The organism is Streptococcus mitis bv. 2 str. SK95 (assembly GCF_000222705.1).
GTDB lineage: Bacteria > Bacillota > Bacilli > Lactobacillales > Streptococcaceae > Streptococcus > Streptococcus mitis_AY.
Map to the genome: position 1 here is coordinate 1 of NZ_AFUB01000040.1, position 57671 is coordinate 57671.

At 38.9% G+C, this 57671-nt stretch carries 62 protein-coding genes, 1 tRNA gene and 1 riboswitch (1 of these 64 running past the window's edge); of the genes, 14 read left to right on the forward strand and 49 right to left on the reverse strand.

Annotated features, from left to right (window positions below):
* The first annotated feature begins 120 nt into the window (after window positions 1-120).
* From HMPREF9965_RS08020 to HMPREF9965_RS08030, 3 genes are all read left to right on the forward strand, one after another.
* The gene (locus HMPREF9965_RS08020) at window positions 121-930 is read left to right on the forward strand and encodes a Cof-type HAD-IIB family hydrolase (RefSeq protein ID WP_000593588.1); all 810 of its coding nucleotides are present in this window, start codon (window positions 121-123) and stop codon (window positions 928-930) included.
* A gap of 144 nt (window positions 931-1074) precedes the next feature.
* Window positions 1075-1983, forward strand: coding sequence for an ATP-binding cassette domain-containing protein (locus HMPREF9965_RS08025; RefSeq protein WP_000859683.1), 909 nt, complete (start codon window positions 1075-1077; stop codon window positions 1981-1983).
* Window positions 1984-1993: 10 nt separating this feature from the next.
* Window positions 1994-2749: an ABC transporter permease gene (locus HMPREF9965_RS08030; RefSeq protein ID WP_000581976.1), complete on the forward strand. Its 756-nt coding sequence runs from the start codon at window positions 1994-1996 to the stop codon at window positions 2747-2749.
* Between the two features lie 40 nt (window positions 2750-2789).
* Here the strand turns inward: HMPREF9965_RS08030 and HMPREF9965_RS08035 are convergent, their stop codons facing one another.
* The 5 genes from HMPREF9965_RS08035 to HMPREF9965_RS08055 form a co-directional block, all read right to left on the reverse strand.
* A complete protein-coding gene (locus HMPREF9965_RS08035; RefSeq protein WP_000639368.1) occupies window positions 2790-3668 on the reverse strand; it encodes a sensor histidine kinase in 879 nt (292 codons plus the stop codon).
* Window positions 3668-4366 carry a response regulator transcription factor gene (locus HMPREF9965_RS08040; protein WP_004243652.1) on the reverse strand — a complete coding sequence of 233 codons (699 nt, stop codon included), beginning with the start codon at window positions 4364-4366 and terminating at the stop codon, window positions 3668-3670. Before HMPREF9965_RS08040 ends, HMPREF9965_RS08035 begins: the two co-directional genes overlap by 1 nt.
* Window positions 4367-4472: 106 nt before the next feature.
* The gene (locus tag HMPREF9965_RS08045) at window positions 4473-5210 is read right to left on the reverse strand and encodes a TraX family protein (RefSeq protein ID WP_000759200.1); all 738 of its coding nucleotides are present in this window, start codon (window positions 5208-5210) and stop codon (window positions 4473-4475) included.
* Between the two features lie 139 nt (window positions 5211-5349).
* Window positions 5350-5661: a hypothetical protein gene (locus tag HMPREF9965_RS08050; protein ID WP_000420575.1), complete on the reverse strand. Its 312-nt coding sequence runs from the start codon at window positions 5659-5661 to the stop codon at window positions 5350-5352.
* Window positions 5662-5767: 106 nt separating this feature from the next.
* Window positions 5768-6787 carry a hypothetical protein gene (locus tag HMPREF9965_RS08055; RefSeq protein WP_000532711.1) on the reverse strand — a complete coding sequence of 340 codons (1020 nt, stop codon included), beginning with the start codon at window positions 6785-6787 and terminating at the stop codon, window positions 5768-5770.
* A 235-nt stretch (window positions 6788-7022) separates the two neighbouring features.
* Here HMPREF9965_RS08055 and HMPREF9965_RS13195 point away from each other — a divergent pair, with 235 nt between their 5' ends.
* Window positions 7023-7208 (forward strand): hypothetical protein, encoded by a 186-nt coding sequence (locus HMPREF9965_RS13195; RefSeq protein WP_004243676.1) that lies wholly within the window; start codon window positions 7023-7025, stop codon window positions 7206-7208.
* A 158-nt stretch (window positions 7209-7366) separates the two neighbouring features.
* On the opposite strand, the gene HMPREF9965_RS08060 is transcribed toward HMPREF9965_RS13195, so the two are convergent.
* From HMPREF9965_RS08060 to HMPREF9965_RS08085, 8 genes are all read right to left on the reverse strand, one after another.
* Window positions 7367-7822: a hypothetical protein gene (locus tag HMPREF9965_RS08060; protein ID WP_255264847.1), complete on the reverse strand. Its 456-nt coding sequence runs from the start codon at window positions 7820-7822 to the stop codon at window positions 7367-7369.
* A gap of 48 nt (window positions 7823-7870) precedes the next feature.
* On the reverse strand, window positions 7871-8431 hold the full coding sequence (locus HMPREF9965_RS08065; RefSeq protein WP_000681267.1) for a hypothetical protein: 561 nt from the start codon (window positions 8429-8431) through the stop codon (window positions 7871-7873).
* Between the two features lie 28 nt (window positions 8432-8459).
* The gene (locus HMPREF9965_RS08070) at window positions 8460-8912 is read right to left on the reverse strand and encodes a hypothetical protein (RefSeq protein ID WP_000429177.1); all 453 of its coding nucleotides are present in this window, start codon (window positions 8910-8912) and stop codon (window positions 8460-8462) included.
* A 55-nt stretch (window positions 8913-8967) separates the two neighbouring features.
* Entirely contained in the window at window positions 8968-9819 is an 852-nt protein-coding gene (locus HMPREF9965_RS08075) for a CbrC family protein (RefSeq protein WP_000666420.1), read from the reverse strand.
* A gap of 37 nt (window positions 9820-9856) precedes the next feature.
* Entirely contained in the window at window positions 9857-10243 is a 387-nt protein-coding gene (locus HMPREF9965_RS0102475) for a hypothetical protein (RefSeq protein ID WP_001240148.1), read from the reverse strand.
* Window positions 10244-10517: 274 nt separating this feature from the next.
* Window positions 10518-11027, reverse strand: a complete 510-nt coding sequence (locus tag HMPREF9965_RS08080; RefSeq protein ID WP_255264848.1) for a HEAT repeat domain-containing protein — start codon at window positions 11025-11027, stop codon at window positions 10518-10520.
* Entirely contained in the window at window positions 10991-11245 is a 255-nt protein-coding gene (locus HMPREF9965_RS13360) for a hypothetical protein (protein WP_004243670.1), read from the reverse strand. Before HMPREF9965_RS13360 ends, HMPREF9965_RS08080 begins: the two co-directional genes overlap by 37 nt.
* A gap of 48 nt (window positions 11246-11293) precedes the next feature.
* The gene (locus tag HMPREF9965_RS08085; protein WP_000525334.1) at window positions 11294-11788 is read right to left on the reverse strand and encodes a YfbM family protein; all 495 of its coding nucleotides are present in this window, start codon (window positions 11786-11788) and stop codon (window positions 11294-11296) included.
* Window positions 11789-11956: 168 nt separating this feature from the next.
* Here HMPREF9965_RS08085 and HMPREF9965_RS08090 point away from each other — a divergent pair, with 168 nt between their 5' ends.
* Window positions 11957-12979 (forward strand): hypothetical protein, encoded by a 1023-nt coding sequence (locus HMPREF9965_RS08090; protein WP_000505400.1) that lies wholly within the window; start codon window positions 11957-11959, stop codon window positions 12977-12979.
* A gap of 8 nt (window positions 12980-12987) precedes the next feature.
* Here the strand turns inward: HMPREF9965_RS08090 and HMPREF9965_RS08095 are convergent, their stop codons facing one another.
* The 24 genes from HMPREF9965_RS08095 to HMPREF9965_RS08210 form a co-directional block, all read right to left on the reverse strand.
* Window positions 12988-14142 (reverse strand): hypothetical protein, encoded by a 1155-nt coding sequence (locus HMPREF9965_RS08095; protein WP_000765207.1) that lies wholly within the window; start codon window positions 14140-14142, stop codon window positions 12988-12990.
* 277 nt (window positions 14143-14419) lie between these two features.
* Entirely contained in the window at window positions 14420-14746 is a 327-nt protein-coding gene (locus tag HMPREF9965_RS08100; protein WP_000339853.1) for a hypothetical protein, read from the reverse strand.
* 69 nt (window positions 14747-14815) lie between these two features.
* Window positions 14816-15370: a DUF6892 domain-containing protein gene (locus HMPREF9965_RS08105; RefSeq protein ID WP_000490738.1), complete on the reverse strand. Its 555-nt coding sequence runs from the start codon at window positions 15368-15370 to the stop codon at window positions 14816-14818.
* 12 nt (window positions 15371-15382) lie between these two features.
* Window positions 15383-15769, reverse strand: coding sequence for a hypothetical protein (locus HMPREF9965_RS08110; protein ID WP_001016253.1), 387 nt, complete (start codon window positions 15767-15769; stop codon window positions 15383-15385).
* 90 nt (window positions 15770-15859) lie between these two features.
* Window positions 15860-16246: a hypothetical protein gene (locus HMPREF9965_RS08115; RefSeq protein WP_000870676.1), complete on the reverse strand. Its 387-nt coding sequence runs from the start codon at window positions 16244-16246 to the stop codon at window positions 15860-15862.
* Entirely contained in the window at window positions 16233-16682 is a 450-nt protein-coding gene (locus HMPREF9965_RS08120) for a hypothetical protein (protein WP_001146431.1), read from the reverse strand. The genes HMPREF9965_RS08115 and HMPREF9965_RS08120 overlap by 14 nt, the downstream gene beginning before the upstream one ends.
* 94 nt (window positions 16683-16776) lie before the next feature.
* Complete coding sequence (locus tag HMPREF9965_RS08125; RefSeq protein ID WP_000423954.1) at window positions 16777-18519, reverse strand: glycoside hydrolase family 13 protein; 1743 nt, start codon at window positions 18517-18519, stop codon at window positions 16777-16779.
* Between the two features lie 177 nt (window positions 18520-18696).
* A complete protein-coding gene (locus HMPREF9965_RS08130) occupies window positions 18697-19188 on the reverse strand; it encodes a hypothetical protein (RefSeq protein WP_001086588.1) in 492 nt (163 codons plus the stop codon).
* 63 nt (window positions 19189-19251) lie between these two features.
* Window positions 19252-20133: a diacylglycerol/lipid kinase family protein gene (locus HMPREF9965_RS08135; protein WP_000710088.1), complete on the reverse strand. Its 882-nt coding sequence runs from the start codon at window positions 20131-20133 to the stop codon at window positions 19252-19254.
* A gap of 122 nt (window positions 20134-20255) precedes the next feature.
* Window positions 20256-20882: an SAP domain-containing protein gene (locus HMPREF9965_RS08140; RefSeq protein WP_000573120.1), complete on the reverse strand. Its 627-nt coding sequence runs from the start codon at window positions 20880-20882 to the stop codon at window positions 20256-20258.
* A 318-nt stretch (window positions 20883-21200) separates the two neighbouring features.
* Window positions 21201-22637 carry a 5-methylcytosine restriction system specificity protein McrC gene (locus HMPREF9965_RS08145; RefSeq protein ID WP_001140991.1) on the reverse strand — a complete coding sequence of 479 codons (1437 nt, stop codon included), beginning with the start codon at window positions 22635-22637 and terminating at the stop codon, window positions 21201-21203.
* Between the two features lie 2 nt (window positions 22638-22639).
* Window positions 22640-23308, reverse strand: a complete 669-nt coding sequence (locus HMPREF9965_RS12815; RefSeq protein WP_080566882.1) for an AAA family ATPase — start codon at window positions 23306-23308, stop codon at window positions 22640-22642.
* Complete coding sequence (locus tag HMPREF9965_RS08155; RefSeq protein ID WP_004243668.1) at window positions 23305-24348, reverse strand: hypothetical protein; 1044 nt, start codon at window positions 24346-24348, stop codon at window positions 23305-23307. Before HMPREF9965_RS08155 ends, HMPREF9965_RS12815 begins: the two co-directional genes overlap by 4 nt.
* 50 nt (window positions 24349-24398) lie before the next feature.
* Window positions 24399-24635 carry a hypothetical protein gene (locus HMPREF9965_RS08160; protein ID WP_004243681.1) on the reverse strand — a complete coding sequence of 79 codons (237 nt, stop codon included), beginning with the start codon at window positions 24633-24635 and terminating at the stop codon, window positions 24399-24401.
* A gap of 128 nt (window positions 24636-24763) precedes the next feature.
* Window positions 24764-26131 (reverse strand): 23S rRNA (uracil(1939)-C(5))-methyltransferase RlmD, encoded by a 1368-nt coding sequence (gene rlmD, locus HMPREF9965_RS08165; protein ID WP_000914608.1) that lies wholly within the window; start codon window positions 26129-26131, stop codon window positions 24764-24766.
* Window positions 26132-26205: 74 nt separating this feature from the next.
* The gene (locus tag HMPREF9965_RS08170) at window positions 26206-27180 is read right to left on the reverse strand and encodes a DUF1002 domain-containing protein (RefSeq protein ID WP_001227385.1); all 975 of its coding nucleotides are present in this window, start codon (window positions 27178-27180) and stop codon (window positions 26206-26208) included.
* Between the two features lie 86 nt (window positions 27181-27266).
* Window positions 27267-27869, reverse strand: coding sequence for a lysozyme family protein (locus HMPREF9965_RS08175; protein WP_025170847.1), 603 nt, complete (start codon window positions 27867-27869; stop codon window positions 27267-27269).
* Window positions 27869-28843 carry a nucleoid-associated protein gene (locus tag HMPREF9965_RS08180; protein ID WP_000356114.1) on the reverse strand — a complete coding sequence of 325 codons (975 nt, stop codon included), beginning with the start codon at window positions 28841-28843 and terminating at the stop codon, window positions 27869-27871. Before HMPREF9965_RS08180 ends, HMPREF9965_RS08175 begins: the two co-directional genes overlap by 1 nt.
* Before the next feature lie 7 nt (window positions 28844-28850).
* Window positions 28851-30107: a serine hydroxymethyltransferase gene (gene glyA / locus HMPREF9965_RS08185; protein ID WP_000575511.1), complete on the reverse strand. Its 1257-nt coding sequence runs from the start codon at window positions 30105-30107 to the stop codon at window positions 28851-28853.
* Between the two features lie 61 nt (window positions 30108-30168).
* On the reverse strand, window positions 30169-30600 hold the full coding sequence (locus HMPREF9965_RS08190; protein ID WP_000942942.1) for a GNAT family N-acetyltransferase: 432 nt from the start codon (window positions 30598-30600) through the stop codon (window positions 30169-30171).
* Between the two features lies 1 nt (window position 30601).
* On the reverse strand, window positions 30602-31201 hold the full coding sequence (locus HMPREF9965_RS08195) for an L-threonylcarbamoyladenylate synthase (protein WP_025170848.1): 600 nt from the start codon (window positions 31199-31201) through the stop codon (window positions 30602-30604).
* Complete coding sequence (gene prmC / locus HMPREF9965_RS08200; RefSeq protein WP_000761883.1) at window positions 31188-32024, reverse strand: peptide chain release factor N(5)-glutamine methyltransferase; 837 nt, start codon at window positions 32022-32024, stop codon at window positions 31188-31190. The genes HMPREF9965_RS08195 and prmC overlap by 14 nt, the downstream gene beginning before the upstream one ends.
* Window positions 32024-33103: a peptide chain release factor 1 gene (gene prfA / locus HMPREF9965_RS08205; protein WP_001028811.1), complete on the reverse strand. Its 1080-nt coding sequence runs from the start codon at window positions 33101-33103 to the stop codon at window positions 32024-32026. The genes prmC and prfA overlap by 1 nt, the downstream gene beginning before the upstream one ends.
* Entirely contained in the window at window positions 33100-33690 is a 591-nt protein-coding gene (locus HMPREF9965_RS08210) for a thymidine kinase (RefSeq protein WP_000068135.1), read from the reverse strand. The genes prfA and HMPREF9965_RS08210 overlap by 4 nt, the downstream gene beginning before the upstream one ends.
* A gap of 122 nt (window positions 33691-33812) precedes the next feature.
* Here HMPREF9965_RS08210 and HMPREF9965_RS08215 point away from each other — a divergent pair, with 122 nt between their 5' ends.
* Window positions 33813-33995, forward strand: a complete 183-nt coding sequence (locus tag HMPREF9965_RS08215) for a 4-oxalocrotonate tautomerase (protein WP_001117401.1) — start codon at window positions 33813-33815, stop codon at window positions 33993-33995.
* Between the two features lie 134 nt (window positions 33996-34129).
* The gene (gene mnmE, locus HMPREF9965_RS08220; protein WP_000632739.1) at window positions 34130-35503 is read left to right on the forward strand and encodes a tRNA uridine-5-carboxymethylaminomethyl(34) synthesis GTPase MnmE; all 1374 of its coding nucleotides are present in this window, start codon (window positions 34130-34132) and stop codon (window positions 35501-35503) included.
* Between the two features lie 42 nt (window positions 35504-35545).
* Here mnmE and dapA read toward each other — a convergent pair whose 3' ends face one another.
* The 4 genes from dapA to HMPREF9965_RS08240 form a co-directional block, all read right to left on the reverse strand.
* Window positions 35546-36481 carry a 4-hydroxy-tetrahydrodipicolinate synthase gene (gene dapA, locus HMPREF9965_RS08225; protein ID WP_000121613.1) on the reverse strand — a complete coding sequence of 312 codons (936 nt, stop codon included), beginning with the start codon at window positions 36479-36481 and terminating at the stop codon, window positions 35546-35548.
* A 51-nt stretch (window positions 36482-36532) separates the two neighbouring features.
* Entirely contained in the window at window positions 36533-37609 is a 1077-nt protein-coding gene (locus HMPREF9965_RS08230; protein WP_000542495.1) for an aspartate-semialdehyde dehydrogenase, read from the reverse strand.
* A 358-nt stretch (window positions 37610-37967) separates the two neighbouring features.
* Window positions 37968-38040: transfer RNA gene (locus HMPREF9965_RS08235), tRNA-Thr, on the reverse strand.
* A gap of 105 nt (window positions 38041-38145) precedes the next feature.
* A complete protein-coding gene (locus tag HMPREF9965_RS08240; RefSeq protein ID WP_000793850.1) occupies window positions 38146-38655 on the reverse strand; it encodes a QueT transporter family protein in 510 nt (169 codons plus the stop codon).
* Window positions 38653-38749: riboswitch (PreQ1 riboswitch) on the reverse strand. It overlaps the preceding gene by 3 nt.
* A gap of 28 nt (window positions 38750-38777) precedes the next feature.
* Here HMPREF9965_RS08240 and HMPREF9965_RS08245 point away from each other — a divergent pair.
* Window positions 38778-39212: a GtrA family protein gene (locus tag HMPREF9965_RS08245; protein WP_004243663.1), complete on the forward strand. Its 435-nt coding sequence runs from the start codon at window positions 38778-38780 to the stop codon at window positions 39210-39212.
* An 81-nt stretch (window positions 39213-39293) separates the two neighbouring features.
* Window positions 39294-39671 carry a large conductance mechanosensitive channel protein MscL gene (mscL, locus tag HMPREF9965_RS08250; protein ID WP_000910198.1) on the forward strand — a complete coding sequence of 126 codons (378 nt, stop codon included), beginning with the start codon at window positions 39294-39296 and terminating at the stop codon, window positions 39669-39671.
* 41 nt (window positions 39672-39712) lie between these two features.
* On the opposite strand, the gene hemH is transcribed toward mscL, so the two are convergent.
* Window positions 39713-40807, reverse strand: a complete 1095-nt coding sequence (gene hemH, locus HMPREF9965_RS08255) for a ferrochelatase (protein ID WP_000709228.1) — start codon at window positions 40805-40807, stop codon at window positions 39713-39715.
* A 145-nt stretch (window positions 40808-40952) separates the two neighbouring features.
* Here hemH and pepT point away from each other — a divergent pair, with 145 nt between their 5' ends.
* The gene (gene pepT, locus HMPREF9965_RS08260; RefSeq protein ID WP_000222025.1) at window positions 40953-42176 is read left to right on the forward strand and encodes a peptidase T; all 1224 of its coding nucleotides are present in this window, start codon (window positions 40953-40955) and stop codon (window positions 42174-42176) included.
* Between the two features lie 36 nt (window positions 42177-42212).
* Here pepT and HMPREF9965_RS08265 read toward each other — a convergent pair whose 3' ends face one another.
* From HMPREF9965_RS08265 to HMPREF9965_RS08285, 5 genes are all read right to left on the reverse strand, one after another.
* Window positions 42213-45266, reverse strand: coding sequence for a pneumococcal-type histidine triad protein (locus tag HMPREF9965_RS08265; RefSeq protein ID WP_000694273.1), 3054 nt, complete (start codon window positions 45264-45266; stop codon window positions 42213-42215).
* Window positions 45267-45273: 7 nt separating this feature from the next.
* Window positions 45274-46191: a metal ABC transporter solute-binding protein, Zn/Mn family gene (locus tag HMPREF9965_RS08270; RefSeq protein ID WP_000747433.1), complete on the reverse strand. Its 918-nt coding sequence runs from the start codon at window positions 46189-46191 to the stop codon at window positions 45274-45276.
* 195 nt (window positions 46192-46386) lie between these two features.
* Window positions 46387-48876: a pneumococcal-type histidine triad protein gene (locus HMPREF9965_RS08275; RefSeq protein ID WP_000867581.1), complete on the reverse strand. Its 2490-nt coding sequence runs from the start codon at window positions 48874-48876 to the stop codon at window positions 46387-46389.
* Between the two features lie 254 nt (window positions 48877-49130).
* The gene (ptsP, locus tag HMPREF9965_RS08280) at window positions 49131-50864 is read right to left on the reverse strand and encodes a phosphoenolpyruvate--protein phosphotransferase (RefSeq protein ID WP_025170849.1); all 1734 of its coding nucleotides are present in this window, start codon (window positions 50862-50864) and stop codon (window positions 49131-49133) included.
* 5 nt (window positions 50865-50869) lie between these two features.
* Complete coding sequence (locus HMPREF9965_RS08285; RefSeq protein ID WP_000146948.1) at window positions 50870-51133, reverse strand: phosphocarrier protein HPr; 264 nt, start codon at window positions 51131-51133, stop codon at window positions 50870-50872.
* Between the two features lie 360 nt (window positions 51134-51493).
* Here HMPREF9965_RS08285 and nrdH point away from each other — a divergent pair, with 360 nt between their 5' ends.
* The 4 genes from nrdH (at window position 51494) to HMPREF9965_RS08305 (ending at window position 56018) form a co-directional block, all read left to right on the forward strand.
* Entirely contained in the window at window positions 51494-51712 is a 219-nt protein-coding gene (nrdH, locus tag HMPREF9965_RS08290) for a glutaredoxin-like protein NrdH (RefSeq protein ID WP_000259240.1), read from the forward strand.
* 81 nt (window positions 51713-51793) lie between these two features.
* A complete protein-coding gene (nrdE, locus tag HMPREF9965_RS08295; RefSeq protein WP_000523268.1) occupies window positions 51794-53953 on the forward strand; it encodes a class 1b ribonucleoside-diphosphate reductase subunit alpha in 2160 nt (719 codons plus the stop codon).
* A gap of 195 nt (window positions 53954-54148) precedes the next feature.
* On the forward strand, window positions 54149-55111 hold the full coding sequence (nrdF, locus tag HMPREF9965_RS08300) for a class 1b ribonucleoside-diphosphate reductase subunit beta (protein ID WP_000451378.1): 963 nt from the start codon (window positions 54149-54151) through the stop codon (window positions 55109-55111).
* Window positions 55112-55250: 139 nt separating this feature from the next.
* A complete protein-coding gene (locus tag HMPREF9965_RS08305; protein WP_000917584.1) occupies window positions 55251-56018 on the forward strand; it encodes a DeoR/GlpR family DNA-binding transcription regulator in 768 nt (255 codons plus the stop codon).
* Between the two features lie 39 nt (window positions 56019-56057).
* Here the strand turns inward: HMPREF9965_RS08305 and lacG are convergent, their stop codons facing one another.
* Window positions 56058-57464, reverse strand: coding sequence for a 6-phospho-beta-galactosidase (gene lacG, locus HMPREF9965_RS08310; protein ID WP_000169305.1), 1407 nt, complete (start codon window positions 57462-57464; stop codon window positions 56058-56060).
* Window positions 57465-57548: 84 nt separating this feature from the next.
* On the reverse strand, window positions 57549-57671 hold the 3' end of the coding sequence (locus HMPREF9965_RS08315; RefSeq protein WP_001037316.1) for a lactose-specific PTS transporter subunit EIIC. 1572 nt of this gene lie beyond the right edge of the window; 123 of the gene's 1695 nt are visible here — the last part of the coding sequence; its start codon lies off the right edge, out of view; its stop codon occupies window positions 57549-57551.

Here is a 57671-nt window from a genome sequence, read left to right on the forward strand (position 1 = left end):
ATATTATAAGATAATTTATTTTATTTTTCAAGAAAAGGGAGCTTGAATGTTACAATTCTGTCAGACATTTTATAGTCTATATGCTATAATAAAAGCAAAACACCTAGAAAAGGAAGTCTTATGATTAAACTACTAGCCTTGGATATGGACGGAACCCTCCTTAATGAAGCCAAGGAAATCCCGCAAGCCCACATCACTGCCATTCACCAAGCCATTGAAAAAGGTGTCAAACTGGTTCTCTGTACAGGTCGACCGCTTTTTGGTGTCCTCCCCTACTATAAAAAACTAGGTCTTGACCTCCAGAACGAGTATGTCATTGTTAATAACGGTTGTTCAACACACCAGACCAGTGACTGGGGTCTAGTTGACTGGCAAGAACTTAGTCCAGCTGACATCGAATACCTCTATGACCTAGCAGAAAAAAGCGACGTCCAGTTGACTCTTTTTGATGAAGAACATTATTTTGTCCTCGGTGGTAAGCCTAATCAAATCGTTCAAAATGATGCCAAACTTGTTTTTTCAGACCTGACTGAAATTTCACTTGAAGAAGCCACCAGTGGTAAGTATCGTATGTTCCAAGGCATGTTTTTGGGAACAAAAGACCAAACAGACGATTTTGAGCAGCGGTTTGCTGAGGAGCTCTGCCAACGATTTAGCGGAGTTCGTTCGCAACCTGTCATTTATGAAGCTATGCCACTTGGAACGACAAAGGCTACTGCTCTTTCACGACTAGCTGAGATTTTGAAGATTGAGCCATCAGAAATCATGGCCATGGGTGATGCCAATAACGATATCGAAATGCTCCAGTTTGCAGGACTTGGCATTGCTATGGGAAATGCCAGCGATTATGTCAAATCCCTTGCTAACGACGTCACAGCCAGCAACGAAGAAGACGGCGTCGCGCGTGCGATTGAGAAGTATATTTTATAGAGAAAATTCCCAGTTAAATCCTTAACTGGGTTTTTGACATTTTAAAAATCAGAAAACTTTAGAAACTCTTTAGAATTACTTGAGCTTTCTTTGATTTCTATACCTTATACTAAAGTTAGAAAAATAAATCAAAAGGAGAAAATCATGAAAACAGTACTCGAAATTCATGGACTGACCAAACAATTCGGCCAACAAGCTATTCTTCAAGATCTTAGTCTAACCATAAAAGAGGGGGATATTTATGGTCTAATTGGAAAAAACGGAGCAGGAAAAACTACTCTTATCAAAATCATTACACAATTATTGTTTGCGGACAAAGGTACAGTTTCCCTCTTTTCTAGTCAAGAACAAAATGAGTGGACCAAGGCTTTATCTCGAGTGGGTTCTGTTATCGAATCACCTGTAGCCCATAATCACTTAACAGCATACCAGAATCTGAAATATTATTGTATGATACGTCATATTCCAAATGCTGATAAGGTGATTCATGAGACCTTGGACTATGTTGGGTTGTCAGATACGGGAAAAAAAGTCTTTCGTGATTTCTCACTAGGAATGAAACAAAGACTTGGTATCGCCATTGCCCTCCTATCCAAACCTGATTTCCTGATTCTTGATGAACCCATTAACGGTCTGGATCCTATTGGAATCAAAGAATTTCGCCTAATGATCCAGCGGCTCAATCAAGAGAAAGGAATAACTATCCTCATCTCTAGCCATATCTTGTCAGAACTCTATCTCCTAGCTAATCGTTTTGGTATCTTAGATCAAGGAAAGATTATCCGTGAAATCAGCAAAGCTGAATTTGAAACACTAAGTGAAGATTATATCGTACTTAGAACAAGCGACAAAGAAAGAGCTTGTCAGGTATTGAAAGAACAAATCCAGCTCCAGTTTAAGGTTGTAAACCCTGAAAATGAAATCCATATCTTTGGTAATGAACAAGATGTCAAACAGATTCTTAAACAACTAACTTTGGCCGATGTTGCTATTGATGAGATTTACTTTGCCCGTCAAAACCTAGAAGAATACTTCACCCAATTGGTAGAATAGGAGAAAAATCATGATACACACCATTCAAGCAGATTTTTACCGTCTTTTCCGCTCCAAAGGATTCTGGATTACAGAATTCATTCTCTTTGTACTTATGTTAATGGGTGCTACTATCGGAGCTACAGGACATCTAATGTCAGTAAATACTACACCTGAAACAGAATTTCCGACCAAAGGTTGGGACGGCGTCCAAGCTCTTATCAACGCATCTAGCAATAGTTCAAACCTCGTTTTTCTCTGCATCATCCTGGCATGCCTCGTTCTTGGAGTTGATCTAATCGGCAAACTATATAAAAATAGTTTGACAGTTGGCGTTTCTCGTACCGAGTTTTTCCTTGCCAAAGGCTTTGTACTTGCTAGTATCGCTTTCTTACAACTTATTGTTAGCCTTGTTATTGCCTTTATTCCAGCAACTCTACTAAACGGACTTGGTACGATGCCTGATGGCTTTATCGGCAATCTACTTGTAACCATTTTCCTTCAATTTCTCTGCCTTCTCGCTTGGCTTTCAATTGTTTCCTTCATACTCTATGTTAGTCATTCTTATCTTGCGGTATTTATTGGTTATTTGGTCAGCTCTATCTTACTTTCTATGCCAATGCTTGTTTTCCCAGACATTGAAATTCTACGATATTTAATCCTAGATTTTGCCTATGCTATGACTAGTAATAGTCAATCTATTCTCTATACCATCACGGTTTGCGTTTCTGTCATACTTTTCTTCTCTCTCAGCAGCCTTACCGTTTTCAAGAAGAAAAGTCTATAAAAAATGACCTCCTCTAGACTACTGAGGAGGTTTCTTTTCGTTAAAAATAAATAAATACTGAAAACCATTCGCCATCAGCAACTAGCTTCATTTCCGCTCCAAGAAGATGAACTAATTCCTCAGTAATATAGAGACCTAAACCAGAGGATTCTTCGGTATCTGACATATTTTCAGAATAAAAACGATTGCTGAGATTGTCTATATTCTTGATAGGCTTTTTGACTAGATTATCAATTTCCAAAACAAGCCTATTTTCTTCCTTTTTCAAGGAAAGTCGAGCCTTCTCCTTGCCGTGCTTGAGAACATTTCCAAGGAGGTTTTGTATAATTCGATCAAGCAAATCCTCATCAGTCGTCGTTTTCAATCCTGGTTCAACGTTAAAATCAAGAACAATCTGTGAAGATTGAAAAACGTCGTAATAAGTTAAAGTCTTCTTCGTTATAAAAGTTGATAAATCAAGTTCTTCCAGTTTCGGTTTGACTGCTCCTTCCATCAAATGACGATATTCGAGGAGAGCCTCCAAACGTTTGGAAACCAAATCAAGATGATGGGCTATTTTGTTTAAGGTTTCTGGACTATTATCGGGATGTTTTATTAGTTGCTGAGTATATCCTGAAGCGATTGTCAAAGGTGTCCGAATATCATGAGCGATGTTACTGATTGCCATATCTAGGGTGTGTTTTTCACGCTTCATGATTAGCTGATTTTGCTCCACTTCTTGAAATAGATTCTCAATTTGGTTATGTAGACGCAAAATGGTCTTTGAAAAGAAATTTACCCCGATCCTCTTCATGCTACCAGAGCGAATCTTTTCTTCGATTTGTCTGCTTAAATCTCTAATTGCTATATGATAGCGAATCAAAGAAATCGCTAGAATGATGTTGATAAGGAGCAACAGAGATATCAAAATATAAATCATTACTTGTCTCCTTTTAATCGAACACCAACTCCCCAAATGGTTTCGATGTACTCATGATTTGGATCCAGTTGATGCAGTTTTTTACGGAGATTGCTTAGATGGGTGTTGAGCGTATTATCTCCAGGTAGGTAACTTTCTTCCCAAATCAATTCATAGAGTTCTTCCTTGGTGAAGATCTTTTTAGGATGCTGGAGCAACATTTGGAGAATCTGACACTCTTTCTTTGCAAGACGAATCGTTTCAGTTGCGCTACTTATTTCAAAACTATCCGCATCAAACTGGATATTTTTTAAGTTTTGTAGGAGGTTTTCAGTTTTTCTCTGGTTTTCTGACTGATATTCACCGCTTTGGCGTAACTGCACGGTGACTCTGGCAAAGACTTCGTTCAAATCAAAAGGTTTTACTATATAATCATTGGCACCGTCTAAGAGATATTGGCTGATAAGCTTTTTATCACTTAAAGCAGTGAGCATGATAACTGGGGTCTGACTAGTTTCTCGAATGGCTTGCAAGACTTGGTCGCCATTTTTCCCTGGAAGCATGATATCTAGCAGAACGAGATCAATGCCACCTTTATCAAATTGCATGATACCTTCCGTACCAGAAAAGGCTTGAATCACCTCGTGCTCCTCAGTGAGAAGTGTTCGCAAAATTTCTTGGATTTCATTATTATCTTCAATAACCAATATCTTAGCCATAAACATCGTCCTTTCTAAAACTATTATAACATGTTTTATTAGGATTTCCAGACACAGAAAAGCTCCTCTCACATTTTAAGTAAGAAGGAGCTAATGGAAATTGAATCTACTTAACCAAATAAGCAATCAAAGTTATGATCCATAGATGAGCTGGGTAGAAAATATAAAAGAAATACTTATTCCATATAGTTTGTTCACCACGTTCCCCATTATACAAGGCCATAAAAGGAAAGACAGTGATAAAGAGCCAGTCAGAATTGTAAAGCATCATTTCCAGTGTTTGGTACCAAGAGTCATAGATTTGGATGGAAGTCACTAACAGAAAGGCCCAAAGGAGAGTATAGAGAAGATTTCGCACTCCCTTACGATTTCGACAAGAGTAACTAATCAAGAGAAATGGTAACATGGTGATGCCGCCCTCAGTAAAAAGACAACCGAAAATCAAGAGAACCGCAACTCCAATCCGACGCCACAACTTCTCCTTTTCATCCAACTCTTTTCTGGGAAAACCAAGCCAAAGCATGGTGACACCGATGGCCAAAGTCAAGAAAATATTGTTATTAACCATTACTCCCTTAGAGGCGAATAGGGCATTGAGCAGGCTATTTCCTGCGAACATGATAAGAGCCCAACTCCAGAGACGGATGAGATAGTCTTTCAGATTTCGAGTATGGATAAAACCTTCCATAGCCATATAGGCAAACCAAACTCCCACACAACGGGTCATAGCATGAAAGATACCTTCCCATAAGGGAGGTACTAGCCCAGTGATATGGGGGATATGGTCTAAAACCATTATAGCTGCCATCAGGTACTTCAACTGCGTTGCATTCCATTTTTTCATAATAAACCTCTTTCATTTTGATCTACATAGAGTATAGCATACATTTCCACGCATAATCGTACACCCATCTTACATTTAAAAAGCCTATCTTACATTTTTGTAAGACAGGCTTATAGCAACTAATTTTTATAAAAGAATATTATTTAATTTTATGCTTATTCATTTTTTCTTGGAAAATGTCTGTAATGATTTGGCGCAATTCTTCTCGTTCCTTCTCAGGAATTTCACCACTTCTCTTGGCAACTGCATAGAGCTCTGGATGTTCGATGGAAATTCGCTTTATTGTCCGAGTTGTTGCGTGTTTTCTCACAAAAAATGGGATGCGTTTGATCCATTCCTGAGGTACTAGGGCAAGGATTTTCGCAGCAGTTTCCTTATCGCTAATTTCAGATGTTGTCAGTCCCTGCTTTATCATTTCCTGTTCTTTTTCAGTAAAATCTTTTAATTCCATGATTCTTCTCCTAGTTAGTAAATGACTCTATGATAGATTATATACTAATCTTGACCAAAGTACAAATAGAACCACGTCCAAAGACTATAGTAGTTTACCATTTCCTTCAATCGTCACGCGCTACTTCTCCAACTAGCTCAAAATCTATCATATGGTAGTTTTCATCCAAGCGAATTAAGGAAAAATACTCATTCCAAAACAGGTGGTCACTGGGACTTTTCCACTGGATACCATACCATAGTTGGGTCGAGTCTACAGGATGTGCAGGCGGAACTGACCATAATTTATCACCAAAGGTTGTTCGCATGGTTCCTTCTTCAATTCTAGTCAGTAAATCCACACCATCCAGCTTATAGGAGATAGCTTTTGATTTTGCTGCTTTGATACGATCTTCATCTAGTTTAAACTGGATAATTTTACAGTCCTCTAAGGCGGTTTCTTTTATTTCATCTCCGTATAAGGCAATACTTCCAAGGATTAAACCATCTTTGCCAAGAAGATAGGGAGCATACGACACAGCATTGCTATCTTGATGAAAACCTTTTTCGATAAAAATACTCTTATTAGCCTGGTATTTCTTGATTTTCCCCGAAGAAAGAGCCTCATCATAATCGTTACTAAAGCTGTCATTCTCCCTGATGTAGATGTCAAAACCTTCTTTTAGAAGGTCACTCACACTTGTTTGCGTTAGTGTGATCGGTTTGTCATCTATCATCAATTCTGGAGCTTTGGGTGGCAACCCTATCTGACCATAAGCTATCATAAGAAATAAAGCCACCATAAAAGAAACCACAAGTGCGATCATCGCTTTTCCCGTGCGTTTTCTAGCATTAAAAAGTGCCATAATCGGTGGTAGGATGACAATTTTTGCCAGGATAGCATTACCAGTTCCTCCCCTACTCATTATTTGGACTACAAAAACACCAGCAAGCGCAATCATCGACAAATAAACTAGAAGCTCGCCAAGCCCCATCTTGTCTGTACGAGTTTGTTCATTTACTGGCTCATCTAAGACAGATTTCCCATTCACTACCAGCCTTTTGAGGAAGAAATACATTCCGAGTCCAATCCCCAAAAATGCCAATGCAAGAAAAGCCAGCGAACTGATTACAACTATTCTACCCATCTCAATTTTCTCCTTAGTTTATACATTCAACCTTTAATTTCTTTTTCAAGGTTCTATTCGCAATCAGTAGCACAAGCAAAAGAAAGGGCGCTCCATTAAGAACAAATATGGGGAAAGCCTTGATAGCAATCCATAATATCGTCCCTTTTTTCTCAATCCAACTACTCCCCCAATCACCATTGATCAATGGAAATAGTGATTCTATGTAACCTTGATACCATAGAAAAAATGGATTTTGGGAGCAATTCGCATTCAGCCAGATAATTATCAAGCAAAACAGAATCAAGTAGACCAGACCGACAAATACACTAATCCGTCTGGTGGTTTTTGTCGCCTGCTGACAGATTCTTTCTTTAGTCTCTTGATTAATGCCTTCAAGACCACTATTCTTGCAAGCTTCCTTTTCAAATCTGTAGAGTAGATACCGATAGAGGTAATCCTTTCGCATATTGCCTTTCATATAAAACCTCGTCTAAAGCTTGGAGAACGAATTAAAAATCATTGTTTAGACTTCTAATCTCAAAGAATTGCAGTCTAGATAATTTGTGATCATTGGTGAAGGAAACATAGGGCTCTTGTTCAGAGCATATCGACATACCATGTTTTTTCATCGCCAAAACCATAGAATTTCTCATCAATCAACCATTTGCCATCTATCAACCTAAGCACAAACTTATGTTTCATTTCCAAAGCTTCCTCATAGTATAGTATGACTGTTGCCAGATCCCCTTTTCGCATGGTAAACTGAACGAAAAAATCCTCGCCCTTTAAATACGAATACTCACTTGGATGACCATAGGAATTTCTAGATCCTTTTGAGAAGCATTTTTCACTTACACAGCCATCCAGGAGAGCCAGATAGCGTTGATGGTATTCGTCCATCAGTTCCTTCCACTCGGGATGGATCTGATGTGAAGGTATCTTGAGTAGCCTTTTTTCAGCATCGAGTTCCTTGTTGCGTTCATAGATTTCTTCTTCCAAAAAGGTTAATTTCTGTAATAATTCCAATAAGGGAGGTAAAAGTTCATCTACCATTTTTTTGTATTTTTCAGGGGTGCTTTTTAACGTCAGTTCCATTATTTTCTAACCTCGATATTCATGTGTCAGTTCTGCCAATTCACTATCAGACAAAGTCCCATCAGTATAGAGTTTTTTCAACAACTTATCATCAAATTCAAAAGAATAATATTCTGTCACAAATTCTTGAAATCGTTCGAACGTGTCAAAGATGTAGGCCAATAGCCAGGCTCCGTCATTATGATTCTCAATATTATTTTGATGAATGGCACCATCATACCAGATACAAAATGTCGTTTCTTCCCTTTCCTTCAAAGTTAAAAGATTTAGCCATTTTTCGTCAATACCTTCATAAATTCTGTCGCTAATGTCCTGATTCCATTGGTCAGCTGCCAACTGATTGAGACTGCTTTCATGATCAAATCCCTTTATCAAGATGACATCTTCTGTAAAAATCACATCCAAAGAATCCCCAGCACCGTTATCAATGCTGTATCGGTTAGTAAGGTCCGTTTCTTTCTTTCGTATCAATCTCAGATAATCTTTGGATGGATCTGTTAAATAATCATCCAAAACATACAAGGCCTCAAGGCTTTTTTGCATATTGTCCCGGTCTAAGTGCTTCATATCTCACCTTTTCTACCCATCTTTTCCATTACTTGCTAAAATCGCATGATTTATATCGGGAAGAAACAAATCCTGAAATCGAAATCTGAGGGATATTCCATTCATTAGCTAGGTAAATGCTACATTCAATTTCATCTCCTTTAGGAGTCCTTGCAATAAATTCGTATCTTCCTAATTCTTCATTGTTTCTATTTCTTTCAATCCTTTCGAAATAGCTTTCTTTAAAAAACTTCTGAAACGCTTCCCAAATCAGCTCTGCCTCATCAATGGATAATTCGACTTTTAGACCATATCCCAATCCAACCTTACATCTCATCTTTCGACCCGTTTCATCAGCTTTGCAAGTTTTTACGCTTCCTTTATTATATACCCAATCCATACTGTCTAATTTATTGATTTTTCTGACCAACAAGTTTTTAAAATCGGTCATTTGTCCCAGAAAGTATTTGTTTGCAATTTCAAAAATCTCTAAATTCTCCAAAACACAATTCCTTTCTTATAACCTCGAAACCTTCTTGATTAGCTACTCTAATAACCTAATCTGCATCTACCCAGAGATGGTATTTCTTACAGTGAAGACATCTAAATAAATAGCCACAAAGGGAGCCATCTTTTACAAGATAATCTTCTACATCTGCAAACTCATCGCGCGCGTGGTATTCTGCTAATACTTCATCAGCAATATCCATTGCCTTCAACTCTCGAGTTCCTACCGTTCCCAAATAGGCACAGTAATCATCACAGCATGAGAGCCAATATTCTCCCTGCCAGCTTAGGTATCCTGGTGTTTGGTAGAAAAGCATATTGTTTTTCTCTTCATCTGGCTCTCCGGTCCATTCTGCTTCTTGAACAAATTCCGCATCGAATTTTCTCGCTGCTTCCCCATTTGCGATGCACATCGGACAGAGATAGTCGACATCATCGATACAGTAAGGCCGCATAGCATAATAAACACTCGATTTTTTACCGCAGCAAGGACAGATTTGTTCTTCTCCCTCCACAAAGGCATCTGTAGCCAGTGGATCAGGATGATAACGAAAATACGGTAAATCTTTCAAACATTCCTGTCTCTCTGCTTCTTCTACCACTGTTAGTGGACGTGGCAAAGCAAAAACATCCCCACGATTGTTACTCAACTCTTGTAAAGTGGCAAATTTCTTCAGTTGTTTTCGGTCTGCTTTATCAAAGATATTCGAAAACACTCTAAAAGCACTCTCCATCATACCAAGTTTTTGATAAAGATCCACCAGTACCTTCTTTGCTTCTATTTCCTCAATCTCAGAGAGTCTATCTGCAAATTGATAGAGAGCTAAAACACTTGATTTGTCACCATCTTGAAGATTGAAATCCTCTTTTAAACGTATCCATTCTGTCAGATATTCTTTCATTTTATCACCTTATTTTATACTTTTAATTTTAGACAAGTTAGTAAATTTCACAAATAACCTCTCTAGTAGCTTGAAACTGTTTATCGAATTTCACTAGCAGGTAAAGTGGCCCAGCCGGAGAGTCACCGGCATCATATCCTAGAGCAAATTCGCCATAAGAAGTGTTATTATCAAAGATTAGCTCAGTTAATTCCAGTTCTGAAATAGCTTCATCAGGCCAGTTATCTTGAATAACCTTTTGAGCTTTTTTATCTAGCTGCTCCAAGTCTCTGTAGAGCTTAGACATCAAATCACCCGATAACAAGAGTAGATCCTGTTCACAATAGCCTGTAAAATGAATATTTATGGTTTTATTAAGACATCGCCCTAAAAAATTGATCTCCGAATCATTATTTTCCCAGTTTCTTCCCTTCCATAATGCCAATAAATCTTTTTTATCTCATGCCATCCTCGATTAATATTGGATCTTGGAACCCTTTATATATAAAACACTTCTCGTCTTTCTTCTATTATACCACTTAAAAGACAAAAGCCTGTAGTTTCAGTGTACTGCAGGCTTACTATGTAGAAAGAAACAATGATGACAACAACATTCATACATTTCAGGTGCTGATATTGATAATATGTTTCTTTGTAGTTTTAGAGCTGCAGAAACTTATCTATCAAATAACTCTCGAATGTTTCTATATAATTGATCCCTAATGCTTACTTAGAAATCTAATAGCAGATTTTTTGGCCTTTTCTATTTTTTCAAGATCCATATTTTCTACTGCAGAAGATGGTATCCATCTCTTGCCAAATAATATTTGAACTGCTTCTATCATCAAACCACAAGCATAAGGATCTTTTTCTTCGGTAATAGCTTGAATAAAACTGGCCTTTGCTTCTTTTGATATGATTTCTACTTTTACTCTATGAAAGGACAGTTGCATGAGACTTGTCGCAGACCATGCACGACAAAGAGCATCTGCATCATCTAGCATTTGTCTTGTCAAAAGACCAATTTCTTTTTCTGTTCCTACCCAACCTAAAGCTATGACCACCTTTTGACGAAGAATAGTATTCTTTATATCTAAAAGTGAAATGAGAATAGGAATCAGTTGGTCACAAAGCGACCAATAAAAATCTCGATGCTTTGATTTAGAAAGGATTTCTGCTATAAGATACGCAGTCAATACACTTTGTTTTTCATCTTTAACTTCATCCAACTGTTCAAATAAAACTCTAATCCATCTCTTCCATGTTTATCAAAGCTACCTTCTAAATGCAGGTTTCTACCTTCATTCCAATCTTTGCAAATCAGTTCATAATGATATGCGATTTCTTGGGAACTACCCAAATTAGCTACAAATTTGATTCTTTTACCAGAAGGAAAGCTTTCATTTTCCAAGTCAAGATATGCTTTTTGTAAATCTTCTTTATCCATTTTTTGCCTCAAGCTGTTTTATTCTTTTAGAAACGTTTGATAAATCTTTTAACAAATAGTGACCATGACGTTACCATTGAGCTCTAAAATCTTCTTGTAAAAATCTTTCATTGCTTGGAAATACTCGCAAATTTCTTCTTTAATCTCTTCCTCTTCGTCATCATAATCCCAAATATCAGGATAAAGATCTGCATTTTTACAAGCTTGCATACTAAAATGCGCCATGGCTTCTTCCATATCAAAGTTTTCCAAAGCTGAACAAATCTCTGCTACTTTTGTTTTTTCTGTATAGGCAATATATTCCGCGACATTTTCAAGTGGCGTCACACCCAAAACAGCCACGCTCAAAGGATCATTTTCACTAGGATTTGAAGTGCCAACACCTGTAAGCACAAAATGAAGAACATCCCACATTTTATCTATATCAAGTAGAAGTTCTTCTTCCTCTACTATCTCAAATTGATCATCTTCTTCAGCATTAAAACTTTTCATTTGATGTAAATACTGATCATTGATATATCTATAATTAGCAATCATTCCCATTTGTTTTTCCTCCAAAATTTCTATGTTGAATGGCATTTTTATATAAGCTCAATTTCGCTCAGGTTTAGTTTTTGCCTGATTTATTGTATCCTCAGATGTTTTCCCTATAAAGTGTTATAATAAAGGTGTATCCAAAATGTGGATTATAGTTTAAAAAGGAGAATAGCGATGGGCTTTTTTATATTTGCTTTGACTTTTTATTTTATTTTTTTCCTATTCTTAGTCTGTACGATTTATCTCTATTTTAAACTGGCGAGTGCCGTTAGAGCCGGCGAAGAAGTTCCTAAGTGGATGTATCAGTTTGGGCAAGGTTTTCAAGGACGCTACCATATTGAATATGAAGATATCACTAATAGGGACGCTCTCAAGGAAGTAAACCTATTTATTTTCTATTTTGTTCTGGCTAATATCCTCACTTTAGTGGCGCTGTATGTTAAAATGGACAATTTTTCAGCAGCTCTTTATACTTGTTTAAAGGCTCAATTTGCCATTGTTGTAGCAAGTATGCTGTTTAGACAGTTTGTCAACTTGGTAATATTTATAGTAAGCCGTTCAAAGAAAGAACATGGTCCCTATTCATCAACCAATGCGGTTGTTGGTGCTATCTTTTTGACTACTTTCATCTTTACTTTTTGCATCTTCATTACTGGCTTCCCTGCTCAACCTTTTGGAATACAAATCAATAAGACCAGTGTGGTGGTCGGAGAAACAAGGGCTTCAGAACTACTGGACCAGGGGTTCAGCTTTACTGGAAAAAATCCTGAGAGCGAGATTGTGAACAAGCGCAATGACCACTTCTACTACGGAGAACTGCTTGAAATAGTCCGAGATGGTAAATCTTATGGCCTTATGAGCATTACACCAAAGTGGAAAGACTCTGATAAACTCGAGAACTGCGTGGTCACGTACTATGAAATCTCAGCAGACAGCCCGCAACTCTCCCAAGTTAACATCAATAACCAAGACCTCTCCAAACTCACAATCACTGATTTTAAAACGAAAAACTTAACAGATATCTTTTCACTAAAACCTGCTGACGCTAAAGAAGTGAAGCAGGACACCTACTTCAGTCTGAGGCTGCAAACTGCCGACTATGTACTATGGAACAGCTATCAATTTGTGGCGAATTTCAATAGTGATCAGTCCCCTAATCGATACGGAGTAAGAGCCCAGCATACAATCTGGGAGTGAGAAAATCCCTACTCCTGATAGGATAATGTAACGCTGTCTATCTCTTTGAAATAGATCTTCATCTTAAATAAAACCCTTATATTTTTATAGGGAACTCCGTCGCTCTCCTCTTCACTAGTGGAGGGCCTTTTTGTTCCAAGCATATCATATAAATCAGCAGTTAATTCTTTTCTTTTATCAAATTCAAAATAGACATCCCCAATATACATACTTGCCGGATCAGAGATGACAGCCTTCATCAACGTTCCCTCTAAAACAGAACATTCCTTATCACTTAGATTTTTGACCTGCACTGTAACTTTTGTATAATACTCCAGACTATTATCATTATAGTCTTTGGACAATATATAGTTTTCGCTATTTTCTCCAGGTTGCAACTTGATCTTTTGAAGTTCTTCTACTGTGGTAGATGATAATTCGAAATGCTTATATAAGCAATCATCGAGTGTGTCGCTTCCTAGTACAAAGGAGGTCGTGTTTACTACAAATACAAATCCCTTTGAATTCTCAGGATGTGTTCGTAGTTGGGGTTCCAATTCTTGACGAATTTCCTCAAAAGGTCTTATGTTTAATTTCCCATTTTCTGCATTGCAAACTTGTCGATAAATACCGGTATCGATTGACCCATCAAGATTCCTCCTCGAGCTCTTTAATCGAATACCACTGATATCCATTCGTACCCCGAAACAATCAGTTTCTACTAAAATAGGATACTTCAGGCTAGTATAGTTGATAAAGTCCAACATCTTGTCATAGGATTCTTTTAGTTGATCTAAATTTGTTACTTCTGTAGAATAGACAAAATTTACGGGATGCAGATAGGACAGGACATCATCACCTAGATTATGATCTTCTTTATACTCCGCAAGAGCTCTTGTGCAGAAGGTTTCTTCAAAATCAGAATGAATAAAAGGTGATCCCATTGCTAGCCAATCATGGGACACACTACAAGTAAAGGGAATATTTGGATAATCCTTCAATGTCACAAACCAATAATAGGGATGACTGGGATCTTCTTTCATCACATAAGTATTTTCTCCGTAGACGTTATTGAGATATCGAACCAGTCGCTCTTTGTCTTCTTTATGCGAGGTACAGGCACTTAGTAGAAGGGCGCCAACTATAATAATAAATAGACAGGAAATTTTTTTAAATAGTTTCATTTTTTCCTCTTCCTTGCTATCTAATCAATATTCTCTACGATAAAGGGACTTTTATAAGTTGAATTCTTTGACTTGCTTCCTTCTAATGATAGATAGTATGAGTGGATAATAAACTCTTCACTTCTTCAACACTAGTTTGACTATTTAAATTCGAGTAAGTTACACTAGATTGAGTAAACTCAGATTTGAATTGTATTTTTTCACACTTTTCTCTTGTAATTAACTGTAACTCACCGCACTCTAGCATCTGCAACCTCTGCGATATAAAATACTCTCATCAAATAAATTTGCTCAAATCGTCAAATGAATAATCTTTATAGATTTGATTTGATTTAAGTACAGAATCAGTTGTAACAGACAAGTTTTCCAGTAATGTTTCCGCATTTAGTCCTTCTGGTAAAGAAATCAATTCTCCAGCCATGTTTTCCTGTCTATGCGCAGTAAATAGAAACTCCCCTTTTTCCCAATCTATTGCAAAATCATTCATCACTTCAGATTTGGATATGTCTAACAATTCTTCCTGCTGTGCTATAAAGTTTTCATAGATAAATTCATAAAGTACTTCTTTATCTATTTTCACAACTCTAAGTGTGTTGGCATCCATTGATTTTCATACTCCTTTTAAACCGTGACCCAATTATTGTTTTAACATGAATTGATTTGATAACTAAAATTATAATAGATCCACTTCAATACCAGCCACATCGAAGATTTCTTTCACGCTATCAAAATTGCTGCTTAAAATAGTTGCTTCTTTCAAGTTTGGAAATTGTTGCAGTTCGGATAAACTGAGCTCATTTAATTCAAATGTTCCATCTTCTCCATCCCATTGCGGAATGATATTCATATAAATCTCATTTCCACCATCCATGTAAATTTCTTTGACCTCTTCAGCATATTTCTTAGGAATAGATAAGGCTTCAAAATACTCAAGAGCAGGTCTTATAACTTCCATGCTTTCAGTATCAATCTCTTCTTCACTGTATTGATCAGCAAAATCATAAATATCAAAAGATGATTTTAATACTTGTAAATCGTACATTAAGACCTGAATGACGGCCAATTTAAAGTTTAAATGATCAAAATGGAGGATTTGTTCAGAATCCATCTTTGTTCCATCATTTTCTAAATCAAGTTTCTTTTCAGAAACAGTCTGATTTTCTTTAGCCTTGTCATGTGACTCCTGATTGAACCACTTGTTTCTTTTTCGCTTAAAAAAACTAAACATGATTTCTCCTTACTAAGTTTCATCTAAATAAATTTTTACTTTGAGGTATTCCTTTTCTTTAGCATCGGCAAAGACCTCAGAGTTCCGAATATAGTCAAAGATATTCTCATCAAGATCTTCGTCCCAGATAGACTCGCTGAACTCTGCATTCTTACTGGTCGGCCTATAGAAAATAGCTAAATGGACTTGATAAAATTCTTCATCATCATTAGGAACTTGTCGAACCAAGGAGATTTGGAACAAGGGATCGTTTGATAACCTAGTAAATGTTCCCGTTTCAAACAAAATCATTTCCTCATCAAATGGTGTGCCACACATTTCTTCAAAGACATTCACCATATCTTCCAAATACATTTGGTCAGTGATCTTTTCTTTTAAAGATTGGACTAGATGGTTCATCGTTCTCTTCTTTCTAAGATTTTGCCTCTGGTATTTCCTTTATTATACTACATAAACAGAAAAAAGACTGGAACGAATGGTTGCCCATCATTACAGTCTTTCTTGTATAACAATTGGAAAGTTTTCTGAGATTACATCTAGCCCAAAATTAATACCAAGAATTTGAAAATGGTGAATCGGCTGAGGATAATGGTTTTTGATTTGATTCTTAAGGTTGCTATTAGTGACTTCCCACAAAACTCCATCAGGTATATGAGGCTGTTTTTCATCACTTTCAAACTTTTCTTCATAAGGATTCAAATTCCAACCTTCATCTATTGCTCTGCAAAACAATACTTTTCCAAAATCAAGATAATAAATATTCTTTTGATTTTTCAAACCATATAAAGAAACCTTGAGATGATTATCTCTGGATAGTTGACATCGCAATTCATACCAATCATATTCAATCTCATTATCAATCTTATCCCACTTCATTTTTCACCACCTCTTCTATCTGGATATCACCACTTTGCCCCTCATAGAGAATGATGTCAATAAGTAAATTATTAGTAAGAACCCGATAGTGCTCAAGTTCTTGTTTGTATAGTACTCCTCCTGCATTATGGACAATTTGTTCAATTAAAAAACTATTTTCAATTCTGTAGAGAGGATATTCAGCGCCTTTGCTTGGATTGACTGGAGTATCCCAAATTACCGAAGCTAAATTTCTATCAATAATTTGATAGAAATGACTAAAAGGAAAACGTACCCGTACTTGGCGTTTGTCTCCCGTTAATACAATTGTAGCTAGTTCAAAATCAGTGTTTTCACTAAATTTTGCTTCAGCTTGATAGCAATCTTTTTCAACATTACCCCAAGTTACCCGTCGCTCACTCCTTGTTTTGTCTCGAAGAATATTTTTATAAGGCATCTGTTTATTGCTCACTTTCTTAGTTTTAATATTTTTACAGAAACTTCAGCAAGGAAAAATTCTAAATAATGTTATATTAAACCATCGTATCATCCTAAAATACAACAAATCCTTTTGGCAAAATTACCAGTTGCTGCTCCAATTCTTGGTAATGACTTGCTAACGCTACAGCATCACTGTTTTCTACAAGATAGTTTTTAGTTGATTGGTTAAAAATTGCTCGGAGATTTTGCCCGTCATGATTCCATTCCAGAGATAGCACATCTGGCTTGATTTCTTTCAGGTTGTAGGTGCCATGTTGGATAATGTCTGAAACACTCTTGCGAAGCTGAATCAATTTCTTCATGAAATGAAGCATCTCATTGCTGTCGGAAACACGTTCCCAAGGCATAGCACGACGACAATCTGGGTCTGGCCCTCCGTCTAACTCTAACTCGGTTCCATAGTAGAAACACGGTGTTCCTCTTTGTAAAAAGAGGCAGGCTAGGGCAGACTTAACAAGTTGGCTATCTCCCTTGGCAGTAGTCAAAATACGCTCCGTATCATGCGAATCCAAGAGATTGAACATCACTTCCGAAATCTGCTGTCTATAGTACATAGACTGGCTATTGATTTCATCGATAAATTGATAAGGCTTCTTAACCCCACGCAAGAAATAATCCTTGATACTGTCAGAGAGAGGATAGTTCATGACTGCGTGAAATTCATCGCCATTTAGCCAAGGCTGAGAGGTGTGCCAGACTTCTCCAAGAATATAAAGATCAGGCTTTTTAGCCAAGACAGCCTTACGGAAATCTCTCCAAAATTGGTGGTCGACTTCATTCGCCACATCTAGGCGCCAAGCATCGATATCAAACTCTTCAATCCAGTAGGTCGCAACGCTCAACAAATAGTCTCTCACTTGAGGATTTGCCGTATTGAGCTTAGGCATATAGCTCTCAAAGGCAAAGGTATGGTAGGATAGTTCTCTTTTATTAACGAGATTTTCTTTAACGACTGGAAAGTCTTGAATATGGAACCAGTCTTTATAAATAGAATCTTCACCATGTTTGAGAATATCCTGCCACTGTGGAGCTTGGTCTCCGATATGGTTGAAAACAGCGTCCAGCATGATTTTCATGCCTCTCTGATGGGCTTGATCTACCAATTTACGGAAAGTTTCCTTGTCTCCAAAATGATGGTCAATTTCGAAATAGTCCGTCGTATTGTACTTGTGATTGCTTGGGGATTCAAAAATCGGACAGAGATAAAGACCTGTAATACCTAAGTCTTGCAAGTAATCCAGATGGTCAATAATCCCCTGTAAATCCCCACCAAAGAAATCGCTCGTCTTTGGTTTGATAGATGAATCCCAAGCTAGCGCCCCTTCTGGTGAAATCTCAGGATTGCCATTTGCAAAGCGTTCTGGGAAAATCTGGTACCATACCGTTTCAGCTACCCAGTCAGGAACATGGCAAGCATCAATCTCATGGATATAAGGAATTTTAAATCCGTTTCCTTCGTAATGAAGGTTTTCTAGTGTGTTTTCAACACATCCCTTATCACCATACAGAATTCTCTGACCTTGCTTATCTTTGAGTTCAAAGAGATACTGGAGTCGTGCATAGCCGACCGTAACCTCTACTTGCCAGTAATCAAACAAAGCATCGGAAGTTACTTTACTCATCTCCTTACTATCTTCATAACGGTCCTCTATAAAAATAAAAGGATCTCCATAATGCAAGTTGATACTTGCGATATCTCCTCTTTTCGTTCGAATGCGAATGTGCATTGTCTTATCTTTATAAAGATAAGCATACTCCGACTCTGGCCTGTGGTAAATGGCTGTTAATTCCATTGTTCTGTCTCCTAGTTTACTTTCATTCATCTTATTGCGCAAACGTTTTCATAATTGTGATTCTAGTATACTACTTTCGTATTTTATTTGCAAGGCTTGTCCGTAGTTTCAAGTGGTTTGTTTCTATAAATAAAAAAAGCAGCCAGTCATACAACTTACTACTTTTCATATGATAATTTACAAATGTCTTTCCAGCCACTCAATTTTTTTAAAATCCTTATTGTTATTGTGGTCATTTCGATAGGAATCTTGGGAAGAAGCCTTGTAAATACTTAAAAACTGTTCTAAACTTGGAACGCGAAAAGTGATGTTTTCGAGATGGATCAGCTCTATATCCGACTCCGAAACTCCTGCAAAATCAGGTAAAGAATCGATACTTCCGAATTCAACACTCAGACCATCTTTTTGGAATTCATGCTCATGAATATCTATTAAGGCGTAGCCTAAGTCTTTCATCACTTTCATTATCTTGTCCCAGTCATAAATTCTGAGATGATCAGGTGCTTCCCAACCTCTAGGGTCACCAGAGACATGAACGTCAATGTCAGATGGCTCCCAATTTTCTTTCGTTCTAAACTCTAATCCCAAAGACCCCATCAGTGTCGGTATAATTCCGACTTGGTTTAAATATGAACAAATTGTTCGAAATTCATCAAATAGAGAGTTCATTCCTCCTCCAATCGTTGATATAAAATTTGATTTCTCACTAAAAGATAAACTAGTTTTTACCTTCTACTCTTTCGGTTTTGAAAATACTTCTACTCGTTGAGCTAGGACTTTGATTTCTACAGGTAGGTTATCCGATTTATCGCCGTCAACATCTGACTCCAACTCACTATCTGAAGAGATCTTAATAGTACGCGCTCTGATATACTCAATATTATCATTGCCGACAACATCTCCTTTTAGTAAATCAGGAATGACGGATAATTTAGAGAATATAGAAGCATCTTTTAGAATTAAAATATTAGCGTAGCCATCCTTGTCTTCTTCAAAGATTTTCTTATCAGCGAAGTAATTTGTCAAGAGAACCAAAACATGACTAGCTTCACCATCATAATTTCCATTTTCTGTCTCAATCTTAATGTTAAAGACCTGATCTGTCATGACAGACTTCATGGTATTTACAGCGTAGGCTAAAATACCGAATTTTGTCTTGTCCTCAATCTCCACATTGTGAATCGCCTCAGGCAGAGAACCGATACTAAAAATATAACCAAAATAGTTATCATTTGCTTTACCGATATCAATCTTGTTGGTTAAATTAAAATCGAGTTCATCTATCGCGCCATCAATGTCTTGATTGATTTCCAAAAGTTTCGTAATGAGGTTACCCGTACCGCCTGGGATAATCCCTAACTTAGGAATGTAGTCTCTCTCAGCAATACCAGAAATGACTTCATTGACAGTCCCGTCTCCACCAAACACAACCACTGCATCGTACTGCTCACGTGAAGCCTCCTCAGCAAAGTATGTTGCATCCAGCGCTTTTTCGGTAATTTTTGTTTCCACATGCTCAAAATAATCTTTGGCTTTATTCTCCAGCTTTTCCTTATAATCCAAAGCCTTTTCCCCACCAGAGGTAGGGTTGATAATTAACATTGCTTTTTTCATTGATTTTCTCCTTACATATAATGCTATTATATAATGAAAACTCAGAAAAAAGAACTTTGACGTACTGGGCATTAATGTATAATAGCTAGTTTAAAATTCAGATTATCAAAAGCAAGTCACTTCTATTTAACTACCTCGCCATACTCTTTTATTTTATCAGCATATTCAGTCAAAAGTTTTTTTGAATAAATTTTTTCATTACTTGAATTTCTAACTTCTTTCCAAAGAATAGAAGCTACTTTTAGTTTATTCGAGTAGTTGGCACTATTTTCGTCTGCACAGAAATCCTTTAAAAACTGATTCCATTGACAAACCGAATGGTCATACTTGGCATAATCTGAATTTCCATAATAAACTTTTAGCATATCTTGAATTGTAAATCTCAAATCATGTTCTCTTTTGACTTTTCTCCAAGCAGTAGCCATATCAGCAGTAAATTTAAAGGGTGAAACATCAGTTAAAGTTGAGAAATATTCTCTAAAGTGTGCATTAAAGGAGAATCCGCATTCAAGTAAGGGCGTATCTAAAGCAACGACTTCTACTTGTTTCTTTTTCCTTTTTATTGATGATTTTTTAATCAAATTCCCCTTAAAGTAATGCTTAATAATATCATTAAGTTCCTGTTTTGTCCCTCTATATTCAAGCCCTAATGACTTGCATATCTGTGAAAGTTCATCTCGATACCAATAGTATTTATTGAACTCATCAAACGATGTGATTTTATCAAACTCAGGTCTGCTTTCTATCAATATTTTACCTCCTTAAAACCAATTTAGGCTGTCATCTCGAAATAATGGAGTTTGAATTTCCAAAAGTATATTTAAGTTTTTTCGTCTATGAATAGAGCTACATAGTTATGAATTCAGAGGAAGTTCTACCTTTTATTTATTCTTCTATTTTACGATTATGATATTCTTCATTTTGAACTAACCCAATTACACAATCTCTTTCCTCATCATTCCCTCTTTCTAATTTAAGATTCAATTATCTACATTAAGTTTGTAATGAACTAGCGTAATGGCTCTTCTCTCAGTTTCGGCGGTAACTTCATGCTTTTGGATTACCACTCATGATTCATCACCTATAAATAATTTTAATTCTTCAATGAAATATTCTTCATTTCCAATTATTGTTTCATCACCTGAGGGATCTTTAATAGTAAATACACCAAACTTTTGAACTAAGCCATCGATTCCATACATAAAATCTACATTTACTTTATTTTGAGGGATACGTTCCTTCGCTGGGTAAATCAAACCTGCCCCTCTGAACTTATCTCCATATTGCAAATGATAATAATAAGAATATCCATGAAGTTGTCTGATGTCTGCATTGTCAACATCACGTCCATTAAATTCCATGTTTTTAAATTTGGCATCTAATACTACAATTTCTCCAGTCAATCTATGACGTAATACAAAATCCGGATAATTATCTTTCGCATAAAATGTTTGCTCATAAAAATGCAATTCTTCTTGTGCATCGACTTCCCAATCATGAAGATGAATTTTCATCAAATTATATATATACATCTCCCACAAGAATGAGGCATCTACTAAATACCCACTTACGCTATTAGATTTGTTTGTATTACCATCATTAAGCTCTCTCAGATTTAATATGTACTGAGCGTATTGAAGTGGCTTCTTGTAATTTGCGTATAAACTATTTTTCAGAATCTTATCTTTTAAAATATTATTAACAGTATACTTTGATGGTCTTCGTCCAGAAAAACTTTCAGCCAAATAATTTCTTACACTCAAAATATCAGGTAGCACAGCTTGTTCAACACTACACTCTTTAATAGCACAATATAAAATATCGATAATATTTTGTGCATTTTCTCTTTCAGGATATCTGAAACTAATTTTTTTGTCTGATGATACTAAGTCATTAGTTATATAACGTTCAATATCAATATTCCCTCGGATGCTATAATCTCTGTCCTTTTTATACACATATTTTTTAGGGAGATTCGTTCCTGCAACTTTTCGAAGAGAGACTAAAAATAAATATTGAACAATAAGAGAATATACTCCACTGCTGTCACTACTTGTTTCGGATGTATCGATATCGACATAAATCCCACAACAAAAATTTATTATTCTTCGAAAAAACAAATCAGAGCATTGGGTTTTGATTTCTAATTTATCTTTTCCAACATTAACAATACCAGTATACAGACCCGCCATTATTGCGAAGTCATCACCATTTTGATTTATACGATAAATTAACTGTGGCTTTTCTTCTTTATCGATATCGCGTTTATGTGCATGATACTCAGAAAATGAAATTAATTTTAATCCATTTTCTTTATCAAACACTTCTGACGTCATTTCTTTTATTGCAATCTTTTTACAAGCATTATTAACTAAACGTTCTCTATCCTCATCACTTTTTGCTCCTTTTACTAATGACAGCCCTACAACAGTATCGTGAGCATATTTAAAACTCCCAATTAATTCCGTATTTACTTTGGTCACTATCTTTTCAACTTTTGCCATAGTTAAATACCAAACTCATTTTGAGCTTTCTTCACATAATCATTTACTTCACTTTCATCTGCTACTTGTCGTATGTATTCCTGTAGCGTACCAAGAATGAAATTTTCAAAAACGATATTCTTAGCAGTTTTTGTTATCCTTTTCTGATTTGATACATTTAATATTTTTAAGAAAAATGCATGCCCTATCTCATAACTTCTGCCTAAGCCCAGTCCTTTGTTACATATATAGTCATTTAACTTTTTGCACGACTCGATATAATCAGAAACAGTCTCTTCATTAAATCCTTTCTCAATCAATAAATCTTCGATGATTTCATAATTGCAGAACATAGGAACCCATTTAAATCTTCTTCTTAACGCGAGATCAAACGGATCAATACTTCTATCAACATCATTCATTATTCCAACAAAATGAATATTAAACGGAATTCCAAAGAACGCTCTATCATTAATTTTTTTATAAATAAGCTCATCATTATTATCGACTGTTTCTATCACTCTTGATAAAGCGGTAGAAACTAAATTAGAAGATGGCTTTGTATATTCTCCAGAAAAATCATAATCTCTATTTTCAAGTAAAGTAAATGTTTCTCCGAAGATATTAGACAGATTGCCTCGATTTATTTCATCAACAACATAAAAATATTGTGGCCAGTTTTCGAAAGTTATGCTTTTTTCAGCATCTGTTTTATGCTCCTCATAATGCTCCGAATAATACTTTTCATTTTCTTTTTTACTCTAATACAAAAGTCTTTAAAAGTACCGTTAATTACCTTTAGATCTAAACTTCCTCCAACAATACCTACCGGTTTAATTCCTTCTATAAAATCTTGGTACGTATACGATGGATGAAACTGAGTAAATAAAGCATCTTTATATAATGTACTGTTTATTGACTGAAGCTTTTCAATTCCATTTGATACGCTATACGTCTTCCCTGTACCTGGAGCACCATGAAATATTATGTTGTTTACATTAATATCAGAAAGTTCTTTCACATTATATGAGGTGTCTGTGAGGAACCATAAAAATTCGGTCAGCTTTATATGAGCCAATAAATCTGATGACTCTCCAATTTCAGCCCATATCTTCGCTCGAGAATATATATGGTTATTTAGCTGAAGCTTTGTCTCGCATTCATTTGTATCAACATCAAGAATTTCTGCAATACTATATAGGCTTTCATCTCTATAAATCCATGTTAACTCATATTTATAGTTTGTGGTTTCTAGCATTGACATTAATACTGAGATTTTTCTAAGTAGCTGTTTCCCAGAAAACTTTTGATATTCATCGCTCTTTTCAATCTCATATATTTCTTCAAGAGAAACCGCATGTATCAGCTTCATTATTAACTTAGATATATTTGAGTTATAATCATTTTCTATCTTACTAATATCATCAAAAAACTTGTCCTTTTTCTGATAACCATCGTAAAATTGACCTTTTGAATGCTTATAAATCATATAACCATTTGAAGATAGCCCTGGTCTAGCATGTCCGAATAGTTTTTCTTGATGTTCCAAATAGCTAGGCAGATATGTTTTATCATTTTCATCTTGTTTGATCCATTTATCTATAGGAAATTCTTCGATATCTCCGAGCTCATCAACATATTTTTTCCAGTAAGTTAAATTCTTTTGATAATTCCCTATTTGAAATTGACCATCAAATTTATCATATAATTCTTTAAATATTTCTTGTTTCATAAAATTCTATTTCCTTTCCTTAGAATGTCAATCTCATCTGCCAGTGCTCCCTAATCCTTCTTTGCGCGTGCTAAGATAAACAGTTCTTTTTGTTTCTCCTTCATAAGCATATTGATGCGCTCCATTCCCTCTGAACTATCTTCTGCAAGCACCCTTTCTATATTTTTTGTCAGTGTTTGAAGAACTGAATCAGAACAGTGTACCAACTGATTGATTACTTTCAAGGTTGCTTCCTGAAGTTCTGATTCTGTTACTGTTGGAGCATCACATGCAATTGGACCATCCAATAGAATCAACTCCCAGTTATTAACCAGTTCTTACAGTGACGATAAAACGGCTAAAATAAGGCTTTGTGGCAGCATCTATATCATTTAACGATTATTCACGATAAGACCTGATATATTCAGCGGTTTATTCACTTGCCCGGGTTCGCTTTTGACATCAAAACTACTGCCTCGACATGATGCGTTTGAGGAAATAGATCCACCGGCTGGACTTTCTTCAATTCATATCCCAATTCTTGGTAGAGTTTGATATCACGTGCCATGGTTGCGACATTGCAGGAAATATAGGCAATGCGGTCTGCTCCTGTTTGAGCGCTTGCTTTGATAAAGCTTTCGGTTAAGCCCTTGCGTGGTGGATCAACCAATATAACGGTTGGGTGAATACCTTCCTTGAGCCAATTCTTCATGGCATTTTCAGCCGTGTCACAAACATAGTGGGCATTGGTGATATTGTTTAATACAGCATTCTTTTTGCTATTCTCAACCGCTTCAGGAATCACTTCAACACCATAGACTTCCTTAACGTGCTCGGCGACTAATAATCCAATCGTTCCAATCCCTGAATAGGCATCGATAACCACATCATCTTTTCTTAACTCCGCAAAGTCAATGGCTGTTTGATAAAGTTTCTCAGCCATTTGAGTATTGACCTGGTAGAAGGATGGGCCAGCGATTTGGAAATCATTTCCCAACATCTGGTCCGTAATATAGTCTTGACCATAAAGAGTCTTCCATTCTTTACCAAAAATCGCATTGGTATTCTGGTCATTGATATTCTGCATGACAGACACAATCTCTGGGAACTGCTTGATAACTTGTTCAATCAACTGCTCCACTCGGAAAACTTTAGGACGTGTAGTCACTAAGATAACCATGATTTGTCCTGTATAGTGACCACGACGCACAACGAGATTGCGAATCAAGCCAGACTGTTCCTTTTCATCATAAGGTTTCAAATCATAACGACGTAGCAGGTCTCGAAGAGCTACTACGACTTGGTCAATGACAGGATCCTGGATAAAGAAATCTTCGAGAGGCATGAGATCATGCGAATTCTTACGGAAAAATCCTGTTTCCAAGACACCATTCACTCGACGAACGGGCACCTGCGCCTTATTGCGATACTTGACTGGATGTTTCATACCAAGCGTTTCAGCAACCTCTACATCACTAATGCCAGCAATTTTGTAGAGACTATCCTTAACTTGCTTGGTTTTAAACATGAGCTGCTCTGGATAGGCAAGATGCCCCAAGTCAGCTATACCTGAACGTAGATAAGCCAAATCTAGGTCTTGGTTACGATGAGGTGACTGAACAAGGTATTCTTCAACCTTCCCAAAGCCAATCTTTTTATTGACTTTAAGGACACGCATGAGAATTTTCTCAGTTGGTAGAGCATTTTCTACAAAGAAAACCAAACCATCTACCTTAGCAACCCCAGCCCCTTCATGGGTCAAATCGACAATTTCAACTTCTACAATATCATTTTTCTTTAACATATTTTTCACTTTCTATCGGCCGACAAAAAAAGACGGCAACATTTCTGTTACCATCTATTATATCATGAAATGACCTAAGCACCAAAACTCTTGAAGAAGTTGACAATGGCTTGCCAAAGGGAGCTAAAGAAGTTGCCCCCGTCTTCTAGCGCTTTATTGGCATCAAAGTTGAGGTTGATATTTTTAAAACTATCTCCAGCTTGGGATACAATGCTTTCCTTGAGGTCATTTAGGGTTTTAGTAAAATCAGCATTGTTCAAAATGTCACTCTTTGAGAGATTGAGGGCAAAATTGATGATGATATTGACCTGGTTTCCTGTTATAACCTGATCGAGTTTATAGTTTTTTAGGGTGTCTTCAACGATTTTGCGGACATCTTCCTCTGTTAGATTTCCTTTGGCTTCTTTTGCTTTTGCGATTCCTGCCTTGATATCTGCCAAAGCGACATTGAGTTTATTGGCATCGTAACCTGACTTATCCTTGTTTTCAGCATTGATATCCGACAGGGCTTTTAGTTCTTCTTGGGCTAGGTCTTTATTGGCTTGCGGTACTTTAGCACCATTGGCCTCTAACGAGTAATAAATCCCTGCTAGGGCACTCTCACCTGTAACTGGAATGGGTGCTGCAACTGTGATTTTGGCATGCTCAACTCCCAGCGTCACTGCTGCGTTACGGTACATATCCTGCGTCACCTTGGTGATGTTTTCAGGCGTTTCAATCTTGACCTCTAGAGGTGACTTGTCACCTAGCTTTTGAATCTTAGCTGACGAATAGAGCTGTAGACTAGCATCATTAGCCACATTTATAATTTTCGAATAGATATCAGGTGTCATGGTTTTGATATCTTTGGTGTCTTTCGATGCGTCATAGCCAAGTTTGCTAAGAGTTTGATTTTTTTGGTCTTCAGTTAGTGAAGAACCAAGCACATATTCAGGTTGTACATAGGTTTCATCGATTACTTTTTGAACGTCTGTTGCTGCGTGGACACTCGTCATAGCTGTTGCTGCCCACAAAATTGCAACGCTTGTTAGAAAGAATTTCTTTCTCATAGGGTATTCCCTCCTTTACCTTTCTAGGGTAATAAAACAATCTTAAAGAAAACTTATAGCAAAAAACACCTGGTAAAACCAGATGTTTAAAAGAAATTAAAGAATTTCATGATATAGAGATTAAAGCGAACCTGTCTTGAGTAGTAATAATTTCCACCATTTTCATAAAGTTCTGCTCCGTGAAAGATAGAAATCGGGTTGATATAGGTGTAGGTCTTCCCAGTGGTATTTCCAAGAATGGGAGCGACGGTTTCACGAGAATATTGTTTGGCCAAGGCGAGAGTGTTTTCCTTGCCATTTTGAGCGATAAAATCGATATAAGCAGGACCAAAATTATAGGCTTGCACAGCTGTCCAGACATCAACGCCCTTTTCCTGAGCTAGGTAGAGATTATCAGTCAATGCCTGAATCCCCTGACGAATGCTCGTCACATTGTCATTGATAGTATTTGTAGTACCGCTAGCAGACTCACTAGATTGCATGACATCGCCTTCTTTTCCTTTCGTTTCGGTATAAATCATGGCGAGCACAAGCTCTTCATTGGCTGGAGTATCTCTTTCACTGAGGACTTCTCGAACCATGGGTTTGTAGGTCATGACTTGCTTCACATCTTGATGGATATGATAGACTTTATAGACAGCGAAAAGGAAGACTGCTAGCATTAGCACTCTTCGTAGTAATTTAAACATTATTTACTTTGAATATCCTCAATATTTTTGATTAAGATAGAGTAGGTTCCATTGTCATTTTGGATAAACTCAACAGACTCTGCGTCTTGGTAAACATTATTTGGAACGATGAGTTCGATTCCGTTTGATAAGGAGAGTTTTTGATTTTCAAATTTCTTGAGTTGACGACTGGCATCAATTTCATCGAACTGGACTGGTTCTGGTACAGCTTCCTTGACTTGGTCGATAAAACTTAAGCGAGCTGTCAGGTTGTTATCAAAAAGGTCATTAGCCAATTTTTCAGGTGACAATTCATTGCTTTCTTCAAGATTGTTGAAAATAGCAGATTTGACCTTGGATTGAAACTGAAAATCATCTGCGTTAAAGGACTCAGCAATTCTCTGAGCTGTTTTTTCCAATTCCTTGATGGATTTCTTGGGAGAAATCTTAGGAGCGACAGCAAGAAGATTTTCTGAAAAATAATTCAAAAAAGTTCCATTGTACTTGATTCGTTTCTCGATGAGGTGGTACTTGCGACTCTGTAGATTAACCACCAAAGCCTCATCAGCCCCCGTTCCAAATCCAGGCAGATTATTCTGAGTCAGCTTGATTGGATTATCAACTTCTCCCCCAAGGTGGGTCAAGGTTTCCCTCAAGGCAATTCGTAAGAAAGCGAAATGCTCTACACCTTCTTTAGAAAACTGAACAAAAACCAAGTCATTGGTCTTGAGATTTTCAGAAATGCTAAATTCCTCTTTCCAGAGATTAGCCAGTGTTACTGACGTCTCCAACAAATCATCTGTGATGTGATTGAAGAAGGGATTTTCTTCTTCGAAAATCCCAGTCTTGGCTTCATCTGAATACACACGTTCGATTTTTTTGCGTAGGTATTCCTCGATTTTTGGAGTGATATTGAGAAACTTATCCGCTAGAAACAACTCGGTATCATCTGGGCTGAACTGATGGATAATAGCTTTCTTAATATAAATGTCCATAAAAGTATTAGCCCTCGTATAGCGGGAAGGCATCTGTCAATGCTTTGACTTCACTTCTCACTTCTTCTAAAACATCCTCATTTTCTGCATTCTTAAGGGTTTTAATGATGAGTTCAGCCACTTTGCGACTTTCTTCTTCACCAAATCCACGTGCAGTGATGGCTGCAGATCCGATACGAATCCCACTTGTCTTGAATGGTGACAAGGTTTCGTATGGAATTGAGTTTTTATTTAGGGTAATATTAACTTCATCCAGCAAGTTTTGAGCAACTTTTCCGTTTTCTACAACCTTAGTAACATCAACAAGGAAGAGGTGATTTTCAGTCCCTCCAGAAATGATACGGAAATCAGGGTCTTGCAAGAAGACTTCAACCATAGCCTTGCTGTTTTTGATGACATTAGCAGCATATTCCTTGAAGGCTGGGTCCAAGACTTCTTTGAAGGAAACAGCTTTAGCAGCGACAACATGTTCCAAAGGACCACCCTGAATACCTGGGAAAATAGCTGAATTGATCTTCTTAGCAAGTTCCTCATCATTGGTCAAAATCAAACCACCACGTGGTCCACGAAGGGTTTTGTGGGTCGTTGTTGTGGTGATATGAGCATATGGCACTGGGCTCGGGTGAAGACCAGCTGCCACCAAACCAGCGATATGGGCCATATCTACCATGAGCTTAGCACCAACAGCATCTGCGATTTCACGGAATTTTGAGAAGTCAATAATTTGAGAATAGGCTGAAGCACCTGCTACGATTAGTTTTGGTTTTACTTCTTGGGCTTGTTTCAAGATAGCGTCAAAGTCCAAAAGTTCCGTTTCAGGATCCACACTATAAGAAACAAAGTTGTATGTTTGACCAGAGAAGCTGACAGAAGCTCCATGGGTCAAGTGGCCACCTGCTGCCAAATCCATCCCCATAACCGTATCACCTGGCTCAATCAAGGCCATGTAAGCCGCACAGTTGGCTTGGCTTCCTGAGTGAGGTTGGACATTGGCAAATTTAGCACCGAAAATTTCTTTCGCGCGTTCAATAGCTAGAGTCTCTACTACGTCTACTACATCAGTTCCACCATAGTAACGGCGTCCTGGGTAACCCTCGGCATATTTGTTGGTCAAGATAGACCCTTGAGCAGCCATTACAGCCTTGGAAACAACGTTTTCCGAAGCAATCAACTCAATGTTGTTTTGTTGGCGTTCTTCTTCTTTGGCAATAGCATTCCAGAGATCAGCATCGTATGCTTTAAAATCATCTTTGTCAAAAATCATAGGTCTTCTCCTTTATAGTGTGACTGGTCCTTTAGTTTGTTTTTACAAGAAAGAAAATAAACTAAAAGATGCGAATAAACCGTTTCTGCACTTTATCACAAGTATAACCAACTTTTTCATAAAATGCATGAGCACCCAGACGATGATCAGCAGAGTTTAAGCGGATAAACCCATAACCCCGTCTTTTTGCTTCTTGATCCAACCCTTGCAGTAAGCTTTTACCGATACCTTGCCCTTGTGCTTGAGGTGAAACCGCTAAGCCTAAGATGTTAAATCCTGCTTTGGAATAGAGGGATTCATAAACCTCAGCGTGGACATATCCAAGTAGGACATGACTTGCTGCATCCTCATAGCCAAGTAGGAAATGATGTGAATCCTGAGATAGTCTAGCTAATTGACTAGCCGTCTCGTCTGGACTAAAAGAATACTCCAAAGCCTCTTGGTTGATCTCACATATAGCTTTCACATCTGTTTCTTGCAAATCTCTTAGCATCTCATTTCTCCTCAAAAGAAATCTCTGGCAACTGTGCAAGAATATCATCTCGCTTAATGGCTCCTTGGCGTAAGATTTTCACCTTGTCTCCAGACAGATCCAAAATGGTCGAATCCTGTCCAGTTAGAAAAGCATCGTCTTCCAGACCCAGAACCTCTTGATCAAAATCTTCAAGGATTTGCTGAAAGGTTACTCCACTTGCCTGACCTGAGATATTAGCAGACGGTCCAATCAAGGGACCTGTCTCTCGAATCAAATCAAGTGTAATGGGGTGATTCGGCATCCGAAACCCAACAGTTACAAGACCAGAATTGACCCAATATGGAACTCTGTCGTTTGCTTCTAGGATAATGGTCAAGGGACCCGGTAAAAAGGTCTCTACAAGTTTTTGTAGATAAGCTGGCTGATTCTTAGAAAAGTACAAGATGTCCTCTAGAGAGGCAACATTGAGATTAAGCGCCTTGTCTCTAGGACGACGTTTGAGCTGGTAAACATGGTCGACTGCTTTTTCGTCTAAGGCCTTAGCAAAGAGGCCGTAAACTGTCTCTGTAGGCAGAACAACAGCTCCTCCCTTTTCCAACTCTTGTCTAATCCTGTCCATCATCAGCTACAACCATCCTATCTTGACCAAATTGGTCCTTGAGTGTCCGTACTCGTTTTTCAGGAAGATGTTTCCTAAAAAGCGCAGGAACACTTTGACCTTGCTTGTATCCAATTTCAAGGTAAATCTTACCACCATCTTTGAGATAGTCTTTTGCATCTTCCACAATTCTGCGGTAAATAGCTAGGCCATCCTCATCTGCAAAGAGAGCTAGATGAGGTTCTGAATGCAAAACATTCAAACCGACTTCTAACTCATCCTCGCGAGCGATATAGGGTGGATTGGATACAATTATATCATATTTTTCAGAAATTTCTGCAAAACAATCCGATTTTTTAAAAAATATCTGGAAATTCTGAACTTTAGCGTTTTCAGTTGCCAAATCTAGTGCATCCTGTGAAATATCAACTGCTGTCACTGACCAGTCTGGACGATTCTTTGCTAAAGCAAGGGCGATGGCACCACTTCCCGTGCCGATATCCAAGACCCTGAGATTTTCTTTAGGATTTTCTGCCAAGATAAGTTCCACTAACTCCTCTGTCTCTGGACGAGGAATCAAAACCCGCTCATCTACTTTTAACTGCATTCCAAAAAATTCAGCATGACCAATGATATACTGAGCTGGTTTGTGAGCTGCTAACTGCTGGAAAATTTCTTTTACAAATTGTCTTTCTTTCTCTGTTACCTCTTGCTGAAGGGCAAAGACAAAGTCTGTAAAAGAGAGATTTTTTACGCTACGATAGACAAAAGAGAGGCTTTCTGCTTCCTCTCCTTGTCTTATCAACTCTTCTTCAAAATCTGAAAATAATTGAGCTAATTTCATTATTTGTTTAATTCTTCTAATTTTTGTGTTTGGTCATAGAGCACTAAGGCATCTACAACTTCATCCAATTTACCAGATAAAATCGTATCTAGTTTTTGAAGAGTCAAGCCAATACGGTGGTCTGTAACACGGTTTTGTGGGAAATTATAAGTACGGATGCGTTCTGAACGGTCACCAGTACCAATAGTCGACTTACGCTCAGCGTCTTGTTCATCTTGAGCAATCTGAGCAAAATGGTCAGCAACACGCGCACGGATGATTTTCATGGCCTTCTCACGATTCTTCTGCTGGGTACGTTCTTCCTGCATCTCAACCTTGATATTGGTTGGCAAGTGAACGATACGAACGGCAGTTGCAACCTTGTTGACGTTCTGTCCACCAGCACCAGATGCGTGGTAGATGTCAACACGAAGGTCTTTTGGATCAATATCGTATTCTACTTCCTCTACTTCAGGCATGACAAGAACTGTGGCAGTTGAGGTATGAACACGGCCTTGACTTTCTGTCACAGGGACACGTTGCACACGGTGGGCACCAGACTCATATTTGAGTTTAGAGTATACAGACTGACCAGAAACCATAGCAACTACTTCTTTGAAACCACCGACACCGTTCATAGAAGCTTCCATGACTTCAAAGCGCCAGCCTTGGGCTTCCGCATACTTTTGGTACATAGTTAGAAGGTCTCCGGCGAAAAGTGCCGCTTCGTCTCCACCAGCTGCCCCACGGATTTCAAGGATGATGTTCTTATCATCGTTTGGATCTTTTGGAAGGAGCAAAATTTTCAGTTTTTCTTCATACTCTTCTTTTTCAGACTTGGCATCTTTGAGTTCTTGCTTGGCCATTTCTTCCAAGTCCGCATCTCCGCCAGACTCTTTAATCATTTCCTCAGCATCAATGATATTCTGAAGGACCTGTTTGTATTCACGGTAGGCTGTTACCGTGTCACGAGTAGAAGCCTCTTCTTTTGAAAGCTCCATGAAACGTTTCGTGTCTGATACTACATCAGGGTCACTCAGCAATTCTCCTAGTTCTTCATATCGGTCTTCTACAGCTTGTAGTTGATCATAGATGTTCATTTTTCTTCATTCTCCTTATTGATTTCAGGCGCAAAATAATGTTTACGGCAAACCGAGATATAGGTTTCATTTCCACCGATTTGGATCTGCTCACCATCATAAACGGGCAGTCCATCCTGAGTTCGTAATACCATGGTCGCCTTTTTCTTGCAATATTGACAAATGGTCTTGATTTCGTCAATCTTGTCTGCTAAAAGCAAGAGATATTTGGAACCTTCGAACAATTCATTCCGAAAGTCATTTTTCAAACCAAAAGCCATGACAGGTATGTCTAACTCATCAACAACACGAGCTAGGTCGTAAACATGGTGACGCTTGAGAAATTGAGCCTCATCGACTAAGACACAGTAGGGTTTGACCTCTAAATCCCGAATCAAACCGAAGATGTCTGAATCATCTTCAATCGCAAGAGCTGGTCGCTTCATGCCAATCCGACTAGATACATAGCCAACACCGTCACGCGTATCCAGAGCCGAAGTCATAATCACAACTCCCTTTCCTTGCTCCTCATAGTTATAGGCTACCTTAAGAATCTCAATCGTTTTACCTGAGTTCATGGTCCCATAACGATAATACAACTGTGCCATGCTTCTATTTCACGTCCATTTCTAAATTTTTGCTACATTCTAGTATATCATAATTTTCTGAAGCTTTAAACGGCAAAATGTGGTAAAATAGAAGAAATCAAAAACTAGTGGAGGAAGCTATTATGCCATTTGTACGCATCGATTTATTTGAAGGACGCACGCTCGAGCAAAAGAAAGCTCTTGCTAAGGAAGTAACGGAAGCTGTTGTCCGCAACACTGGAGCCCCTCAATCTGCCGTCCATGTCATCATCAATGACATGCCTGAAGGAACCTACTTTCCTCAAGGTGAAATGCGCACCAAATAATCCAGCTTAAGCAGAATTGCTTAGGCTTTTTCAATCTCCAAGTAGCTTCCATTGAAGAAATAGCCTAATTTTGTTACAATTTGAAGAGATGCTTGGATACCATATCCTATAAAAGAAATACAAAAGGAATTAGTATGATTACACGTGAATTTGATACCATCGCTGCTATCTCTACTCCACTAGGTGAAGGGGCCATTGGTATTGTCCGCTTGAGCGGAACTGATAGTTTTGCTATTGCGCAAAAGATTTTTAAAGGAAAAGACTTAAGCAAGGTTGCTAGCCATACTCTTAACTATGGTCACATCGTTGACCCTCAAACTGGTAAGATCATGGACGAGGTTATGGTCGGAGCTATGAAGTCTCCAAAGACCTTCACTCGCGAGGACATTATCGAGATTAACACCCACGGTGGGATTGCGGTGACCAATGAGATTCTCCAGCTAGCTATCCGTGAAGGAGCTCGATTGGCAGAACCTGGTGAATTTACCAAGCGTGCCTTTATAAACGGTCGTGTGGACTTGACACAGGCTGAGGCGGTGATGGACATCATCCGTGCCAAGACTGACAAGGCTATGAATATCGCCGTCAAACAATTGGACGGTTCTCTTTCTGATCTCATTAACAATACTCGGCAAGAAATCCTCAATACACTTGCGCAAGTCGAGGTCAATATTGACTATCCTGAGTATGACGATGTTGAGGAAGCCACTACTGCCGTTGTCCGTGAGAAAACTAAGGAATTTGAACAACTCTTGACCAACCTCCTTAGAACAGCTCGACGTGGTAAAATCCTCCGTGAAGGAATTTCAACTGCCATCATCGGCCGCCCCAACGTTGGAAAATCCAGCCTTCTCAACAACCTCTTGCGTGAGGACAAGGCCATCGTAACTGACATCGCTGGTACGACACGTGATGTCATCGAAGAATACGTCAATATCAATGGTGTTCCTCTCAAATTGATTGATACAGCTGGAATTCGTGAAACAGATGATATCGTGGAGCAAATCGGTGTTGAGCGTTCGAAAAAAGCCCTCAAGGAAGCTGACTTGGTTCTACTGGTTCTAAATGCCAGTGAACCACTAACCGCCCAAGACCGCCAACTCCTAGAAATCAGTCAGGATACTAATCGCATTATTCTACTCAATAAAACTGACCTGCCTGAAGCGATTGAAACTTCCGAACTTCCAGAAGATGTCATTCGTATCTCAGTTCTTAAAAATCAAAACATTGATAAGATTGAAGAACGCATTAACAACCTCTTCTTTGAAAATGCAGGCTTGGTCGAGCAAGATGCTACTTACCTGTCAAATGCCCGTCATATTTCCTTGATTGAAAAGGCCGTTGAAAGCCTACAAGCAGTTAATGAAGGTCTTGAACTAGGGATGCCAGTTGATTTGCTTCAAGTTGACTTGACCCGTACTTGGGAAATTCTCGGAGAAATCACTGGAGATGCTGCTCCAGATGAACTCATTACCCAACTCTTTAGCCAATTCTGTTTAGGAAAATAAGAATAATCCATGATCGTTCGGTCATGGATTTTATTGTCTTTATTAGTAATCTGGTCTTAAGACTCCTGTTACGGTTGCCTTAGTCGCTTCATAGTCGCCATCTACGACAACCTTGATAATGCGTTTGGCATCTTCTTCTGGTGCTGGAACTAGAGGTAGACGAGTTGGTCCAGCTTCAAATCCCATGTAGTTCAAAACTGCCTTAACTGGAGCAGGACTTGGATAAGAGAAGAGGGCGTTGACCTTAGGAATGAATTTACGCTGAATAGCTGCAGCCTTCTTCATATCGCTTTCTGCAATTGCAGTGAACATTTCGTGCATTTCATCTCCATTTGTATGAGAAGCAACCGAAATAACCCCATCTGCACCGAGATTCATAGCATGGAAGGCATCGCCATCTTCACCTGTATAAATCAAAAACTCTTCTGGCTTGTGCTCAATCAAGTAAGCCATATTAGCCAGGCTAGTACATTCCTTGACACCGATGATGTTTGGATGATCAGCCAAGCGAAGCATGGTTTCTGGAGTCAATTCGACAACCACACGCCCCGGAATGTTATAGATAATAATAGGTAAATCTGAGGCATCCGCAATCGCCTTAAAGTGCTGATACATCCCTTCCTGAGAAGGTTTATTGTAGTATGGTACGATAGCAAGACCAGCAGCGAAACCACCAAAGTCTGCGACTTCTTTGACAAACTCGATAGAGTCTCGCGTATCATTGGTACCCACACCCGCAATCAAAGGAACTCGTCCATCGACAACCTTTTGTACAGCCGCAAAGAGCTCCAACTCTTCATCGTGAGTCAAGGTCGGACTCTCAGCAGTCGTCCCTGCAAGAAGAATGCCATCTGTATGATGGGCCAATAAATGCTCAATCAAGGCTGGGATAGCATCAAAGTTGATGGAACCATCCTCATGGAAAGGGGTAATGAAGGCCGTGATGATTTTACACTCTTTTAAATCTTGGTAAGACATGTGAAACACCTCTCTATTTCAAAGAAGGAGTTCATTCGAACTCCTAAACCATTATTTCAATTCAAATTTCAACTCAGCTGTTGGACGAACCAATCCGCGTTCGTGAAGCGTTTCTGCAATCTGTACAGAGTTCCAAGCAGCACCTTTGAGGAGGTTATCTGAAACAACCCACATATGAATTCCTTTTTCAGCATCCAAGTCCTTACGGATACGTCCAACAAAGGTATCACGTGAGCCAACAGCGTTGATGGCTTGTGGGTAGACTTGGTTAGCCACATCATCCTCCAGAACTGCACCTGGGAAGGCTGCAATAGCTGCTTTCACTTCCTCAATAGGGGCCACCTCTTTTGTTTCGATGTAAACAGACTCAGAGTGAGCTGACAAGACTGGAATACGCACACATGTTGCAGAAACTGCGATGCTATCATCTTCCATGATCTTCTTGGTTTCCTTGGTCATCTTCATCTCTTCGTATGTGTAATCATTGTCAGTGAAGACATCGATTTGTGGAAGAGCGTTAAAGGCGATAGGATAGTGTTTCTTGTCACCGCCTGAAGGCAAGATTTCCGCATGCAAATCACGTGGATTCACACCGTCATTCAAGACTTCACGAAGTTCACGTTGTGTTTCAAGAATCGCTCCCATACCAGCACCAGAGACTGCTTGGTAAGTTGAAACGATGATACGGTCCAAGCCCCATCTTTGACGGACAGGTTCAAGAGCCACCATCATTTGGATTGTTGAACAGTTAGGACAGGCAATAATCCCGTTGTGGGCATCAAGTGCGTGAGCATTGACTTCTGGAACAACCAAAGGAACATCTGGATTTTGACGGAAATAAGATGTGTTATCAACCACTACCGCTCCAGCTTGAACTGCATATGGTGCATACTTAGCTGATGTCGAACCGCCCGCTGAGAAGAGAGCAATATCAACACCTTCAAAAGCAGTTTCAGTCGTTTCTTCAATCGTAATATCTTGGTCTTTAAATTTCAAAGTCTTACCAGCTGAACGTGCAGAAGCAAGGTAACGAATTTTATCGATTGGAAGTGTTGATTCTTCCAACATTTTTATCATCTGAGCTCCGACAGCACCTGTCGCGCCGACTACAGCAACTGTATATCCCATAAATAACCTCTTTCGGAATTTTCTAAAAATTTCTATAATAGAAGTATTATACTACTTTTTCTAAAAATTGAAAAGCATTTTTGGGTTCTATTTTCTGAAAACTAAAAATCCCTAGTCATTGACCAGGGACTAAGAGGCATCTTCATGTGATGAGCAGGTTCACACAACTCATCAAGGTCCGCTCCTGCGTTATGACCTCCTTATGCTCAATAGTAGTCCGAAGACTACCTATCGACTCATCGCAACTACTATTCTACTAGATAGAGTCACTTTTGTCAACAGACAAAACTCTTTTGGGCTCGTTCTCCTTATTGTATAAGAAAAACCTTGGCTTCCCAAGGTTATTTCGTATCTATCATGCTAATTGCCGGGATTGAACCGGCGACCTCATCCTTACCATGGATGCGCTCTGCCAACTGAGCTAAATCAGCTTACCTAAAAAGTATACTATAGTTCCATGCTCTTGTCAAGCGCTCTCTTTTAATTTTCTAGAATGAAAAAAGCTAGATTTAGCAAGAATCTAGCTTATAAACTTCTTATTTTGTAAGGTCGATTCGCTGTCCCAGTTTTCCGATTAGGATTGCACCAACGATAAGGGATGCAAACTCTCCAATCCCTGTAGAAAACCAAGTGAAGAAGAATGGAGCTTCAGCAACGATATGAAGTTCTGCTGCAATGGTAATCATTGAAATAGAGAATAGGATTGAAAAGAAGAAATGATCTTTTCGAATCAAACCATTGAACAAAAAGTCCTTCTTGTACTTACTAAAGAGCCAGACACCTAAACTTAAAAAGACTAGGGTAGATCCCCCTCCAACAAAGACATCAATCATACCAAAACTAAAGAAATTAGCAATCATACAACCAATCGTCACACCAATGATATATTTAGGATTGTAAAAGGCTAGAAAATTCATCATCTCAGAGATACGGAACTGGTAAGCACCGTAGCTAATAGCATTTAGCGGTGGGGTAATGGTCAAAACCACATAGATAGCAGCAACGATAGCAATATCTGCCATGTCACGAACAGTTAAATTTTTCATGTTTTCTCCTTTGGCGGTTTCCCGCGTGAAATATGCTTGGTGAAAGAAGCTAAGCACCAAGGGTTGATTGAATCAACCTTACTAGTATAGCACAATATATGACTTTATGCTATACTAAAATTATGAAAAATCAAATAAAAGCTTTCTTTGATAACGAGATTCTCTCCTACTTATTTTTCGGTGGTGCTACTACTTTAGTGTCTATCCTATCACGTTTAGCTATCTACCATATCAGTCATCAGGAAATCCTAGCAACTGCACTGGCAAATATTATCGGTATCCTCTTTGCTTTTGTTACAAATGATACCATCGTTTTTAAACAAGAGAGAAAGAATTGGGCAATCCGTCTGGCTAAATTTTTCTTAGCACGTCTGTCTACACTTGGTCTTGACGTTCTTTTAACTTATATCTTCGTTACATCTTATCCTGATATTATCGGGCAATTTGTCAACGATCAACTAGATCAGGTTAATGCCATCGAAACGATAATTGCGCAGGTTTTAATTATCATTCTTAACTATATTTTTAGTAAAGTCTATATTTTTAAAACAAAATAATGGGTTAGTAGAGCATCAGAGTTGCATTATTTCACTATTTGGGATATAATCAATAAGAATTTTTGAAAGGAATTTATGAAAATGTTAAAGGATCTTAAAGCATTTTTGCTTCGTGGTAATGTTGTTGACCTCGCTGTCGGTGTGATCATTGCCTCTGCTTTTGGTGCTATCATTACTTCATTCGTTAACGATATCATCACTCCACTTCTATTGAATCCTGCTTTGAAAGCAGCAAAAATCGAACGTATTGCTGAACTTTCATGGAATGGTGTTGCGTACGGTAACTTCTTGAGTGCTGTTATCAACTTCCTTGTAGTTGGTACTGTTCTTTTCTTCGTTATTAAAGGTATGGAAAAAGCTCAAAGTCTTACTAAGAAAGAAGAGGAAAAAGAAGAAGAGAAAAAACCAACTGAACTTGAAGTCCTTCAAGAAATCAAAGCTCTTCTTGAGAAAAAATAATCGATTAAAAGGATCTAGCACAAAGCTAAATCCTTTTTTCTTTACTCTTTTGGTAACTTGCCTGCTTTCTCAAGCATTTTTTTGATAAGATATGGCATCTTGACATTCTCCCGACCTTTTTTCTCAATCAATTTTTTCACAAATTCAGGCATCTGAAGGTCGTCTGTCTCTTTCATGATGTCCTTGGTAGTTGCTGAAGGCGTTAACTCATCAAAAGTTTCTTCTTCTGGGAGAAATTCCTTAAATTCTTGATGTTCATTAGCTCTAACTGTATTAACCAAGGCATCAATCAAACGAGAATCCGTATTTGGCATTGGTGAACGATGGTAATGCACCCCCAATTCCTGACATAACTCATAACATTCCACATCATTATCAAACAAGACTTCAATGTGCTCACTGATAAAACTAATAGGTACAAAAATATAATGATCTGGATGTTCTGACTGTTCTCTGAGATATTCTAATACATCTGGCTTAATCCATGGAATCCCGATATCACTCTCACTCTGCCAAGTGTTGGTATATTGCTCGGAACTCAAACTCAGTTTTGCAGCAACTAACTTGCTATTTTCAAAAATTTGGTCGATATATGGGTCACCAAAATCCAAAGCAAAAATTGGAACACTATGGGCTGAAAAGATGACTTTAAAGCTATCTTGCTTCACTTCTTCTTTTAAAATCTTAGCAATTTCATCTGCCCAATAGTTTAAGAGCGCTTCTTCTTGATACCAGTCCTTAATAACTAAAAATTGAATTTGCTTGCTTTCTAAAAATTTCTCATAGCCCATAACAGAGTAAAAAGAATAATGGGGCTCCAAAATCAAACAAATACACTGCTCAATTCCGTCTGCTTCCATCTGACCAATCACATCTGGGATAAAGGGTCTAGAAAACTTATTAGCAAAATAAACACTATACTCATTCCCCAGCCTAGCTTCTACCAAGGCAACCTCTTCACGGGTAATTTTTTGCAGAGGAGTGCCACCAATTCGTATATAATTATCATAGAGAGTTTGAATCTCGTGGTCTTGAGGTCTCACTCCACGACGAATATTTGTGAAAAAATCAGCCACACCTTCAAAGGTAATCTCTTCTGGCGAACCAAAAGTCATCATTAAAATTGCTTTTTTCATAACTACTTCCTTGTGATATTTTTATCAAGTTTATTTTATCATGAATTCACTAATAAGTAAACGCTAACATAGCGACATTCACAATCTTTTGTTTTTCTCTTCTTTCTATGATACAATGGAAAAAATAAATTCAAAAGGAGTTTTTATGACTTATCCAAATCTCTTGGACCGTTTCTTAACCTACGTTAAGGTCAACACGCGCTCTGATGAACACTCTACTACTACTCCAAGTACGCAAAGTCAGGTAGATTTTGCGACCAACGTTCTTATTCCTGAAATGAAACGTGTTGGTCTACAAAACGTCTACTACTTACCAAATGGTTTTGCTATCGGAACACTGCCTGCCAATGATCCAAGTTTGACCCGTAAGATTGGCTTTATATCTCACATGGATACTGCTGATTTTAATGCAGATGGAGTGAATCCGCAAGTTATCGAAAACTATGATGGTGGAGTCATCGACTTAGGTACTTCTGGTTTTAAACTAGATCCTGCTGACTTCAAGAGTCTTGAAAAATATCTAGGTCAAACGCTTATCACAACAGATGGCACGACCTTGCTGGGCGCTGATGACAAATCAGGTATTGCTGAGATTATGACCGCTATCGAATACTTGACTGCTCATCCTGAAATCAAGCATTGTGAAATTCGTGTTGGTTTTGGACCAGATGAAGAAATCGGTGTCGGTGCCAATAAATTTGACGCAGCTGATTTTGATGTGGACTTTGCCTATACTGTTGATGGTGGTCCGCTAGGAGAACTTCAGTACGAGACTTTCTCAGCAGCAGCTGCTGAACTCCATTTCCAAGGGCGCAATGTTCATCCTGGTACTGCTAAAGGTCAGATGGTCAATGCCCTTCAGCTAGCGATTGATTTTCATAATCAACTTCCAGAGAATGACCGACCTGAATTGACAGACGGTTATCAAGGTTTCTATCATCTTATGGATGTGTCAGGTAGCGTTGAGGAGGCGCGTGCAAGCTATATCATTCGCGACTTTGAAAAAGATGCCTTTGAAGCTCGTAAGAAAGCCATGCAGGACATTGCTGACAAGATGAATCAAGAGCTTGGGAATGATCGCGTTAGCTTGACTCTGACAGACCAGTACTACAATATGAAGGAAGTCATTGAGAAAGACATGACGCCTGTTACCATTGCTAAGGCTGTTATGGAGGATTTAGGTATCACGCCAATTATCGAACCAATCCGTGGTGGAACAGATGGGTCTAAGATTTCCTTTATGGGTATCCCAACTCCAAATATCTTTGCTGGTGGTGAAAACATGCATGGACGTTTTGAATACGTCAGTCTTCAGACTATGGAGCGTGCGGTGGATACCATCATTGGCATTGTATCTTATAAAGACTAAAAAAGACGAGGTAGCTCAGCTACTTCGCCTTTCTTTTTATTCATTTGGTTGAGCACTTGTCTCAGACTCACTTTGCGCTTGCTTTTCTGTTGGTTTAGAAGTAGCTGTTTCACTGTCTTTCTCAGACTTAGATAGGCTGCCAGTTTCACTTGCTTTTGAACGAAGTTCTTGGTTCAAGCTAATGATTTCTTTAGCTAGAGTGAGGAGACCTTCTTTATCACTGCTTTTGGCTGCAAGTTGATCAAATAGGGCATCAACACGTTCAAAGTCTGCATCGGTTCCTTTGTTATCCTCTAAGTACTTGTGAAGAGAGAGCAAGACATTATAGAGTTTTTGGTAGATGATCACCGTTTGTGGATCTTGTTCCGCTTCTTTTTTCTCTCGTTGGATAGTCGCTGCAATACGATTTAAAAGATCCTCAAGTTGTGTTTTAGCTTCGTCAAGGTCTGCATTTTCCTTTTCAGTAGCCGCTTTGATATTAGCTGCTTCTTCAGCTAGGGATTGTTTGACCCCGTCTTCTTTGACACGCGCTAGGAGTTGAGCAGCTTTTGTTAAAAGAGCATCCACTTCTTCCTTCTTAACATGGCTAACCCGCTCTTCTGGCATAAAATCACCGTAGAGTTCTTTTAAGAATTCATAGATGGCAGTCTTAGCAGTTTGACTATCTACTTTTTCCGTATCTAGAATAGTCTTACCAGCTTTTGTAGAAACGGGTTCTTCTTTGAGAGCTTCTTCTACTTCTAGCTTAGTTTGGTAAATAGTTGGGAATAGCTTGTTCAAGTCGGTTGCTTTGAGGAAAGATTGTGACTGGTAAAGTTCCCATGTCAACTTGGCAACACGGTTCCGAAGTTCTTCTCTCAAACGACCATCAGATACATGTTCATAGAAATACTTGATGTACTCTACTGTTGTAACCCCTGTTCGATCTCGGAAATCTTGCAAGGCCTGCAGTTTCGCTTCAATCGCGGCCAACTCTGTCTCATCCTGTGCTAGTTTTGCTTCCTGCAAATGTACCAAAAGATCTTTCTTAGGCAAGCCATAAGTATCTGTATCCAATGTATTTATTTTATCTACTAGGGCTTGGTACTTCTTATCTAAAGGTGAAGTTTCAACTGGTGCCACACTTTGATCCACATGGATGTATTGTTTATCAAAGAGATCCAAGGCTGCTAGATATCCAGCAGTTGAGTTTGTTGCCAGTTTTTTCATATTTTCGGTGAATTGCCCCAAAGCAAGTTCAACACGTCTCTGCATGATTGGCTGGTCTTTGTAGAGACTTCTGCTATCTGCTAACAGTTGATCCACTTTAGATAGAACTGTTTGTTCATCAAATGCTCCAGGTTGATAGGTCGATTGTAGGGCCGGAATCTTATTTTTCAAAGCTACTTCATAGCCCTTAGTTTGAACCTTGATGTAGTGATTGTGGTCTCCGTGAGGAATCACAAAACTACCATTTTCTACTTGCAAACTATAAGGAGACACCCCATCACGTAGTGCAGTCGTATACAGTTCATTTAGGAAATCCAGTTCTGGATTTCCAGTTTGGAGAGGAATACGAACATGTTCTTTTCGAACGGCATAGGGATGGATATGGGTTGGATCATAGGCTTGATCCGGATTTCCAAAGACAAAGAATCCATTTGAAATACGAATCGCTTCGAGCGGAACCCCGTAGGTCTGTGAGATATACTTGATTTTTTCTTCATCGCTAGCATCTCTTGAGAAACTTTCCACAGTCTTTGCAAGTGGTTGAACGTGCTGAGGCTGATGATTTTCTTTCAAGTGATTTTGGGCAGCTTTGATTTGGGCTGCAGTCAAGTCCTTCTTAAAGAAATAATGAGCGTGATCTCCATGAGAAACTACAAACCCTTGCTCATCTTCACTAATAACACGGTCAGCTGCAAAACTATGATCATGTTCTTCACCGTGGTGATGGCCATGCTCCTCTCCATCATGGTCATGATCTTCATGGTTGGTATCCTGGCTTACATGGTCACCGTCTTGGTCATGAGAATGATTTGGCTGAGCTGGATGCTCTGCTGGTTTGCTTGGATTTTCTAAAGGTGTTGGCTTCCCATTGTCGCTAGATAAAGGAATCATACGCGCAATCTTTTCTTCCAATGCAGAAAGCTTTGTATATGGGATGAAATGATAGTGATTTCCGTGAGGAATCGCCACGCCACTCGGCGTTCTACTTGAAATCTTAGCAGGATCAAAAATCAAGCCATCTGATTCAGCATAACGTTGATTACTTGGAAGAGCATAGAGTTGCTGCAATAGACTCTGAAGGCTCTCTTCTGGTTTGCTTGGTGTTTCAGCTTCTTGACTCAGATTGCTAGTTTGACTAGTTGTGTTTGGACTCGGACGATAGTCAGTCACACTTGCTTGTTTTCTAGTTCCAGAGAGGTAGGCTTGAGCAGCTGCCAATTCGCTAGCAGACAAGGAACTCTTTGGAATGTAGTGGTAATGTCCACCGTGAGGAACGATATAAGCATCACCAGTATCCTCTATAATATCAGACGGATTAAAAATATAGCCATCATCAGTAGTATAGCGCCCTTGTGATCGTGCAAGTGTCACTGCATTGTTAGAAGTTGGCGCATCGTGTGTATGACCTTGTTTTTGGCGTTCAATTTCGTCCTTCGTACGAACGTTATCTGCATGTGCCACATCCTTAAGGTAAACATAATACTTACCATCCACCTTGATAATATAGCCACCCTTGATTTCGTTGACAATATCAGTGTCTTTAAGTTGATAATTGGCATCTTTCATCAAAAGTTCTTCACTGAAAATCGCATCAAAAGGAACTTTCCCATTGTAATAATGGAAATGATCACCGTGTGAAGTCACATAACCTTGATCGGTAATTTTCACGACAATTTGTTCTGCCTGAATATCTTCTTTTTTGCTAACTTGATCTGGTGTCTGAGTCTCTGTTTTTTGAGAGTCTTGTTTACCATCAACATAAGATACACGATTTGTATCTTTTTTGTCTTCTACCTGGTGTTGGTTCAGTGCATAGATGCAAAGACTTAGGGAAAGGACTAAAGCCGATCCCGCCGCAAGATACTTTTTCTTAATTTTCATAATCTCCTCATTTTAATTCTTCTGCAAGAACATTTATATTTTCTTCTAGATTTTCTAAGTAAGTTTTATCATTTTCGGGGTCTGCTTCCAAAGGATTCAGTGTTTTCAGACTAACCTCTGTTGATTTGACCAAGGTTTCAGCTACTTTAGAAGAAGCATTGCTCTCAGTAAAGATAGTTTTGACCTTATAGGTTTTTACAAATTCTTGGATTTCAGTCAACTGTCTTGGACTCGGCTCTTGTTCAGGAGAGATACCAGCAATCCCAAGTTGTTTCAATCCAAAACGTTTAGCCAAGTAAGAAAAGGCTGTGTGTTGCGTAACAAAAGTCTTTTGACTGGCCTTTTCAAAAATAGGCTGGTATTTCTTGCTTAATTCTTGAGCTTTAGCGATAAAGTTTTTGGCATTCTTTTGATAAGTTTCCTTATTGGCACTATCAAGCTCCGAAAGTTTATCCGCAATAATCTGCGCTTCTTCACCTGCTTTTTCAGGATCTAACCAAGTGTGCGGATCGTAAAGTGTTTTTTCATCAATACCGTCACCAGCTTCTACATCTTCCAAACCTGGTACACGGTCCAAGGTCATCCCTTCAGACGCTTCTAAGACTTTAACTTTTGATTTTTTCAAGTTAGGATCCAGACTTCCCGCCCAAGACTCCAGTGTATGCGAGTGGTAGACAAAGACATCTGCATCATAGATGGCAGCAATGTCATTCGCTGACGGTTCAAATGAGTGAATTCCACTACTTGACTGAATCATCCGAACATCATTCAAGTCACCTGATACCTCTTTGACCATGGCGTAGATAGGGTAAAAACTTGTGACAATCTTCATCCCTTTTGCTTCTTGTTTTTCTTTTTGACCACATGCACCTAAGACAAGAGCCAGCAGACTGGCCATCAATAATAGGATCGTTCTTTTTTTCATCATTACTCCTTAACTAGTATTTAACCATTTAATTAACTAGTAAATAGTTTATCTTTATTTACACTGTATGTCAAGTTATTTTGCACATTTCCATGAAAAAATGAGAACTAGAACTCACATTCTGCTCTCATTTTTCGATTTTAACTTTTCTAGCTCTCCTATCCCGTTTTTAGGAGTTAGAAAATTGTGTTAGCGTTAGTTGCTCTCCTTTAACAAGGCCAACAGCTTTTCAGCTTCTGCCATAATGGTATTGTTATCCTGAGCACCAAATAGCAGATTATTTTTTAAGCCAGTGAGAGTTTCTTTGGCATTGGACTTGATAATGGGGTCTTGGATCTTTGCAAGTAGCTCTTCAGCCTCTCTCAACTTCGCTTCAACCTTTTCAGTCTTGACCTGAGGTTCTTCTGGTTCCTCTGGTGATTCTTCTTCCGGCTCCTCAGTTGGTTTTGGAGATTCTGGTTTCTCACTTTGAGGTTTCTCCTCTGATGGTTTTTCCGTTTGATTGTTATCAGCTTGACCATTTTGGTTTCTTTGAACATGGTCACTTGCATTTCCCCAACCACTATCTGAATGCGGACGTTCGTTTGGATGTTCGACATAGTACTTCACAGTCGCAAAGAGATCCTCTAAAGTATAGCCCTTAGGAACCTCATAAAGACCTTCGTCAAACCACTCAAATTTGATGTTATGGTAATGATCATAATGAGGAATGATTAAACTACCGTTTTTAACTTCCACGGTATGTTGGAGATTGTAAGGCATACGATCAAGCGGCACCTTCTTAGCTGCTTTCACGCGGTTGTAGATAGCTTCTGCTCCTTTAGCCTCCGTATTTCCTGGATCCTGATGGTCTGTTGAAGGAGGAGTCAAACCTTTCTCTTTAGCATAAGCCTGGGCTGCCGCTCTTTCGGCTTCAGACAAACTATCTTTTTTAATCCAATGGCTATGGGTCATATGTGGAGTTACATAGGCATCCCCCTCATCACTGGTGATATCACGAGGATCAAAGATATAGCCATCTTCTGTTGTATACTTGCCTGCCAACTTGGCTACCTGAATCTCATCAACAGTGTAGGCAATTTGCGCATTTGGTTTTCCTAAACGTTCTGGATGACGAATCGGTGCTAGGAAGGCCAGAATATCATCCACCAACTTGACTTTATCACTTGAGGCATCATTGAGACGTTCCAACAGTTTATCCAAAGTGTCAAAATCAGCTTGGCGCCCTTTATTATCAAGTAAGTCTTGATGAACTCTTGCTAGTAAATCATAAGCCTTATTGTAAAATTCTTGATCACCAGATGGGAGGTTGGTTTTCTTAGCTTCTAGCTTATGAGCTAAACTTTCTTGCTTGGTTAGTTTACTATCAATGGCTGCAGCAGTTTCTGCTGAAAGCTCCTTGGCAGGAATATAACGCGAGGTTCCATTCTCCTCAAATACATAGCCATCAGCTACTTTTCGAATCGCCTGTTTGACTAATTTCTCATCAATTGGATTGCTTGGAGCTGGTTGAGGAGTTGGTGAAGGTTGCGGGCTTGGACTAGGTTCCGGAGTCGGTTGTGGACTTGGTTGTTCTGGTCTTGAATCCGGCACCCTATGGTTCGAACAATAGCGAAGTGGGATGATGCGAGCGATTCGTTCTTCCAATTCAGACATCTGTGAATAAGGAATGAAATGGTAATGGTTCCCATGAGGCACAGCAACTCCTCTAGCTGTTCGACTTGTAATCTGTGCTGGGTCGAAGACAAGGCCATCAGATTCTACGTGTCGTTGGCTGAGTGGCAAGGCATAAAGTTGTTTCAGAAGGCCATCAATATCCTCATCACTTTGACTTGCTTGACTGTTAGTGTTGCTGTTGGTTGTGTTCGTATTGGTATAGTTGTTGCCTTGGTTATTATATGGTGGGGTCCATCTATCTACATCGCTGCTAGCACTGTTGTTATTGGTACGGCGATAAGTAGGCGTTTTTGATTGGCCACTTCTACCAGTTAGGAAGGCTTCTGCTGCAGCCAATTCGCTAGCTGATAACTCATTTTTTGGAATATAATGGTAATGATCGCCATGAGGAACGATATAAGCATCCCCAGTATCCTCAATGATATCAGATGCATTAAAGATATAACCATCATCTGTGGTATAGCGTCCTTGCGAACGTGCCAAGGATAAAGCACCATCGTTTCTTGAAGTCCCACCTTCACGATGTTGACTATGCTCTTGTTTTTGTCGATTGATTTCTTCTTTTGTACGGACGTTTTCCGCATGGGTAGCATCCTTAAGGTAAACATAGTATTTTCCATCTACCTTGATAACATAACCACCCTTGACCTCATTGACAATATCCTCATCTTTTAGCTTATAGTTTGGATCTTTCATGAGCAATTCTTCACTGAAAATCGCGTCATAAGGAACCTTACCATTGTAATAATGATAGTGGTCGCCATGTGAAGTGACATAGCCTTGGTCTGTTATCTTGATGACGATTTGCTCCGCATTGATTCCTTCACGCTTGCTAACCTCATCAGGAGTTAGATTCTCCGTTTTTTGCGTTGCTTGTTTTCCATCTATATAGGAAACACGATTATTTTCCTTAACCGTTCTGGCTTGATAAAGTCCCAACTGGTAAGAACAAACACTTAAAATCAAAGCTGCCGCAGAACCAGCTAGGTATTTCTTATTAACTTTCATCGAAACTCTCTTTCTTTTTGATATTTCTAGTTGCAATTCATTTCTAAATTGCAGGAACTCCTCTCTATTACTTAACTGGTTAATAGTTTACTCCTAAATTTGTAGCTTGTCAAGGATTTTATGAACTGGTTAAGTATTCTTTTGTTCTGTCCCACTAGTTTGTCTTCGTAAGGATTCATATTAAACAGTTTACCTTGATAATTCTTTAAAAAATATCAAAAAATCCCTGCAACTGAGTTGCAAGGACTTTTCGATTAATCAAAATCAACGTATTCTTTTTGAAGTTCAAGAACTTCTTCCATTGTTGAGCATTCTGTAAGGGCACGGTTTGCGTACTCTTCCATCTTAGCTGTGTCGAGTTTTTTCATCAAGCTGCGTGTACGAAGTACAGATGTTGCTGACATAGAGAACTCATCCAAGCCCATTCCGACAAGGAGTGGAACAGCTTGTTGATCACCAGCCATCTCACCACACATACCAGCCCATTTCCCTTCAGCGTGAGCCGCTTTAATAACGTTGTTGATCAAACGGAGGATTGATGGGTTATATGGTTGGTAAAGGTATGAAACTTGCTCGTTCATACGGTCTGCTGCCATTGTGTATTGGATTAAGTCGTTTGTACCAATTGAGAAGAAGTCAACTTCTTTAGCAAATTGGTCTGCAAGCATTGCTGCTGCTGGGATTTCGATCATGATACCAACTTGGATATTATCCGCAACTGCAACACCTTCAGCAAGAAGGTTTGCTTTTTCTTCGTCAAAGACTGCTTTGGCTGCACGGAATTCTTTCAAGAGCGCAACCATTGGGAACATGATACGCAATTGACCGTGAACAGACGCACGAAGAAGGGCACGGATTTGTGTGCGAAACATAGCATCTCCAGTCTCAGAGATAGAGATACGAAGGGCACGGAATCCAAGGAATGGGTTCATTTCGTGAGGCATATCGAAGTAAGGAAGTTCCTTATCTCCACCGATATCCATTGTACGAACGACAACAGGTTTACCGTTCATTCCTTCAAGTACAGCTTTGTAAGCTTCGTACTGCTCGTCTTCTGTTGGGAAGTCTTGAGAATCCATGTACAAGAACTCTGTACGGTAAAGACCAACAGCTTCAGCACCGTTGTCATTGACACCTTCAACGTCTTTTGGAGTACCGATGTTGGCAGCCAATTCAAAGTGTTTACCATCAGCAGTTACTGTTTTAGCGTCTTTCAAGAGCGCCCATTCAGCTTTTTGTTTCGCATAAGCTTCACCAGCAGCCTTGAATTCAGCTGCTTGCTCATCAGTCGGGTTGATAATAACCTCACCTGTGATACCGTTAACGGCAAGAATGTCACCGTCTTTAACGATTTCAGTGATGTTGTTTGTACCCAATACAGCAGCAATTTCAAGTGTACGTGCCATGATAGCTGAGTGGCTAGTACGTCCACCGATATTGGTTACAAAAGCTTTAACAAAGTTTTTGTCCAATTGAGCTGTATCAGAAGGAGTCAAGTCATGTGCAATGACGATTACTTCTTCATTGATAGAAGCTGGGTTTGGCAATTTTTTACCAAGGAGGTTAGCCAATACACGTTTTGTAACGTCGCGGATATCCGCTGCGCGTTCTTGCATGTATGGGTTGTCTTCCATGCCTTCAAAGATAGTGATAAACATATCTGTAACTTCTTTCAGACCTGCTTCTGCATTCACTTTCTTCGCACGGATTGTTTCCTTGATTTGGCTGATCATTTCTGGGTCAGCAAGAACCATTAAGTGAGCGTCAAAAACTTGAGCCGCTTCTTCCCCTAGCGTACCTACTGCTTTCTCACGAATAACAGAAAGCTCGTCTTGTGATGCTTGTAGAGCGACATCAAGGCGAGCTTCTTCTGCGTTTGTATCCTCGACTGTAATAGTCTCAAATGACAAATCCGGTTGAACGAGTAGATATGCTTTTGCAACTGCAACACCGTCAGATGCTGCGATTCCTTTAAGCATTTCTGTCATTTTCCTTATGCCAATCCTTCTTTTTCCATAGTTTCAGTGATAGCAGCGATTGCGTCGTCAGCATCTGCACCTTCAGCTGAAATTGTAACGTCAGCACCTTGGCCAACACCAAGACTCATAACACCCATGATAGATTTAAGGTTTACTGATTTACCTTTGTACTCAAGAGTAATATCTGAAGCAAATTTGCTAGCTGTTTGAACCAACAATGTTGCTGGACGTGCGTGGATACCTGTTTCTGCCACTACGTGGAAATCTTTAGAAGCCATAGTTTGACTCTCCTTTAAGTGTTTTCTATTTGAGTTATAAGTGATAACCCTTACAATAGTGTATTATATCACCTTTAAGATAATTTTTCAAGTATTTTATGGACTTTCTTCAATTTCCTTTCAGATAACTTGCTGAAAATCTTCTATATAAATTACCAACATACAGGATATAGTTTTTTTGTTTTAATAAACTTTGATAGTTCAATGAAAGTCAAAGCTTATGTTTCAAAAACCACTATATATTGTATTTGGTTTTTGAAACTGTAACTTTTAGGCACAAGATTTAGTTTAAAAAGTTTGACAAAGTTTTTTTTTCTGATATACTAAGAAAGTAATCAAATTTTATGAGGAGTTACGAAAATGGTAACGGTTTATTCTAAAAATAATTGTGTACAATGTAAAATGACCAAACGTTTCTTGGACAGCAACAATGTGGCCTATCGTGAGATCAATCTCGACGAGCAACCTGAGTACATCGATCAAGTTAAAGAGCTCGGTTTCAGCGCAGCTCCTGTTATCCAAACACCAACTGAAGTCTTTTCAGGCTTCCAACCAGGAAAACTGAAACAATTAGCATAATCTTAGTACATCATCCAGAAGAAACTCGCTTCTAGGGCTAACTTAGAGGCCTTTCTTTTGTAATTAGATAAAGGAAATTTTATGGGATTAAAACATCTTGAGGACGTGACCTACTTCCGTCTCAATAACGAAATTAACCGTCCTGTTAATGGACAAATCATGCTTCATAAAGATAAAGAAGCCTTGGATGCTTTCTTTAAAGAAAATGTAGTTCCAAACACTATGGTTTTTGATTCAATCACTGATAAAATCAACTACCTCATTGAACACAACTACATTGAAACAGCATTTATTAAGAAATACCGTCCAGAATTCTTGGAAGAATTGTCTCAATTTATCAAGGATCAAAACTTTCAATTCAAGTCTTTCATGGCTGCCTATAAGTTCTATAATCAATACGCCTTGAAGACTAATGACGGTGAATATTACCTTGAAAGCATGGAAGACCGCGTCTTCTTTAACGCACTTTATTTCGCAGATGGTAATGAAGCTGTTGCGATTGATATTGCCAATGAAATCATCCACCAACGCTACCAACCTGCTACTCCTTCCTTCTTGAATGCTGGACGTGCTCGTCGTGGGGAGTTGGTATCTTGTTTCTTGATTCAGGTGACTGATGATATGAACTCTATCGGACGTTCCATCAACTCAGCTCTTCAACTTTCACGTATTGGTGGTGGTGTGGGAATTTCCCTCAGCAACCTTCGTGAAGCCGGAGCTCCTATCAAAGGTTATGAAGGTGCTGCTTCTGGTGTCGTACCAGTTATGAAGCTTTTTGAAGACAGCTTCTCTTACTCAAACCAACTCGGGCAACGTCAAGGTGCTGGGGTTGTCTACCTCAACGTCTTTCACCCTGACATCATCGCCTTCCTTTCTACTAAGAAAGAAAATGCCGATGAAAAAGTTCGTGTGAAGACTCTTTCACTTGGTGTAGTGGTACCAGATAAATTCTACGAATTGGCTCGTAAAAATGAAGAAATGTATCTCTTTAGCCCATACTCTGTAGAGCTTGAATATGGTGTGCCGTTCAACTATATCGACATCACTGAAAAATACGATGAATTGGTCGCAAATCCAAACATCCGCAAGACAAAAATCAAGGCACGTGATTTGGAAACTGAAATCTCTAAATTACAACAAGAATCTGGCTATCCTTATGTAGTCAACATTGATACGGCTAACCGCGCTAATCCTGTTGATGGAAAGATTATCATGAGTAACTTGTGTTCTGAGATTCTTCAAGTTCAAGAACCAAGCTTGATCAACGATGCTCAAGAATTCCTTCAAATGGGAACAGATGTTTCATGTAACCTTGGATCAACAAACGTGGTCAACATGATGACCTCACCTGACTTTGGTCGTTCTATCCGCGCTATGGTTCGTGCCCTTACTTTCGTTACAGACAGTTCACACATCGTAGCTGTTCCTACTATCGACCACGGAAATAGTTTGGCTCACACCTTTGGCCTTGGTGCCATGGGACTTCATAGTTACCTTGCCCAACAACTAATCGAATACGGATCACCTGAGTCAGTTGAATTCACTAGCATCTACTTTATGCTTATGAACTACTGGACCTTGGTGGAATCAAACAATATCGCACGTGAACGTGGTATCACCTTCCACAACTTTGAAAAATCAGACTATGCTAACGGTAGCTACTTTGACAAGTATGTGACAGGCGAATTTGTTCCAAAATCAGACCGTGTCAAAGAACTCTTCAAAGACGTCTTTATCCCGAGTGCTGCTGACTGGGCTGAACTTCGCGAAAAGGTTCAAGCAGATGGTCTTTATCACCAAAACCGCCTTGCTGTAGCGCCAAATGGTTCTATCAGCTACATCAACGATGTTTCTGCTTCTATCCACCCGATTACACAACGTATCGAAGAGCGCCAAGAGAAGAAAATCGGTAAGATCTATTATCCAGCTGCAGGTTTGTCAACAGATACTATCCCTTACTACACTTCTGCTTACGATATGGATATGCGTAAGGTGATTGATGTTTACGCTGCTGCAACAGAGCACGTGGACCAAGGACTTTCACTCACCCTCTTCATGCGTAGTGATATTCCAAAAGGTCTTTACGAATGGAAGAAGGAAAATAAACAAACCACACGTGACTTGTCTATCCTTCGTAACTATGCCTTTAACAAGGGAATCAAGTCTATCTACTACGTCCGTACCTTTACAGACGACGGTGGAGAAGTTGGCGCTAACCAATGTGAAAGCTGTGTGATTTAGTTTTAATCTGAGCCAACTAAATTCCCTCAGATTACTGATTAAAGGATTACACTAGAATAAACTTGGATAAGCATCTAAAATACTAGGAAAAATGAAAAGTCGGTCTTCCGACTTTTTGTGCGATACTCTTCTCAGACTATGATAAAATAGAGAAGATTCCATCATCGCATTATTACATACAGAAAGAGATTTCAAATGGAAACTTACTACAAAGCCATTAACTGGAATGCCATCGAAGATGTCATCGACAAATCAACTTGGGAAAAGCTGACGGAGCAATTCTGGCTCGATACGCGTATCCCCTTGTCAAACGACCTTGACGACTGGAGAAAACTATCAAACAAGGAAAAAGACCTAGTAGGAAAAGTCTTTGGTGGTTTGACCCTTTTGGATACCATGCAATCTGAAACAGGAGTTCAGGCGCTTCGCTCAGACATCCGTACACCGCATGAGGAAGCTGTTTTCAACAACATCCAGTTTATGGAGTCTGTCCACGCAAAATCTTATTCATCTATCTTTTCTACCTTAAACACCAAGGCTGAGATTGAAGAAATCTTTGAATGGACTAACACCAACCCCTACCTACAAAGAAAAGCGGAAATTATCAATGAAATCTACCTCAATGGTAGCCCCCTTGAAAAGAAGGTTGCCAGCGTTTTCCTTGAAACCTTCCTCTTCTACTCTGGTTTCTTTACCCCACTCTACTATCTCGGTAACAACAAACTGGCCAACGTTGCGGAAATCATCAAACTGATCATCCGTGATGAGTCTGTTCACGGAACTTACATTGGTTACAAATTCCAACTTGGTTTTAACGAATTGCCTGAAGAGGAGCAAGAAAAACTCAAAGAATGGATGTACGACCTGCTCTACACCCTCTACGAGAACGAAGAGGGCTATACAGAAAGCCTCTATGATGGTGTTGGTTGGACCGAAGAAGTCAAAACCTTCCTTCGTTACAATGCCAATAAAGCTCTCATGAACCTCGGACAAGATCCCCTCTTCCCAGATTCAGCTGATGATGTCAATCCTATCGTCATGAACGGTATTTCAACAGGGACTTCTAACCACGACTTCTTCTCTCAAGTCGGAAATGGTTACCTCCTTGGTGAAGTTGAAGCTATGCAAGATGAGGATTACAACTACGGTTTGGACTAATTTTACCAATTATTCAAAACATCATGGTTTGTTTAAATAAACCATGATGTTTTTGTTTTTGTTTTATTTTGTTTTTTTCTATTTGATTGATTGAGCGTTTTATGGTAAGATAATAATAGTAGAAATCGAGGTGATAAGGATGCTGAAGCAAGAAAAGCTAGATAGTATTTTAGAAGCAGTAAACACAAAAGGCACTATTACTGTAAAAGAGATTATGGAGAGTCTTGATGTGTCAGATATGACAGCTCGCCGCTACTTACAAGAATTGGCAGATAAGGATTTGCTGGTACGCGTGCATGGTGGCGCTGAAAAACTTCGTACAGGTTCTCTCTTAAACAACGAACGCTCAAATGTCGAAAAACAAGGTTTGCAGATTGCTGAAAAACAAGAAATTAGCCGTTTTGCCGGTCATTTGATTGACGAAGGTGAAACCATTTTTATCGGACCAGGAACAACCTTAGAATGTTTTGCTCGTGAGCTCCCTATCGATAACATTCGTGTTGTAACAAACAGTCTTCCTGTTTTTCTCATCCTAAACGAACGAAAATTAACAGATTTGATCTTGATTGGCGGAAATTATCGCTCTATCACTGGTGCTTTTGTAGGGACACTTACCTTGCAGGATTTGACCAACCTTCAGTTTTCTAAAGCTTTTGTAAGCTGTAATGGTATTAAGGATAAGGCAATTGCTACTTTCAGTGAAGAAGAGGGCGAGGTACAACGAATCGCCCTGAATAATGCCAATAAAAAATACTTACTGGCAGACCACAGTAAGTTTAATAAGTTTGATTTTTACACTTTCTACAATATCTCAGAGATTGATACCATCGTTTCAGATGCCAAACTGAGTCAGGAGACATTTGAAGATCTATCGAAACAAACAACCATTCTTTTATCAAAACCATAAAAATTCCCCTGCCTTTTGGCGGGGAATTTTTGTTGAATTTTAATCAATAAGTTGTGTCTCAGCTAGTTTCTTGTACCAGTGAGCTGATTTCTTTGGATAACGCTCCTGGGTCTCAAAATCAACATAGAAGAGGCCGTAACGCTTTTCGTAACCATTTGACCAAGAAAAAACATCCATCAGAGACCAGATAAAGTATCCTTTGACATTGGCTCCATCAGAGATTGCATCTGCAATCACTTCCATATGTTTCTTCACATAATCAATCCGTCCATCATCGTAGACTGTCCCATCCACAAACTCATCTTTGTATCCGAGACCATTCTCTGTGATGTAGATTTTCTTGTAATTTGGGTAATCCTTCTTCACGCGCATGATTTGATCATACAAACCTTGAGGATAGATAATCCAATCCCAGTCCGTACGTGGGACATAGTCAGGCGCCACTCGACGTCCAACTCCCTTAATCTGATACTTAGAGCTTCCTTTTTCACCCTTACCGTTATGAATGATTTCTGTTTCGCCATCAAAGGATTGCATCCAATCACTCATATAGTAGTTAATTCCAAGGAAGTCATTCAAGTCTTTTGCAGCTTCTAGGACTGCGAAGTCTTCTTCACGCAGATCTAAACTTCCACCATTGACTGCTAAGATATGGTTGACACCTTCCATTGTTTCTTCGGAATATCGTCCTAGATAAGTCGCATCCAAAATAAATTTATTGTGAATGATATCTTCTAACTCGGCTGCACGAACATCTGCTGGATTATCTGGATCCAGAGGATACTTAGTAGGCAGTGCATGAACCACACCAATTTCACCCTTATATCCCTTATCCTTGAAAAGTTTTACTGCACGCGCATGCGACACCATCATATTGTGATGAGATTGGAAGACTTTGGCAAGGTCGTACTGAATACCTGGAGGGAATTTCCCAACCAAATACTGGCCATCCCCTATCGGCCCAATTTCATTAAAGGTTGTCCAAAAGTTAACTTCAGGAAATTCTTCAAAACAGAAAGCTGCATAATCCACAAAGTGATCAATGTTTTCTCTGTTTAGGAAATCTCCGTTTGAATGAAGCGCCTCTGGTGTGTCAAAGTGATGGAGGGTCACGAAGGGCTCAACATGTCGTTTGTGACATTCTGCAAATAACTTGTGATAGAACTCAACTCCCTTGGCATTGACTTTCCCGTAACCAGTTGGAAAGATACGTGACCAAGCGATTGAAATACGGATACCATTGACACCATACTCTTCTGCAAGTTTGAGATCAACTGGGTATTTGTGATAGAAATCACTGGCTGGCTCAGCAGTGTACCAGTAGTTGTCCTTAAGATATTTATCCCAGGCAACTGGCCCTTTACCATCAGTATTGGTTGCACCTTCTGCTTGGTAGGCTGCTGTTGCTCCGCCAAAAATAAAGTCTTTTGGAAGTGTTTTTGTCATTTGATTCACCTTTCAAGAAATAGAACTGAGATGGGGATATAGTTGGGAGGAGTTCCTCCATCTCACTTCTTTGGTATTTACATTTTATTCTTCAAACTGCGCTTGAACGAAGGCAAGAGCGCCTTTTCCATCACGAGTCAGTTTAATGTATTGGCCACCTTCTGTCTTAGCAAGTTTGATACCAAGTTTGTCGGTTTCGGCCTTCAT

Bases quoted from the DNA above. Each gene is read 5' to 3' on its own strand.
- HMPREF9965_RS08020 (WP_000593588.1), top strand. From the start codon at position 121: ATGATTAAACTACTAGCCTTGGATATGGACGGAACCCTCCTTAATGAA.
- HMPREF9965_RS08025 (WP_000859683.1), top strand. From the start codon at position 1,075: ATGAAAACAGTACTCGAAATTCATGGACTGACCAAACAATTCGGCCAA.
- HMPREF9965_RS08030 (WP_000581976.1), top strand. From the start codon at position 1,994: ATGATACACACCATTCAAGCAGATTTTTACCGTCTTTTCCGCTCCAAA.
- HMPREF9965_RS08035 (WP_000639368.1), bottom strand. From the start codon at position 3,668: ATGATTTATATTTTGATATCTCTGTTGCTCCTTATCAACATCATTCTA.
- HMPREF9965_RS08040 (WP_004243652.1), bottom strand. From the start codon at position 4,366: ATGGCTAAGATATTGGTTATTGAAGATAATAATGAAATCCAAGAAATT.
- HMPREF9965_RS08045 (WP_000759200.1), bottom strand. From the start codon at position 5,210: ATGAAAAAATGGAATGCAACGCAGTTGAAGTACCTGATGGCAGCTATA.
- HMPREF9965_RS08050 (WP_000420575.1), bottom strand. From the start codon at position 5,661: ATGGAATTAAAAGATTTTACTGAAAAAGAACAGGAAATGATAAAGCAG.
- HMPREF9965_RS08055 (WP_000532711.1), bottom strand. From the start codon at position 6,787: ATGGGTAGAATAGTTGTAATCAGTTCGCTGGCTTTTCTTGCATTGGCA.
- HMPREF9965_RS08060 (WP_255264847.1), bottom strand. From the start codon at position 7,822: ATGGTAGATGAACTTTTACCTCCCTTATTGGAATTATTACAGAAATTA.
- HMPREF9965_RS08065 (WP_000681267.1), bottom strand. From the start codon at position 8,431: ATGAAGCACTTAGACCGGGACAATATGCAAAAAAGCCTTGAGGCCTTG.
- HMPREF9965_RS08075 (WP_000666420.1), bottom strand. From the start codon at position 9,819: ATGAAAGAATATCTGACAGAATGGATACGTTTAAAAGAGGATTTCAAT.
- HMPREF9965_RS13360 (WP_004243670.1), bottom strand. From the start codon at position 11,245: ATGGATAAAGAAGATTTACAAAAAGCATATCTTGACTTGGAAAATGAA.
- HMPREF9965_RS08085 (WP_000525334.1), bottom strand. From the start codon at position 11,788: ATGGGAATGATTGCTAATTATAGATATATCAATGATCAGTATTTACAT.
- HMPREF9965_RS08090 (WP_000505400.1), top strand. From the start codon at position 11,957: ATGGGCTTTTTTATATTTGCTTTGACTTTTTATTTTATTTTTTTCCTA.
- HMPREF9965_RS08095 (WP_000765207.1), bottom strand. From the start codon at position 14,142: ATGAAACTATTTAAAAAAATTTCCTGTCTATTTATTATTATAGTTGGC.
- HMPREF9965_RS08100 (WP_000339853.1), bottom strand. From the start codon at position 14,746: ATGGATGCCAACACACTTAGAGTTGTGAAAATAGATAAAGAAGTACTT.
- HMPREF9965_RS08105 (WP_000490738.1), bottom strand. From the start codon at position 15,370: ATGTTTAGTTTTTTTAAGCGAAAAAGAAACAAGTGGTTCAATCAGGAG.
- HMPREF9965_RS08110 (WP_001016253.1), bottom strand. From the start codon at position 15,769: ATGAACCATCTAGTCCAATCTTTAAAAGAAAAGATCACTGACCAAATG.
- HMPREF9965_RS08115 (WP_000870676.1), bottom strand. From the start codon at position 16,246: ATGAAGTGGGATAAGATTGATAATGAGATTGAATATGATTGGTATGAA.
- HMPREF9965_RS08120 (WP_001146431.1), bottom strand. From the start codon at position 16,682: ATGCCTTATAAAAATATTCTTCGAGACAAAACAAGGAGTGAGCGACGG.
- HMPREF9965_RS08125 (WP_000423954.1), bottom strand. From the start codon at position 18,519: ATGGAATTAACAGCCATTTACCACAGGCCAGAGTCGGAGTATGCTTAT.
- HMPREF9965_RS08130 (WP_001086588.1), bottom strand. From the start codon at position 19,188: ATGAACTCTCTATTTGATGAATTTCGAACAATTTGTTCATATTTAAAC.
- HMPREF9965_RS08135 (WP_000710088.1), bottom strand. From the start codon at position 20,133: ATGAAAAAAGCAATGTTAATTATCAACCCTACCTCTGGTGGGGAAAAG.
- HMPREF9965_RS08145 (WP_001140991.1), bottom strand. From the start codon at position 22,637: ATGGCAAAAGTTGAAAAGATAGTGACCAAAGTAAATACGGAATTAATT.
- HMPREF9965_RS08155 (WP_004243668.1), bottom strand. From the start codon at position 24,348: ATGAAACAAGAAATATTTAAAGAATTATATGATAAATTTGATGGTCAA.
- rlmD (WP_000914608.1), bottom strand. From the start codon at position 26,131: ATGTTAAAGAAAAATGATATTGTAGAAGTTGAAATTGTCGATTTGACC.
- HMPREF9965_RS08170 (WP_001227385.1), bottom strand. From the start codon at position 27,180: ATGAGAAAGAAATTCTTTCTAACAAGCGTTGCAATTTTGTGGGCAGCA.
- HMPREF9965_RS08175 (WP_025170847.1), bottom strand. From the start codon at position 27,869: ATGTTTAAATTACTACGAAGAGTGCTAATGCTAGCAGTCTTCCTTTTC.
- HMPREF9965_RS08180 (WP_000356114.1), bottom strand. From the start codon at position 28,843: ATGGACATTTATATTAAGAAAGCTATTATCCATCAGTTCAGCCCAGAT.
- glyA (WP_000575511.1), bottom strand. From the start codon at position 30,107: ATGATTTTTGACAAAGATGATTTTAAAGCATACGATGCTGATCTCTGG.
- HMPREF9965_RS08190 (WP_000942942.1), bottom strand. From the start codon at position 30,600: ATGCTAAGAGATTTGCAAGAAACAGATGTGAAAGCTATATGTGAGATC.
- HMPREF9965_RS08195 (WP_025170848.1), bottom strand. From the start codon at position 31,201: ATGGACAGGATTAGACAAGAGTTGGAAAAGGGAGGAGCTGTTGTTCTG.
- prmC (WP_000761883.1), bottom strand. From the start codon at position 32,024: ATGAAATTAGCTCAATTATTTTCAGATTTTGAAGAAGAGTTGATAAGA.
- prfA (WP_001028811.1), bottom strand. From the start codon at position 33,103: ATGAACATCTATGATCAACTACAAGCTGTAGAAGACCGATATGAAGAA.
- HMPREF9965_RS08210 (WP_000068135.1), bottom strand. From the start codon at position 33,690: ATGGCACAGTTGTATTATCGTTATGGGACCATGAACTCAGGTAAAACG.
- HMPREF9965_RS08215 (WP_001117401.1), top strand. From the start codon at position 33,813: ATGCCATTTGTACGCATCGATTTATTTGAAGGACGCACGCTCGAGCAA.
- mnmE (WP_000632739.1), top strand. From the start codon at position 34,130: ATGATTACACGTGAATTTGATACCATCGCTGCTATCTCTACTCCACTA.
- dapA (WP_000121613.1), bottom strand. From the start codon at position 36,481: ATGTCTTACCAAGATTTAAAAGAGTGTAAAATCATCACGGCCTTCATT.
- HMPREF9965_RS08230 (WP_000542495.1), bottom strand. From the start codon at position 37,609: ATGGGATATACAGTTGCTGTAGTCGGCGCGACAGGTGCTGTCGGAGCT.
- HMPREF9965_RS08240 (WP_000793850.1), bottom strand. From the start codon at position 38,655: ATGAAAAATTTAACTGTTCGTGACATGGCAGATATTGCTATCGTTGCT.
- HMPREF9965_RS08245 (WP_004243663.1), top strand. From the start codon at position 38,778: ATGAAAAATCAAATAAAAGCTTTCTTTGATAACGAGATTCTCTCCTAC.
- mscL (WP_000910198.1), top strand. From the start codon at position 39,294: ATGTTAAAGGATCTTAAAGCATTTTTGCTTCGTGGTAATGTTGTTGAC.
- hemH (WP_000709228.1), bottom strand. From the start codon at position 40,807: ATGAAAAAAGCAATTTTAATGATGACTTTTGGTTCGCCAGAAGAGATT.
- pepT (WP_000222025.1), top strand. From the start codon at position 40,953: ATGACTTATCCAAATCTCTTGGACCGTTTCTTAACCTACGTTAAGGTC.
- HMPREF9965_RS08265 (WP_000694273.1), bottom strand. From the start codon at position 45,266: ATGAAAATTAAGAAAAAGTATCTTGCGGCGGGATCGGCTTTAGTCCTT.
- HMPREF9965_RS08270 (WP_000747433.1), bottom strand. From the start codon at position 46,191: ATGAAAAAAAGAACGATCCTATTATTGATGGCCAGTCTGCTGGCTCTT.
- HMPREF9965_RS08275 (WP_000867581.1), bottom strand. From the start codon at position 48,876: ATGAAAGTTAATAAGAAATACCTAGCTGGTTCTGCGGCAGCTTTGATT.
- ptsP (WP_025170849.1), bottom strand. From the start codon at position 50,864: ATGACAGAAATGCTTAAAGGAATCGCAGCATCTGACGGTGTTGCAGTT.
- HMPREF9965_RS08285 (WP_000146948.1), bottom strand. From the start codon at position 51,133: ATGGCTTCTAAAGATTTCCACGTAGTGGCAGAAACAGGTATCCACGCA.
- nrdH (WP_000259240.1), top strand. From the start codon at position 51,494: ATGGTAACGGTTTATTCTAAAAATAATTGTGTACAATGTAAAATGACC.
- nrdE (WP_000523268.1), top strand. From the start codon at position 51,794: ATGGGATTAAAACATCTTGAGGACGTGACCTACTTCCGTCTCAATAAC.
- nrdF (WP_000451378.1), top strand. From the start codon at position 54,149: ATGGAAACTTACTACAAAGCCATTAACTGGAATGCCATCGAAGATGTC.
- HMPREF9965_RS08305 (WP_000917584.1), top strand. From the start codon at position 55,251: ATGCTGAAGCAAGAAAAGCTAGATAGTATTTTAGAAGCAGTAAACACA.
- lacG (WP_000169305.1), bottom strand. From the start codon at position 57,464: ATGACAAAAACACTTCCAAAAGACTTTATTTTTGGCGGAGCAACAGCA.